General features: G+C 41.7%; 53 protein-coding genes and 3 tRNA genes (1 of these 56 cut by a window edge). 37 read left to right on the forward strand and 19 right to left on the reverse strand.

The annotated features are described in order from the left end of the window. Positions 1-298: 298 nt before the first annotated feature. Both BLQ81_RS01225 and BLQ81_RS01230 read right to left on the reverse strand, forming a co-directional pair. A complete protein-coding gene (locus BLQ81_RS01225) occupies positions 299-658 on the reverse strand; it encodes a hypothetical protein (protein ID WP_092728126.1) in 360 nt (119 codons plus the stop codon). 7 nt (positions 659-665) lie between these two features. After that, a complete protein-coding gene (locus BLQ81_RS01230) occupies positions 666-1,007 on the reverse strand; it encodes a carboxymuconolactone decarboxylase family protein (protein ID WP_092728127.1) in 342 nt (113 codons plus the stop codon). 282 nt (positions 1,008-1,289) lie between these two features. On the opposite strand from BLQ81_RS01230, the gene BLQ81_RS01235 reads away from it, so the two are divergent. From BLQ81_RS01235 to BLQ81_RS01260, 6 genes are all read left to right on the forward strand, one after another. Then, positions 1,290-1,784, forward strand: coding sequence for a ComF family protein (locus BLQ81_RS01235; protein WP_317042009.1), 495 nt, complete (start codon positions 1,290-1,292; stop codon positions 1,782-1,784). A 7-nt stretch (positions 1,785-1,791) separates the two neighbouring features. Further along, positions 1,792-2,328, forward strand: coding sequence for a YfiT family bacillithiol transferase (locus BLQ81_RS01240; RefSeq protein WP_092728129.1), 537 nt, complete (start codon positions 1,792-1,794; stop codon positions 2,326-2,328). Positions 2,329-2,337: 9 nt separating this feature from the next. Further along, positions 2,338-3,096 (forward strand): SDR family NAD(P)-dependent oxidoreductase, encoded by a 759-nt coding sequence (locus tag BLQ81_RS01245; protein WP_092728130.1) that lies wholly within the window; start codon positions 2,338-2,340, stop codon positions 3,094-3,096. A 73-nt stretch (positions 3,097-3,169) separates the two neighbouring features. Beyond that, positions 3,170-3,745 carry a hypothetical protein gene (locus BLQ81_RS01250; protein ID WP_092728131.1) on the forward strand — a complete coding sequence of 192 codons (576 nt, stop codon included), beginning with the start codon at positions 3,170-3,172 and terminating at the stop codon, positions 3,743-3,745. A gap of 11 nt (positions 3,746-3,756) precedes the next feature. Continuing rightward, positions 3,757-4,215, forward strand: a complete 459-nt coding sequence (locus BLQ81_RS01255) for a PaaI family thioesterase (protein WP_092728132.1) — start codon at positions 3,757-3,759, stop codon at positions 4,213-4,215. A gap of 27 nt (positions 4,216-4,242) precedes the next feature. Beyond that, positions 4,243-4,650 (forward strand): hypothetical protein, encoded by a 408-nt coding sequence (locus BLQ81_RS01260; protein ID WP_092728133.1) that lies wholly within the window; start codon positions 4,243-4,245, stop codon positions 4,648-4,650. A 187-nt stretch (positions 4,651-4,837) separates the two neighbouring features. Here BLQ81_RS01260 and BLQ81_RS01265 read toward each other — a convergent pair whose 3' ends face one another. Beyond that, a complete protein-coding gene (locus tag BLQ81_RS01265; RefSeq protein WP_092728134.1) occupies positions 4,838-5,371 on the reverse strand; it encodes an RNA methyltransferase in 534 nt (177 codons plus the stop codon). Between the two features lie 81 nt (positions 5,372-5,452). On the opposite strand from BLQ81_RS01265, the gene mutS reads away from it, so the two are divergent. The 10 genes from mutS (at position 5,453) to BLQ81_RS01315 (ending at position 16,900) form a co-directional block, all read left to right on the forward strand. Beyond that, the gene (gene mutS / locus BLQ81_RS01270) at positions 5,453-8,056 is read left to right on the forward strand and encodes a DNA mismatch repair protein MutS (protein WP_092728135.1); all 2,604 of its coding nucleotides are present in this window, start codon (positions 5,453-5,455) and stop codon (positions 8,054-8,056) included. Between the two features lie 57 nt (positions 8,057-8,113). After that, entirely contained in the window at positions 8,114-8,911 is a 798-nt protein-coding gene (locus tag BLQ81_RS01275) for a LuxR C-terminal-related transcriptional regulator (RefSeq protein WP_092728136.1), read from the forward strand. A gap of 137 nt (positions 8,912-9,048) precedes the next feature. After that, a tRNA-Gly gene (locus BLQ81_RS01280) sits at positions 9,049-9,121 on the forward strand. 88 nt (positions 9,122-9,209) lie between these two features. Beyond that, positions 9,210-9,293, forward strand: a tRNA-Leu gene (locus BLQ81_RS01285). 215 nt (positions 9,294-9,508) lie between these two features. After that, positions 9,509-9,778, forward strand: coding sequence for a helix-turn-helix domain-containing protein (locus BLQ81_RS01290; RefSeq protein WP_092728137.1), 270 nt, complete (start codon positions 9,509-9,511; stop codon positions 9,776-9,778). Positions 9,779-9,802: 24 nt separating this feature from the next. Next, on the forward strand, positions 9,803-10,183 hold the full coding sequence (locus tag BLQ81_RS01295; RefSeq protein WP_092728138.1) for a hypothetical protein: 381 nt from the start codon (positions 9,803-9,805) through the stop codon (positions 10,181-10,183). Positions 10,184-10,612: 429 nt separating this feature from the next. Continuing rightward, positions 10,613-12,256, forward strand: coding sequence for a type IV secretory system conjugative DNA transfer family protein (locus BLQ81_RS01300; protein WP_092728139.1), 1,644 nt, complete (start codon positions 10,613-10,615; stop codon positions 12,254-12,256). A 244-nt stretch (positions 12,257-12,500) separates the two neighbouring features. Beyond that, positions 12,501-13,352 (forward strand): hypothetical protein, encoded by an 852-nt coding sequence (locus tag BLQ81_RS01305; protein ID WP_092728140.1) that lies wholly within the window; start codon positions 12,501-12,503, stop codon positions 13,350-13,352. Positions 13,353-13,770: 418 nt separating this feature from the next. Beyond that, on the forward strand, positions 13,771-16,530 hold the full coding sequence (gene mobF, locus BLQ81_RS01310) for a MobF family relaxase (protein ID WP_092728141.1): 2,760 nt from the start codon (positions 13,771-13,773) through the stop codon (positions 16,528-16,530). Then, positions 16,514-16,900, forward strand: a complete 387-nt coding sequence (locus BLQ81_RS01315; RefSeq protein ID WP_139183540.1) for a hypothetical protein — start codon at positions 16,514-16,516, stop codon at positions 16,898-16,900. The genes mobF and BLQ81_RS01315 overlap by 17 nt, the downstream gene beginning before the upstream one ends. A gap of 10 nt (positions 16,901-16,910) precedes the next feature. On the opposite strand, the gene BLQ81_RS01320 is transcribed toward BLQ81_RS01315, so the two are convergent. The 4 genes from BLQ81_RS01320 to BLQ81_RS01335 all read right to left on the reverse strand — a co-directional run bounded on the left by BLQ81_RS01320 (position 16,911) and on the right by BLQ81_RS01335 (position 22,298). Next, positions 16,911-19,718, reverse strand: coding sequence for a TrlF family AAA-like ATPase (locus BLQ81_RS01320; protein WP_092728143.1), 2,808 nt, complete (start codon positions 19,716-19,718; stop codon positions 16,911-16,913). A 114-nt stretch (positions 19,719-19,832) separates the two neighbouring features. Further along, a complete protein-coding gene (locus tag BLQ81_RS01325; protein ID WP_092728144.1) occupies positions 19,833-20,759 on the reverse strand; it encodes an ArdC family protein in 927 nt (308 codons plus the stop codon). Between the two features lie 354 nt (positions 20,760-21,113). Further along, positions 21,114-22,019 (reverse strand): toprim domain-containing protein, encoded by a 906-nt coding sequence (locus BLQ81_RS01330; RefSeq protein WP_092728145.1) that lies wholly within the window; start codon positions 22,017-22,019, stop codon positions 21,114-21,116. Between the two features lie 75 nt (positions 22,020-22,094). Further along, positions 22,095-22,298 (reverse strand): helix-turn-helix domain-containing protein, encoded by a 204-nt coding sequence (locus tag BLQ81_RS01335; RefSeq protein WP_092728146.1) that lies wholly within the window; start codon positions 22,296-22,298, stop codon positions 22,095-22,097. Positions 22,299-22,601: 303 nt separating this feature from the next. Here BLQ81_RS01335 and BLQ81_RS01340 point away from each other — a divergent pair, with 303 nt between their 5' ends. The 6 genes from BLQ81_RS01340 (at position 22,602) to BLQ81_RS01365 (ending at position 30,942) form a co-directional block, all read left to right on the forward strand. Beyond that, a complete protein-coding gene (locus BLQ81_RS01340; protein ID WP_175454140.1) occupies positions 22,602-23,186 on the forward strand; it encodes a hypothetical protein in 585 nt (194 codons plus the stop codon). 161 nt (positions 23,187-23,347) lie between these two features. Next, a complete protein-coding gene (locus tag BLQ81_RS01345; protein WP_092728147.1) occupies positions 23,348-25,147 on the forward strand; it encodes a type I restriction-modification system subunit M in 1,800 nt (599 codons plus the stop codon). Then, positions 25,144-26,412 (forward strand): restriction endonuclease subunit S, encoded by a 1,269-nt coding sequence (locus BLQ81_RS01350; protein WP_092728148.1) that lies wholly within the window; start codon positions 25,144-25,146, stop codon positions 26,410-26,412. The genes BLQ81_RS01345 and BLQ81_RS01350 overlap by 4 nt, the downstream gene beginning before the upstream one ends. A gap of 1 nt (position 26,413) precedes the next feature. After that, complete coding sequence (locus BLQ81_RS01355; protein ID WP_092728149.1) at positions 26,414-29,422, forward strand: type I restriction endonuclease subunit R; 3,009 nt, start codon at positions 26,414-26,416, stop codon at positions 29,420-29,422. 3 nt (positions 29,423-29,425) lie between these two features. Next, positions 29,426-30,505: a hypothetical protein gene (locus BLQ81_RS01360; protein WP_092728150.1), complete on the forward strand. Its 1,080-nt coding sequence runs from the start codon at positions 29,426-29,428 to the stop codon at positions 30,503-30,505. Then, on the forward strand, positions 30,502-30,942 hold the full coding sequence (locus BLQ81_RS01365) for a type II toxin-antitoxin system death-on-curing family toxin (RefSeq protein ID WP_175454141.1): 441 nt from the start codon (positions 30,502-30,504) through the stop codon (positions 30,940-30,942). Before BLQ81_RS01360 ends, BLQ81_RS01365 begins: the two co-directional genes overlap by 4 nt. 193 nt (positions 30,943-31,135) lie before the next feature. Here BLQ81_RS01365 and BLQ81_RS01370 read toward each other — a convergent pair whose 3' ends face one another. Further along, positions 31,136-32,419, reverse strand: a complete 1,284-nt coding sequence (locus BLQ81_RS01370) for a tyrosine-type recombinase/integrase (RefSeq protein WP_175454142.1) — start codon at positions 32,417-32,419, stop codon at positions 31,136-31,138. A gap of 436 nt (positions 32,420-32,855) precedes the next feature. Between BLQ81_RS01370 and BLQ81_RS01375 the strand changes: the two genes are divergently transcribed. The 5 genes from BLQ81_RS01375 to BLQ81_RS01395 all read left to right on the forward strand — a co-directional run bounded on the left by BLQ81_RS01375 (position 32,856) and on the right by BLQ81_RS01395 (position 35,899). Next, positions 32,856-33,320 (forward strand): JAB domain-containing protein, encoded by a 465-nt coding sequence (locus tag BLQ81_RS01375; protein ID WP_092728152.1) that lies wholly within the window; start codon positions 32,856-32,858, stop codon positions 33,318-33,320. A 229-nt stretch (positions 33,321-33,549) separates the two neighbouring features. Beyond that, positions 33,550-34,035 (forward strand): GNAT family N-acetyltransferase, encoded by a 486-nt coding sequence (locus tag BLQ81_RS01380; protein WP_092728153.1) that lies wholly within the window; start codon positions 33,550-33,552, stop codon positions 34,033-34,035. Next, positions 34,032-34,640 (forward strand): hypothetical protein, encoded by a 609-nt coding sequence (locus BLQ81_RS01385; RefSeq protein ID WP_092728154.1) that lies wholly within the window; start codon positions 34,032-34,034, stop codon positions 34,638-34,640. The genes BLQ81_RS01380 and BLQ81_RS01385 overlap by 4 nt, the downstream gene beginning before the upstream one ends. A 41-nt stretch (positions 34,641-34,681) precedes the next feature. Next, positions 34,682-35,569, forward strand: coding sequence for an IS1595-like element ISAal1 family transposase (locus BLQ81_RS01390; RefSeq protein ID WP_086558003.1), 888 nt, complete (start codon positions 34,682-34,684; stop codon positions 35,567-35,569). 60 nt (positions 35,570-35,629) lie between these two features. After that, positions 35,630-35,899 (forward strand): hypothetical protein, encoded by a 270-nt coding sequence (locus tag BLQ81_RS01395; RefSeq protein ID WP_092728155.1) that lies wholly within the window; start codon positions 35,630-35,632, stop codon positions 35,897-35,899. Here BLQ81_RS01395 and BLQ81_RS01400 read toward each other — a convergent pair. Then, entirely contained in the window at positions 35,880-36,410 is a 531-nt protein-coding gene (locus BLQ81_RS01400) for a thermonuclease family protein (protein ID WP_092728156.1), read from the reverse strand. The two genes, BLQ81_RS01395 and BLQ81_RS01400, sit on opposite strands and share 20 nt — an antisense overlap. Before the next feature lie 220 nt (positions 36,411-36,630). After that, positions 36,631-37,833 (reverse strand): site-specific integrase, encoded by a 1,203-nt coding sequence (locus BLQ81_RS01405; protein ID WP_092728157.1) that lies wholly within the window; start codon positions 37,831-37,833, stop codon positions 36,631-36,633. A gap of 142 nt (positions 37,834-37,975) precedes the next feature. Between BLQ81_RS01405 and BLQ81_RS22160 the strand changes: the two genes are divergently transcribed. Further along, positions 37,976-38,053 (forward strand) — tRNA-Leu (locus tag BLQ81_RS22160). A gap of 88 nt (positions 38,054-38,141) precedes the next feature. Here the strand turns inward: BLQ81_RS22160 and BLQ81_RS01410 are convergent. The 3 genes from BLQ81_RS01410 to BLQ81_RS01420 all read right to left on the reverse strand — a co-directional run bounded on the left by BLQ81_RS01410 (position 38,142) and on the right by BLQ81_RS01420 (position 40,415). Next, positions 38,142-38,609 carry a pyrophosphohydrolase domain-containing protein gene (locus BLQ81_RS01410; RefSeq protein ID WP_092728196.1) on the reverse strand — a complete coding sequence of 156 codons (468 nt, stop codon included), beginning with the start codon at positions 38,607-38,609 and terminating at the stop codon, positions 38,142-38,144. A gap of 83 nt (positions 38,610-38,692) precedes the next feature. Then, complete coding sequence (locus BLQ81_RS01415; RefSeq protein ID WP_245693119.1) at positions 38,693-39,463, reverse strand: hypothetical protein; 771 nt, start codon at positions 39,461-39,463, stop codon at positions 38,693-38,695. Between the two features lie 181 nt (positions 39,464-39,644). Continuing rightward, on the reverse strand, positions 39,645-40,415 hold the full coding sequence (locus tag BLQ81_RS01420; RefSeq protein WP_092728158.1) for a superoxide dismutase: 771 nt from the start codon (positions 40,413-40,415) through the stop codon (positions 39,645-39,647). 183 nt (positions 40,416-40,598) lie between these two features. Here BLQ81_RS01420 and dapF point away from each other — a divergent pair, with 183 nt between their 5' ends. From dapF to BLQ81_RS01460, 8 genes are all read left to right on the forward strand, one after another. Next, the gene (dapF, locus tag BLQ81_RS01425; protein ID WP_092728159.1) at positions 40,599-41,372 is read left to right on the forward strand and encodes a diaminopimelate epimerase; all 774 of its coding nucleotides are present in this window, start codon (positions 40,599-40,601) and stop codon (positions 41,370-41,372) included. Positions 41,373-41,470: 98 nt separating this feature from the next. Beyond that, positions 41,471-44,851: a preprotein translocase subunit SecA gene (gene secA, locus BLQ81_RS01430; protein ID WP_092728160.1), complete on the forward strand. Its 3,381-nt coding sequence runs from the start codon at positions 41,471-41,473 to the stop codon at positions 44,849-44,851. Between the two features lie 100 nt (positions 44,852-44,951). Next, positions 44,952-45,494 (forward strand): hypothetical protein, encoded by a 543-nt coding sequence (locus BLQ81_RS01435; protein ID WP_092728161.1) that lies wholly within the window; start codon positions 44,952-44,954, stop codon positions 45,492-45,494. Further along, the gene (locus tag BLQ81_RS01440; protein WP_092728162.1) at positions 45,475-46,686 is read left to right on the forward strand and encodes a M20 metallopeptidase family protein; all 1,212 of its coding nucleotides are present in this window, start codon (positions 45,475-45,477) and stop codon (positions 46,684-46,686) included. Before BLQ81_RS01435 ends, BLQ81_RS01440 begins: the two co-directional genes overlap by 20 nt. A gap of 39 nt (positions 46,687-46,725) precedes the next feature. Continuing rightward, positions 46,726-47,496, forward strand: coding sequence for a S1/P1 nuclease (locus BLQ81_RS01445; protein WP_092728163.1), 771 nt, complete (start codon positions 46,726-46,728; stop codon positions 47,494-47,496). Between the two features lie 96 nt (positions 47,497-47,592). After that, the gene (locus BLQ81_RS01450; RefSeq protein WP_092728164.1) at positions 47,593-48,243 is read left to right on the forward strand and encodes a response regulator; all 651 of its coding nucleotides are present in this window, start codon (positions 47,593-47,595) and stop codon (positions 48,241-48,243) included. A gap of 772 nt (positions 48,244-49,015) precedes the next feature. Next, positions 49,016-50,305: a M20/M25/M40 family metallo-hydrolase gene (locus BLQ81_RS01455; protein WP_092728165.1), complete on the forward strand. Its 1,290-nt coding sequence runs from the start codon at positions 49,016-49,018 to the stop codon at positions 50,303-50,305. A 4-nt stretch (positions 50,306-50,309) separates the two neighbouring features. After that, complete coding sequence (locus BLQ81_RS01460) at positions 50,310-52,175, forward strand: alpha-amylase family protein (RefSeq protein ID WP_092728166.1); 1,866 nt, start codon at positions 50,310-50,312, stop codon at positions 52,173-52,175. A gap of 186 nt (positions 52,176-52,361) precedes the next feature. Here the strand turns inward: BLQ81_RS01460 and BLQ81_RS01465 are convergent, their stop codons facing one another. Beyond that, complete coding sequence (locus BLQ81_RS01465) at positions 52,362-53,489, reverse strand: Fic family protein (RefSeq protein WP_092728167.1); 1,128 nt, start codon at positions 53,487-53,489, stop codon at positions 52,362-52,364. Positions 53,490-53,716: 227 nt separating this feature from the next. Here BLQ81_RS01465 and BLQ81_RS01470 point away from each other — a divergent pair, with 227 nt between their 5' ends. Beyond that, positions 53,717-54,523 carry a glycoside hydrolase family 25 protein gene (locus BLQ81_RS01470; protein ID WP_092728168.1) on the forward strand — a complete coding sequence of 269 codons (807 nt, stop codon included), beginning with the start codon at positions 53,717-53,719 and terminating at the stop codon, positions 54,521-54,523. Between the two features lie 28 nt (positions 54,524-54,551). Here BLQ81_RS01470 and BLQ81_RS01475 read toward each other — a convergent pair whose 3' ends face one another. The 5 genes in view from BLQ81_RS01475 to BLQ81_RS01490 are tightly spaced (at most 50 nt apart) and all read right to left on the reverse strand, a layout consistent with a single transcriptional unit that may run on beyond the window. Continuing rightward, entirely contained in the window at positions 54,552-55,031 is a 480-nt protein-coding gene (locus BLQ81_RS01475; RefSeq protein WP_092728169.1) for a hypothetical protein, read from the reverse strand. An 8-nt stretch (positions 55,032-55,039) separates the two neighbouring features. Continuing rightward, a complete protein-coding gene (locus tag BLQ81_RS01480) occupies positions 55,040-55,312 on the reverse strand; it encodes a metallophosphoesterase family protein (protein WP_092728170.1) in 273 nt (90 codons plus the stop codon). A 50-nt stretch (positions 55,313-55,362) separates the two neighbouring features. Further along, positions 55,363-55,503: a hypothetical protein gene (locus tag BLQ81_RS22165; protein ID WP_175454143.1), complete on the reverse strand. Its 141-nt coding sequence runs from the start codon at positions 55,501-55,503 to the stop codon at positions 55,363-55,365. 29 nt (positions 55,504-55,532) lie between these two features. Further along, on the reverse strand, positions 55,533-56,717 hold the full coding sequence (locus tag BLQ81_RS01485) for an alpha/beta hydrolase family protein (protein ID WP_245693120.1): 1,185 nt from the start codon (positions 56,715-56,717) through the stop codon (positions 55,533-55,535). Further along, on the reverse strand, positions 56,714-57,671 hold the 3' portion of the coding sequence (locus BLQ81_RS01490; protein WP_245693121.1) for a sulfatase-like hydrolase/transferase. Its footprint extends 35 nt past the window's final position; only the last 958 of its 993 coding nucleotides appear in the window; its start codon lies beyond the right edge, outside the window; it ends in the stop codon at positions 56,714-56,716. Before BLQ81_RS01490 ends, BLQ81_RS01485 begins: the two co-directional genes overlap by 4 nt.

A 57,671-nucleotide genomic window follows, 5' to 3' on the forward strand; every position in this document is an offset into this window, starting at 1 on the left:
TTCCCCTGTGTGATCCCGTACCTACGGGATCATGGGCATTTCATCTGTTTATAATTGTTTTTTAGCGGTTATCCTGATAGCTATCGGGAGGAATCTCGCATGTATTCCCAGATAGCTATCGGGGTATCTCTTTGTGTGTCGCTTGCAACATGCTCGATTCATCTGTCTATAATTTGATTTAAGAGATCAGACCTGACTGTTGTCAGGCAGGCTGCTTTTCCCGATTTTTCTTCGGGAGAATCACCTAAGGTTCATAAATATCCGAGGTAGGTAACACTTTCGATAGCTTCAAATTCATTCAAATTTCAATTTGATACTCTTTTTCAAAATATTCCATTACTTGAATTTTTAGCAGCTTTTCCTGCTCCAATAAATCAAAATGAGGTAATTCTTTGATTAACTTCCAATGTGGCCAACCGTCTTGATCTACGAAATCCAGTTCGTAAAATCCGGCGTAACTCAGAACCTTGCAAACAGCAATGTGGATCAAATCCTGCTTTTGCTCTTTTGAGAATGTTTTGGTTCCCTTTCCTAATTCCTGAACACCTATCAGAAACAGTACGCCATTCAAGTCGTTTGGTTTTTTCCCGATCGTATCTTTTAGTCCGTCCAACAGCTTGGACCATCTTTTTTCTAGATCAAGATCACGTTTAAACATAGCTAAATTATTGATTTATAAGCTCTTCCCAGTATTCAACCGCTCTTCTGAGGTGTGGGACTACAATAGATCCTCCAATGACCAAGGCAATAGAAAAGACTTCAAAGATTTCTTCTTTTTTCAATCCTGCTTCATAGCTTTTGCCCAAGTGATACTTAATGCAATCGTCACATCTTAAAACCATGGAGCATGCCAAGCCAATCATTTCTTTGGTTCTTACATCCAGTTCACCGGCAGCGTAGGTGTTGGTATCAAGGTTAAAAAAACGCTTGATGACCTTGTTGTCCTCGGCCATGATTTTTTCATTCATCGCGGCTCGATAAGCATTGAATTCTTCTATCAGATTCATTAACTTAAGGATTAATATAAGTCTAAAGGGTAAATATACTGCATATTCCAGCCTAAGATGTAACAACAGAACTTTTTAGCCATGCGTTTGATTTTTTGGAAAGATTTTTTGGACCTCATTTTCCCACGAAACTGTCCCCAATGCGGACGGGCCCTTTTTGATTTTGAGCAGTGTCTATGCACGATCTGTCAGGGAAGTTTACCAGTAGCAAATTTTCACCTGAGGCCTTATGACAATGAATTGACGTCAAAAATCCGTGGCCTTACTAAAGTAAATCGAGTTATGGCCTACTTGAGATTTTCCAAAAAAGGGAAAAGCCAAAAACTTCTCCATCAACTTAAATACAAGAATAAACCGGAAATAGGTGAGGAAATGGGGCGATTGTATGGCTTACTTTTATCACAAAATGGCTATTTGAAGGAATGGGACGTGATTGTTCCAGTGCCTTTGCATCCGATGAAGCAAAAAAGGCGTGGATTTAATCAAAGTGAAAAATTCGCATTAGGTCTTGCCAAGCCTTTGGATCTTGCTGTAGAAAATCTGCTGGAGCGAAGAAAATTTACCGAAACACAAACCAAAAAATCCAGGCTGGAAAGGCTTGAGAACGTGGATGAAGTATTTGGCTTGAGACAGGGTGAAAATATTTCAGGAATGCGAATTTTGCTGGTAGACGATGTGATCACGACTGGAGCTACATTGTGTGCCTGTTCCAATGTCCTTTTGGCCAACGGTGCAAAACATGTAGATTTGGTTACCATCGCAGCCGGTGGTCAATAATATTCCTATGAGTACAGATATTGAGTTTCTTAAATACCCGATTGGTAGGTTTAAAATCCCTGAATCAATAACTTCAGAAACCATTCGGGAGGCCATTTTCCAAATCAAATTGTTCCCTGCAAATTTATTCACGGCAGTCAGTCCGCTTTCAACTCCTCAGTTGGATACCGCCTATCGTCCCGGAGGCTGGACTGTTCGTCAGCTGGTCCATCATTGCGCCGATAGCCATATGAATGCCTTCATCCGATACAAATTGGCTTTGACTGAAGAGAACCCCACAGTGAAGCCCTATGATGAGGCCCTTTGGGCTAATCTGACGGATGCTGCATTGCCAATTGAATCCTCCTTGTCCATCATTAAAGCAATCCATCTCAAATGGGGAATTTTGTTGGATTCGATGAAACACGAAGAATTCAAGAGGACCTATTTTCATCCTGAAAAGAAAAGAAATCAAGATTTGGAGGAAATAACGCTCCTTTATTCTTGGCATTCTCAGCATCATCTCGCGCATATTCAGCATCTGGTGATGAGAGAAAAATGGTAACCTTTACTTATGAATATATCACTTAAAAATCAACGAATCCTAGTCACAGGAGCGTCTAGAGGTATAGGACGTGCCATCGCCCGCCAACTTTCAGAGTCAGGGGCCGAGGTCATCATTCATTACAATTCAAATAAATCCGAGGCGGAAAGTCTCCAAAATCAGTTAAAAAACCCGGCACATATAGAAGCTTGTGACCTTTCCAGGTCAGCAGAAGTTGTAGGGTTTATTCCAAGAATGGTAGAAAAATATGGCCCCTTGACTGCCTTGGTTAATAATGCAGGAATTTCACCCGCAGCAGCGGACACCTTACCCACAGGGGAATGGCTTCAGATTTGGGAAAGAGTAATGGCCGTCAACGCCACAGCAGTAGGCATTCTGACGAAAGAATTTGTCGATCAAGCCAAAGTTCAGGAAAATGGTCGTGTCGTCATGATCTCCTCACGTGCGGCTTTTCGGGGAGATACACCGGATTATTTGGCCTATGCGGCTTCAAAAGGAGCATTGGTAAGCCTCACTCGATCCATTGCAAGACACTACGGAAAATTAGGAATCAAGGCGTTTCTCATTGCTCCCGGATTTACCCGAACTGATATGGCAAATGGAATTTTGGCGGAATATGGGGAAGACTTTGCACTCAAGGATATTGCATTGAAGGAATTAACTCTTCCTGAGGATATCGCTCCGATGGTGACTTTGCTTTGTTCCGGATTGGCAGATCATGCAACAGGCACTTCAATTGATATGAACGCAGGTTCCTATGTGAGATAAAACCTGAAAAGATTTCCAACAAAACCTTCATGCTCTTTTAGGGGTTTTTAGATTGATCTCTCCAAAACAACTCATGGCCCAAAGCGATCAAGTACTTACGCCTGAAGTAGTCAAACTTCTGAAAATCTTCATTTTTTTGTCCTTGGGTCTTGTTTTGATTCTTTCATTTTTTAATAGCTATCGAGCAAACAATACCGGAGAGGATAAATCCTATCGAGTAAATGATTCCAACCGCCTGTATTTTATGAATGTAAGAGCCATTCATTATGATCGGCAAGTTCGCCGTGATGCAGGTATGACGTTATTTCGTCATGGGAAAAGGCTACAGTCCGATGCGCAACCCTCCTTGGATTTGGTGATACTTTTAAATCCGGTGAAAGATGATGCCTACATCTACTTTGAATTGAAAAATGCAGATTGGCCTATTCGGCTCAGTGCAAAAACAGACAAGGATGTCCTGGTTTTTGATTTCTCAAATGGAAACAATGATGAACATTTTGGCCTGATCCAAAAGTTAAAGCCTCTAATTCAGGCGAATGCAGAGTTTGAGCTAATCCTGGACGGCAAAACATTTCCAATTTGGTCCAATGAAATGGAAAAAGAGGCGGTAAAGTCAGTTGTAGAAGACTATTTTAGGCTTCTGAATTAAACCAACTAAAAATGGATCAACCCACAAATCCCGGACTGGAATTTTTTAAAACACAGATTGGAAAAAAGCTGGACAAAACACCTTCTGCGGCAGGGAACTGGCTAAGCGGAACCTTATTGGAAATAGACTTACACCATATCAAAGTGTCCTACATTGTTCGTCCAGAGATGTGTAATCCCGGCAAAATTCTTCATGGTGGAATAGCTTCGCTGATGCTGGATGATGTGATCGGTATGGGAAATTTCGTGGCAGGATCTGAGTACCTGATGACCAGTATTAATTTGAATGTAGATTTTTTATCTGCTGCACAAATTGGTGAAAAACTGGAAGTTACAGCGAAATTGATTCGTTCCGGTTCAAATCTGAATCATTGGGAAGCCGTAATTCGAAAAGAATCCGGAAAGTTTGTGGCCAAAGCAAGCTCCAATCTGATCAAGACTCATGTGAAGCTCAAGGAACTTGGTTTTTAATTATTTTAAACAAATAAATTTTATACGATGAAAAAAGTAATTCTTTTAGCCTCTTTTGGCTTGATTTCAACTGCTGCCTTTGCACAGTGGACTGTTTCCTATCACCAAAGTAATCTGCCTTTTTTGGGAGTAAATAAGCAATTGGGAGAAAAATGGCTCCCGGAATTCCGAGTGGGAACGGACAATTTTGTGGATAATGTTTCTTTGGAATTAGTGATCAATCACATTTTTTACAAAAATGATCGAATCGACTTCTATGGAGGAATTGGAGGGCGCATTCAAAGTTTTGAGGGATTAGTAATTCCCGTCGGACTTAATATTTATCCATTCGAGCGAAAGGATTTTGGTTTTCATATCGAAGCGGCACAGTTTATTGGAGATGGAGATGTTTTTCGAGGTTCATTTGGGATCAGGTATCGATTCTTGAAGGAGTGAAAAACGCCTGGATCCAAAAGAATAATGCATTAAACACAAGGGTTTTTTTAACCTGATTTTCGTTGAATTGCTAGATTTGGTTTTTTCAAATTTGGCTTTTTAGCTTCGCTAAATTGCCCCAGACGCACAGATTTTTCGACTTTGAAATTTATTGATTCATCATCTGTGCATCTGTGGCAATCCCAATTCAGAACTGCTCCAGCTTCACCATCATATCCCAAACAGCTATTCCTAAGGACACCGAAATATTCAGGGAGTGCTTAGTTCCCAGTTGAGGGATTTCCAGCACTTGATCGCAGGCTTTTAATACATCTTCCTCTACCCCAAAAACTTCATTTCCGAATATTAAGGCATATTTTTTCCCTTTTTCAGGGGAAAAATCATTGAGCTTGATGGAGTTTTCTACCTGCTCCAAAGCACAAAGTTGGTAATCTGATTTTTGTAGCTTTTCCACAGCTTCCATAGTATTCAGGCAATATTCCCAATCCACAGATTCAGTCGCGCCTAAAGCTGTTTTTTGGATGTCTCGATGGGGTGGAGTGCCGGTGATACCGCAAAGGAAAATTTTGGCTATCCGAAACGCATCTGCTGTACGAAAGGCGGATCCTACGTTATTCAAACTCCGGACGTTGTCCAGTACCAAAACGATTGGTGACTTTTCGGTCTGCTTATATTCTTGAATCGAAAGCCGATCCAGTTCCTCCATGCTTAATTTCTTCATCTTTTTTGTTCTGCTATCCGAAACGGCTATTTTCAGGCCTTATTACAAGTTCAAAAGTACTACAATTCCCATTTTATCCCCATGAGCAAATCCAAAGACGGACAAGAAACTCCCCTGATGAAGCAATACAATGCCATCAAGGCCAAACACCCGGGTGCCTTGTTGCTCTTTCGAGTGGGGGATTTCTATGAAACCTTTGGTGAAGATGCCGTGGTTGCCAGTAAGATTTTGGACATTGTGCTGACCAAGCGTGCAAATGGCGCAGCATCCCATATCGAGTTGGCGGGTTTTCCACATCATTCTTTGGACAACTATCTCCCAAAGCTTGTTCGTGCAGGAAATCGAGTCGCTATCTGCGATCAACTTGAAGATCCCAAGTCGGTCAAGGGAATAGTCAAGCGCGGTGTGACCGAGTTGGTTACGCCCGGACTTTCCTACAATGACCAAGTTCTCGATACACGAAAAAACAACTACCTCGCCTCTATCCATTTTGGCAAGGAAAAGCACGGAATAGCCTTTTTGGACGTTTCTACAGGGGAATTTATGTGCGCTCAGGGCAACTCTTCTTATTTGGAAAAGTTGATCCAGAGTTTTGCACCATCAGAGATCATTTATTCAAAAGCAGCAAAGAAGACTGCCGCAGAGATCATCAAGAACGAATTCATCACTTTTCATTGTGAGGATTGGGTTTTCCAGTACGATTTCACCTATGAAAAGCTGAAAAACCATTTTGGAACGGCCAATTTGAAAGGATTTGGGATCGAAGAATTGGAGTCTGGAATCATAGCTGCCGGTGCCATTTTGTATTATTTGGAAGAAACGGAGCACCGGGAAGTCCAACATATCTCCGCGATTTCCAGAATAGCGGAAGAGAAATATGTTTGGCTGGACAAATTCACGATCCGCAACCTGGAGTTGGTTTTTCCACAGCATGAGGGAGGCGTTCCCTTGATCAATATTTTGGATCAGACTGTCACCCCGATGGGTTCCAGAATGATGAAAAAGTGGATGGTACTTCCTCTGAAAGAAAAACAAGCCATCGAAGAGCGCTTGAATGTGGTGGATTTTTTCTACCAAAACTCGGCCTTGATTGATGAAATTCTTGCTCCGCTTAGGCTAATCGGCGATTTGGAACGGCTGATTTCCAAAGTGGTGGTGGGTAGGGCAAATCCCCGCGAAATGAATCAAATCAAACGCGCACTTAAATCCACACTTCCGATCAAGGAAATGCTGAAAACGCAGAAAAACCCTACGCTAAAACGGCTTTCCGATCAGATTCACCCATGCGAGTTTTTGCTGGACAAAATCGATCGGGAACTCAAAGAGGATGCGCCGATGCTTGTCCACCAAGGTGGGGTGATCAAAGACGGCGTAGATTCTGAATTGGACGAATATAGAGGGCTGGCCAATACCGGAAAGGATTTTCTTGTAAAAATCCAGCAGCGTGAGGTCCAAAATACCGGGATTTCCTCCTTGAAAATTTCCTATAACAAAGTCTTCGGCTATTATCTCGAAGTGACGCATGCACATCGAGATAAGGTACCCCAGGAGTGGATCCGCAAGCAGACCTTGGTCAATGCGGAGCGCTACATCACGCCCGAACTTAAAGAATACGAGGAAAAAATTCTTCATGCAGAAGATCGGATGCAGGGTATTGAGCAACGCTATTTTACCGCCCTTGTCCAGGAGGCGGCACAGTTTGTCACTCAGATTCAACAGAACGCAAGGATTCTTGGGACCTTAGATGCTTTGATTTCTTTTGCCCAAGTGGCACTTTCCAACGGCTACTCCAGACCTAAGATTTCAGATACTGAGACGCTTGAAATCAAGGACGGCCGACACCCTGTTATTGAAAAGCAACTTCCTCCGGGGGAAAATTACATTCCCAATGATATTTACCTTGATCATGACAGTCAGCAGATCATGATCATCACCGGGCCGAATATGGCGGGTAAATCTGCCTTGCTTCGCCAAACGGCCCTCATTGTACTAATGGCACAAATGGGAAGTTTTGTGCCGTCTTCATTTGCCCGCATAGGAATTATAGATAAGGTCTTTACTCGTGTTGGCGCATCAGACAACCTATCCAAAGGAGAATCTACCTTCATGGTAGAAATGACCGAGACCGCCAGCATTCTCAACAATCTTTCCGATAGGAGCTTGGTGCTGATGGATGAGATTGGTCGGGGTACTTCAACCTACGACGGGATTTCAATCGCATGGTCGATTGTGGAATTTTTGCACAATCACCCAACGTTCAAGGCAAAAACCTTGTTTGCAACCCATTATCACGAACTGAATCAACTTTCGGGAGATTTTCCCCGAATTAAAAACTTCAACGTTTCGGTCAAAGAGGTAGGTAATAAGGTTATTTTTATGAGAAAGTTGAAAGAAGGAGGAAGCGAACATAGTTTTGGAATTCATGTCGCACAAATGGCGGGAATGCCTAATCCTATTGTCCTACGGGCGGCTGAGATCATGGGACATTTGGAAAAAGATAAGGAGCTAAAAGAGAAAAAAGAACATTTTAAATCCATGCCCAAGAATAATTTTCAGCTAAGTTTGTTTGAAATGGATCCAAAGTTTACAGAGGCAAAACAGCTTTTAGATCAGATTGATATCAACGCAATCTCACCGATTGAAGCACTTTTGAAATTGCACGAAATAAAAAAGAAATTGGAATAATTTGTTCGGAATCGTATATTCTCATCAGATTTAAACTAACACACACTCTTATTTAAGATGGATAAGGTATTACTCAAAAACCTGAAAAAGCAGGATAAGTATACCAAATTCTTTAAGGAATGGAAGAATCAGGAATTTAAGGGTGAAATAGATGAGCCAAAACTCAAGGACGAACTGGCTACCCTTAGTAAGACTATTGGGATGCAGGAAAGTCTGGTTATTGCATGTTTCGATTACCGAAATCTGAATCTTGCTTTTTTTACGGGAAATGTGGAAAAGCTTACTGGATATCCTGAGTCAATGTTTCGAAACAAAGGCATGGAGACTTCCTTTACGATGATTCATCCGGATGATCGCCCAGAACTTTTCCGATTCCAAAAAATTGTTTTTGATGCATTTCATGGACTTTCTATTCCCGAGCGACATACCTTTGAGTTTTCTTACACCACCCGCTGGGTCCATAGAACTACCCAAGATGTAATATGGATGACATCGAAGGTTAGACCCTATGTGATCGATGAATGCGGCAATTTCATTATGGATTTGCATATCATTGTTCAGCTTTTTACTCCTCCAAAATCCAAAAATTACGATTGGAGTTATACGTATTCCAAGGCCGATGGAACTAGGATATTTGTCAGTAAAAACTCACCTGTGATTAAAGCGGTCAAATTGACTTCAAAAGAGCGGGAAATAGTGGATTTGATTTTGGAAGGAAAAGAATCAAAGGAAATAAGTAAGATTTTGAATATTTCCATAAATACAGTTGCAACCCACCGAAAGAATATACTTCGAAAGCTTGGAGCAAAGAATGTCGGAGAGATGATAAAGATTTTGGCCTCCTACAATTTTTGAAGAGACTGTAAATCAAGGTTCAACGCGGATTTTAAAGCCATTAAAAAAAAAATCCGCCATACTGACTTGTAAAATTATTTTGTGGGCTTACCTTTGCATCCACAATCGCTCAAAAAAAGATTTGAGTAATGACAAAAGCGAGAGTAGCTCAGCTGGTAGAGCACGACCTTGCCAAGGTCGGGGTCGCGAGTTCGAATCTCGTCTCCCGCTCAAAAAAGCCCTTGAAAAAGGGCTTTGTCATTTCAGGACATTTGGAATTTCAAATGGGACTGAGTGCTCTACTCAACAAGTAGAGTAAGCCGGGATGGTGGAATAGGTAGACACGCAAGACTTAAAATCTTGTGGGAGCAATCCCGTGCGGGTTCGATTCCCGCTCCTGGTACAGCTGATAATCAGCGATTTAGAGCTTCCTCAAAAGGGAAGCTCTTTCTTTTTAAAATCATGGGTACAACATAGGTACAACAAAGAGATTTTTCCTGGTGCCATTTAAATGAAAAAAGGCGAAGCTCGTACACATTCTGGATCTTATTTGGTTCTTCTTCGTGTAAATTTCAGTAAAGGTTTTCCCCAGAGTTTTCTTAATTAATCATCTATTCCATGAATGTCATATGTCTGCATGAAGAGGCTTTCTATGCCCTGATTGATACGGTGGTCAAGCGGATCAAAGAGACGCATGGCATTAAGGAAGATAAATGGATTACAACCGATCAAGCTATGCGCAAGCTCGGTATTACGAGTAAAACCACTTTGCAGAAATGGCGGGATGAAGGACGCATTCGTTTTACTCAACCAGAGAAAAGGATCATCCTTTACGATAATGACTCAATCAAAGAGTTTTTAGAAAAAAACGCCAAGGATACATTCTAATCGTAATCATTAAATCACAAGGTTATGGGTTTTTCAGCACTGAGTAAGGAAGAAGAAGAAAAATACGCCAGAGGCTATAATGCTTTTAGTTTTATAAAACAGTATGAACCTGATTTGGTCAAAGAGCTTGATTCAATCAAGGCAGATGGGGCTTATTTTGATGGGTTACGTCATGGCCGTTTAGATGATCGAATGAATGAGTTCTATGAGAACAAACTGCCCGAATGGATGGAAGGCGTTGATCCCTTAAAAGATCAATTTGATGACAATGAAAAAGACATTACAAAAGATCCATCAAAAGAAGATGTTGATCCTACAAAAGATCAATTCAATGATAATGGAAAAGATATTATTGGCGGTCCATCAAAAGAAAGAGATTATGATGGCCCTGAATTAGATCGATAAAACCTCTTTTGAAAATACATCCCGCAACGGACTTTCTTGAAAAAAGTTGGAAAGATTGATACGAAAAAAAATAAATTAAATTTATTCAGATGTGGCTTTGAAGTTTATTGAATAAGTTTTATAATTATAAAATCAGTGTTCGAATGCACAATAATGTCTCTTGCATTCGCTATGCCTTCACCTTGGGGAATTACGCCGACATCCCTTACACATCATTCAGGCAGCGTTGACCAAACCGCTTTTAGTCTTGGTATCCTTTAATCAGAGTACCCTTCTTGGAAAAGTCCCTAAACGACGAACACCATTGTGGCTTATTGAGTAAGCCATTTATCGCCTCCGGTTAGAGAGAAAAGTGAACATCTGAGCTCATTTTTCGCCTCTATAAAAAGTACGCACGCTCAACTTGTTCACTATCAATGCTCTCAAACCATGAACACCCAAGCTCACGGCAAATCCTTCTTGGATATTCCCGTATTCCACTTCCCCACACCAGAAGGCCAAAGTGCCTTTACTATTCGCCACGCTGTTGAAGGCATTCAAATTGTCGGTGGCATCGGCTCTGGAAAAACATCTGGTTCAGGCCGCTTTCTAGCCCTCAACTATCTCAAACTTGGCTTTGGCGGTCTTGTCATGACTGCAAAGCCTGACGAGAAAGACCTGTGGATAGACTATTGCACAAAAGCAGGTCGGCTTGATGACCTCATTATCATTGAACCAGGCGGTAAATACTGGTTTGACTTCCTGGCCTACGAATCCTCCCAAAACGGCACAGGCAATGCTTTTACCGAAAACGTCGCTGAAGTTTTAAAGGTCGTTATTGAGTCCTCCAAGATCAAAGACCGAGGTGTTTCAAAAGACGATCCTTTCTGGCAACAGGCTTTGGATATGCTGATATTCAACGTCATTGATCTGTGCTTGATGGCCTATGACAAAGTAACTGTCCAGCTTCTTCACGACATTGTTCAATCCCTCCCCAACGCAAAGAAACCTGCCATGGCCTCTCAAAAAGAATGGGATGCCTTTTATCTGGAGGATCGTAAAAAGTGGATGGAGCAAGAGGAAAAAAGACGTGCTCAAACGCCCCATACCCAAGAGTTCAAGGAACGGAAATATACCCCTTCCAAACAACCTACGCCTTTTGAAAAAGCCATGGTGGAAGCCCATCGACGATTTAAAGAAAAGGTGGATGCGTATATGGAGGGCAACCGTGATAATCTGGATACGCTCAGGGGTAATCAGGATTTATCGGATTTCTTAAAAAGTGAGTTTCCTCATATCCGCACATTTCACCATCTCTGGCAGTTTTTCATGGAGTCATTCCGCACACTCAATGAAAAAACCCGCAGCATCATTGAATTCTCATTCACAGGGTTCCTGTTCCGTTTACTACGTGAGCCGATTTTCTCTCTGTTCTGCAAAGGGAACTACAATGTGACCCCAGAGGATAGCTTGAAGGGTAAAATCATCCTGTTGAACCTGCCTGTCAAATCCCTCCATAAAGTGGGACGTGATTGCCAAATCCTCTTCAAATATATCTGGCAAAGAGCTATGGAGAAGCGGAATATCAAGGAAAACCCCCGTCCCGTTTTCTTATGGGCGGATGAAGCCCAAAACTTCATTCATGAGCATGACCCTGTGTATCAGGCAACCGCTCGATCCTCTTGTATTTCGACTGTGTACATTACGCAAAACCTGCCGAACTACTATGCAATGATGGAAAGCGATAATGGTTCTGCACGGGTTAAAAGCTTCTTAGGCACCATGGGTACCAAGATCTTCCATGCCAATGCAGACATCGAAACCAATCAATATGCTTCAAACCTCGTGGGTGAAGCCTATATTGAGAAATTCACGGAGACCACTGGTCTTTCCAAAGAATCCCCCAATTTCTCTCAGAACAAATCCATAGAGCTTGAGAAAGTCTTCCGGCCAGAAGATTTTATCCCACTCAAGACGGGATCGCCAAACAATGCCTACATGGTGGAAGGGATAATCCACCGCCAGGGCGATCCTTTGTTTGATGGAAATAACTACATGAAGCTGACTTTTGATCAGAAGTTCACGCCTTCATAGAGACTATCCCCAATAATCAACAGTACAAGCGTTGAACTTCCTGACCTGCCTAATTGCGCACGAGAAGGCCACAGGATCGTTACGCCCTGTCTTGAACTAAACACTATTCAGACAAGCCATTTTGCCTGACCGTGGAAAAGTATGTCCATGTCACACCTCTCTCATGGAGGTGATTAGGATTGGTCTGTCTAACCTTCAGTTCACTTTATCTCAAATCTTTATTCACTTTAAAATCATAGAAACCATGAATATCACTTATTATTCTTCTGTAAAAATGCAGCGTCAATTGCCAATTGAAGTCGCTGTTTTAAAGCTGATTTACAATATCCTCTCAATCCCGAAAATGGCCCTGGAGGTCTTTTCGAGAAAGAGCTTCGGAGAACGGTATTTCAGCCCGTTTATAAGCGTCTTTGGGATCATCATTCTGGCGATTGTGCCGATGATCTTCCCAACGACAGACAGATACCCATTTAGCATGTGGCAAATGATCGGCGCAAATATGAGCTGGTACCTATACTTGGCAGGATTCACCACCATGTGTGTGTTGCGGTATTTAGAAATCAGGCATGAGCCGTCCGTCTTTGACTTTGCCAAGCATAGTCTCTTTGATGGGGAACATCAGGAATGGTTCCACAAACTTGTCTTAAGCCGATTTGGCAAGCTCACCCCTCGATTGATAGATATCTGGGTAGAGCCAGGATTCTATTTCCTTATCGGCATTCTTCTCGTCACCTTCCAATTCATCTTCATCGGTATTTGGATTATCCTGTGTGCTTTGTGCTATATGCTGGCTAATCAGATTTCTTACAATCAAGGCGATCATATGATCATGGATTGGATTGACCGTTTGATTGAAGCCGAGCAGTTTGAGCGGTACTTTGTCGATAATCGACCTACCTCCGAAACCAAAGGGTTTAAGATTAACGGTAGGCGACCTGTTGGCAAAAAGATGCAACAAGCAGTAGCGAAGCTGGCAACATCCTCAACGGGTGATTTGAAGGATAAATCAGGTCAGCCTGTAGACTGGGATTGGCTGAAAAAGAATGCCTTTGATGACGAGGGCAACCCCAGCTTGAACTACTTCAATAAGATGTAAATCAAAAAAGCCTCCTGCCTCAAGAGCACTGCAGAAAAATTAGGGAACGACCCCCGGGGGCACTGCGAGTGAATTAGGATTTTGGGGTGGGGGGCATGTATTAGGGGAGATGTCTGATGGTTAAGTTTGGCTTGGGAGGGTGTGTTTTCGAGTGACGATTTGGGAACGCACTTTCCACAGGCCAAATATCGGTGAATGATCATAAATGCGTTTTGATAAAAATTTTGCAGTGCTTGGATGATTGATCAGGATTTACCTCGCTAAATACAGAATAAAACGCATGTAATGCCTTTGAAAAGAAGAAGCGATAAAGCTCAAAAAATGGATGATAATTGATACTGATTAGAGTTTCTTATTCAGCAAATACCATCTCCAATTTTGACGCACTTACAAGCAAAAATTAACTACACTCAGCGTCATGATCCGCATGATTTTATCTTCATCTTCCGAAGCTGCCAAATCCTACTTTTCGGAGAGTTTGGCAAAGGCGGATTATTACATCAACGATCAGGAACTCAAAGGCAGTTTTCATGGCAAACTTGCCAACCGTTTAGGCCTTTCACAAGAAGCATCGAAAGATCAGTTTTTTGCACTATGCGAAAATAAAAACCCGATCACCCAAGATCCACTGACCATGCGGACCTATGAGAACAGGCGCATTGGCTATGACATTAATTTTCATTGTCCGAAGTCGGTTTCGATTATCCATGCTTTTTCCAAAGACAGTCATGTCATGGATATTTTTCAGTCGAGTGTAAGAGAGACCATGACTGAAATAGAAAAGTCTTCCAGTACTCGTGTCCGTAAGTTTGGAAAGATGGATGATCGACAAACAGGCGAACTCGTCTGGACGGAGTTTATTCACCAAACAGCACGTCCAACAGAAAATCATGCGCCTGACCCTCACCTTCATGCCCATTGCTTTGTGTTCAATGCTACTTGGGATCATGTTGAAAAGGAATATAAAGCAGGGCAGTTTGGCGATATAAAGCGGGATATGCCGTTTTATCAAGCACGGTTTCATAAAGTGCTGTCCGATAAATTGATTGATGCAGGGTATGAGATCAGACGTACCAAATCATCTTTTGAGATTGTGGGTGTACCACAACACGCCATTGATCAGTTTTCCAAGCGCACAAATGAGATCGGACAGATTGCGCAGGAAAAAGGCATTACCGATGCGAAGGAGCTAGATAAGCTTGGAGCCATGACCCGAGGCAAAAAAGCTTCAGGTATGTCCATGGCAGAACTAAGGGACAACTGGCGCACCCAAATCAAGGAAAGTGAAATGGCATCAGAGCCAGGCATGGAGATCAACCCACAAATCCGTCATACGGATCCTGATAAGTTGAAGGAGAAAGAACATCGATTAACAGCTGAAATCAGCGTTAATCATGCCATTAACCATGGCTTTGAACGGGCATCCGTGATGCCAACCTCCCGTATTTTGGCGGAAAGTTACCGTCATGCGATTGGGGACAATCGCACCACCATCGAGGACATCAATACAACTCTTCAGGAGAAGAAAAGTCTGATTCATCTCAAAGAGGCTGGCCGAGACATGATCACAACCCATTTCGTGATCGAAGAAGAACGAGAAATGGTTTATTTGGCCAAGGAAGGGCTTGGGAATTCTTCGCCGCTATACACCTCCCCACCAGAGATCAAGGGCCTCAAGGGCAAGCAAAAGGCTGCTGTGGAGGATATTTTGACCAATACGAACCGAGTATCCATTATTCGGGGTGTGGCGGGATCAGGAAAGACCTTTTTGCTCAAAGAAGCGGTGAACAAGATTGAGGCAAAAGGTAAACAGGTAACTCTCATTGCTCCGACCGCTCAAGCGTCTCGTGGAGTGTTACGGGAAGATGGGTTCCAAAAAGCGGAAACCGTTGCCAAGTTCTTGAATGACCCCAAAATGAAACAGGAAATCAAAAACCAAGTCCTTTGGGTGGATGAAGCCGGACTTTTGGGGACAAAGGATATGGTCAGCCTATTAAGGGTCACACGTGAACAAAATGCCCGTCTGGTGTTGATGGGAGACACACGTCAGCATGCAAGTGTATTGAGGGGCGATGCGTTACGGATATTAAATACTGTTGGGGGGATTGAAACCTCAGAGGTAAGCCAAATAAAGCGGCAAGAGAATGTTTACTATCGAGAAGCAGTACAAGATTTAGCAAATGGTGCCATCCGATCCGGCTTCAACCGCTTGGATCAATTAGGCTTCATTAAAGAAATTGATCCTCTAAAACCAAACAAGGCTTTGGTGAATGACTATGTTCAGGCTATCAAAAACAAAAGATCAGCATTGGTCATTTCACCGACCCATGCTCAAGGCGAAAAGGTAACAACTGATATTCGAAAAGAGCTCCAACGTAAAAAATTAATTGCCAAGCGGGAAAAGAAATTGACCAGGCTTGAAAACACCAATTTAACAGAGAGCCAGAAAAAAGATCATCGAAATTTTCGGAAAGGTCAATTTGTACAGTTTAGCCAGAATATCGACCAGTTCCGCAAAGGAACTCTTTGGTCAGTAGAAGAAACAAAGGATGGAATACCCTTTCTGAAAAATCACAGCGGTGAAAAAGCAGCTGTACCCTATCAGAAAGCTGATTATTTTGATCTCTTCGATAGCAAGCCCATTTTTCTTTCAAAAGGGGATCAAGTGGTCATTACCAAAAATGCCCAGGATCAATTCAAACACCGAATGAATAATGGTGATTTCCTGAAAGTGGATCAAATTACCAGAGATAACAAACTCGTTCTAATCAACCCGAAGAGCCAACAAAAATATACAGTAAACAAAGATTTTGGGCATATCAAACATGGGTATGTAGTCACCTCTCATGCCTCACAGGGCAAAACAGTGGATGAGGTGTTCATCTCCCAACCAGCTTCTACCTTTCCTGCCACCGATGCCAAACAGTTTTATGTTTCCGCATCTCGTGGTAGAAAAGCGGCCCATATCTATACGGATGACAAAGAAGAGCTGCTTGAGCATGCAAGTACCATGGGTGATCGGAAATCGGCTCTAGAGCTTGCAAAGGAAAATGGGATTTCCGAGGATCATGCAATTGAGCGATCAGCCGAAAAGATTAAGGATAAGTCACAAACTCCGGAGCGAAACAGCCAAAAAGAAAAACAACTAGACGACCTATTTTATGAGCCAGAGCGATGATTTCTTTGACAGCATGTTTGGCAGATCAGAAGGCCAATCCACTGATCCCAAAGAAGAGGAAAAAGCCAAATTTGAGGCGATCCGCTATTACCAGAAAGGGGAATTTTCGCTATATATCAGTTTTGTGGATCTGAAACAAAGACGGAGCTTTTTTAACTACAGTCGAATGCTTTCAGCGGAATATGACCCGACCATACAACGGATCAAGCTGACTTTCTCAGAAAATATGATTGAACTGGAAGGAATGCACTTAGAAAAATTATACTACCAACTCATGGAAAATCAGGTCAAAGAGATCATTCAGCAGGATAAACGATACATTGAAATCAGAAATAGCATTCCTACTGTTTTTGAATTGAAAATAATCTAATTAAAATTTTTCAATTAGACTTATATCTTTTTGATCTCATTTCAAAGGCAGTTTCACCACCTTCCATAACATCACATATTTCTTTCTTAATTGCCGCTTGTTCAACGGTTCCTGAATGCAAGACTTTTAACGTATTGCTTTCTGTATCCATAGAAACAATAAATTCAGCATCACCATTTACAGGAACATTCGCATTGTGAGTTACCACAATTAATTGTCTTCTTTCTTTTGCTTGCTTAAGTCTATCTACGATCAACTCATAAACCAATCTGTTATCCAAGTCATCTTCAGGTTGATCAAGAATTAGAGGTAACCTTCCGTATGACAAAATGAAGGTTAAGATTGCGGTTGTTTTTTGTCCCGCAGATGCAGTTGATAATGACCTAAAGGTAGAAGTGGCGGTTGGTTTATATTGAATCTCGATCTCATCTTCGGGCAACATCAATTCTATTTCGTCAATTTGAGCATCATTCAACGTTCTAACTAGATTTACAAAAAATCCTGAAACGATAGAACCGACATCTTTATTCTCTTTTATCTTTAAAAAAATACTTCTTAAATCCTTTATTTTATTTTCTACATTCCCATTGAAACAAAGCTCCACTAGAGCATCTACATCAGATTGAAATGAGGTGTTTTCTCTTTGCAAAATTGTTCTTAATCGAGCCTCAAAGTCCACTTTATTTCTGAATGGCTTGATATTAACTTTTACTTTGTCACCAACCAAAACCCCTTTAACAAATTTTTGTCTTAGATCTGTAATTTCCTTACTTAAGCGGAGATATTCATCTCGCAGTCTTTCTCTTTCTTTTTTATCTAATTTTCGTGTCTCATTTTTAGCAATTATATTTTCAAGTTCTATTTCTAGCTCTGATTTTTCCATTGAAAATCTTTCAAAACTTGAAATTGAATCGATACCATCTTTTTCAAGTTCTTCTCGTTTTTGGAAAAATTCTTCTGAGGTCCTTGTCAAATCTTTTTTCCATTGAGATGTATTAATTGATTTCTCAAAACCAGATTTAATTTGAACTACTTCTTCTTTTAACTTTTCTAACGATTTTTTTATATTTTCAAATTCTACTATTACAATTTTAGAGGCGGACTTCAATTCTACCTCATGCGTTTGACTAAAAATTGTAGTATCGAAATCTTCAATTTTAATATTTTGTGCTAATTGATCTATTTGATTTTTCCTATCCTCGATTTCAGAGCGAAATGCGTTTATCAAGTGGTCTTGATTTGTATATGTTTCTTTTGCTTTTAATAAACTGGCAATTCCACTTTGCTGAAGTTTTTTTATGTTTGCTTCTAGATCCTTAATCCGTGTTTCAATTTTACCTTTTCCTGCTATTACTACATCTGCCGTTCTAATTGCTGCAGATTTTTCTAAAAATAATTTTTTTATATGTTCTCTATCTATTTTTATTTTCTCAAGCCCTTCAATAGCTCTATCAATTCGTTCTCTTAATGCATTAGGCTCTTGTGCAATTTCATAAATCTGCTTCTGAGAATAGTGTTCAAATTCAAAAAAATCTATATATCCCTCATCTTTTATATCTTCCCAAATCCCTTCCTCATTTCTTTTCTGAATATTGATTGTTTGAGCTTTTGAATCAGTAATATTGGAAGCAATTATCTTATGAGGAATTTCATTTCTTATGAACTCAATTTCAATTATAGATTCATCTGTTAAGACACCTTTTTTTTGCCTACCAGATACTTTCTTGTAAAATTCATTATGATCTTCAAGAATTTCTTTTAATTCATTTAAATCGCTCGTCTTATTAAATACTCCACGAATAAATCTTAAAATACTCGATTTTCCACTACCTCTGCCTCCTATTAAAGTATTTAGCTGTGGATTAAAATCAATTATTAGAGGTATTTTTTCCTCTGTAATAGTAGTATTTAATATAGAAATTGATTTAATCCAAAGATTTGGCTTTGTATATGGAGTATCATTTGAGTCAAAATCATTCTTGATACGATAATCAGGTAAAAGAAATGCTTGCCTTAACCCTTCCAAAGAAGGGCATTCATCCATTTTTATCCAAGTAAAACGTCTTCCAATACCCCAAAGACCGTGTTTTGGGTTTTTTGGCTCATGTGGATTATCAGAGAATGTTAGAATTGCTAATTGATTTTCTAAAGCATATTTCACTGGAGTAAACCACGCCTTTAAGAATGAATCATCAATTTGAGGATTAGGATTATTATAATAGTTGTTTAAAAAGGACTTTAGATCTGTATTTCCCGAAGTTTGGAGCGAAGTGTCCAAAAATTCTTTATGAACAACTTGTACGGCGTTTATATCGTCTCGCGAATAGAATTTTTCTAAATTTTGGGCGCTTAATGTATTTAGTCCTGCATATTCGTCAATGTGAGCAGGTATAATCAAAGCACCGCTTCTAGCAGTAGCTATATCAGCAATTTCAAAAACGGATTTAGTTGTTGTTGCATCTTGTTGACCGTATTGGGTATATTCAATATCACATTTACTCAAAAAGCTTTTCACATCTTCTTCACCTTTTGATGGGTCAAATAGAATTAGGAGGTGTATTTTTGATGTATCACAAGTTATTTCAACTCCTGGAAAAACCACCAATTTCGTTCCACGGGCAGCATCTTGAATTGATGAAATTCCTAATGATGAGTTGTGGTCTGTAACTGCTACACAATCTAAGCCTTGTTCGATGGCTCTATCTACCCACTGTTTAGCAGTTACGGTTTTATCCAGAAAACATAAGCTTGAAGTAGTATGTAAATGCAAATCACATTTATACCATCGGGCTCCTTTGAATAATATATCGTTTTGCATTTACAAATTATTCTTTCTTTTAATTTTGTAATTATTGCCAATTTTCTTGATTTTGTCACTATCTAATTGAAAGTAAACGCTCCAGCCCATTAAAGGTGGGCTGGAGCCTAGCCGTTATTCTGGCCGTAATTCCTTCAAGAAGCGGACAGCTTTTGTTGCCTGATTTGCGGCAGGAATAATCAAGCCTTTGTCGCTTTTCAAAGCTTCTAGCCAGGAACCAATATAAGCAGCATGGTTTGTTTTTTCTAGGGTATTAATCCCAAACTCTGCACAAAGGAACGCCGCTCCTAATTCTGCGACTAATTCTTCTTTGGCGTAAAGTTCCTGTTTATTGGCATTGAATTCGGATTTGGCTTTAAATCTATCCAATCGGCAATCGGCTCCTGACCAGTGGATCAGCTCATGCATGAGAACGGAATAATATCCTTCCGTGGCCGAACATGCTGGCGTATCCATAAAACTCAATAGATACGGCATTTGGATAAAATCCTCTTTCAGGCTGAAAAAAGCCTGCTCCCCTCCATGTCTGATGATGGCTTTTGTATTTTCTACAAAAGCATCAACTGCATGGATGCGTGATACCAGCGGTTCTTTTTTCTCATCTTGATCAGAATGAATGACATCTTCCCCGTTATAACTCTCTAATTGGCAGCGGTTGAAAACGTGGTATGTTTTGAGGAATGGGATTTTTTGCAATTCGTCTTGTCCCTCAACTTCTTTTTCCAAAAAGTCATAGTAGACAACCATTGTTCCTTTTTCGCCTTTACGAATGAGTTCTTTGTTTTCCGACCATTGTTTGAAAGTGGCCCATTCTGGTGATGCAAATTGCTTTTCATGGGCGGTGCACCACAAGAGCAAATTGTTGATCCCGTTATAGTGGTTTTTGGAAACGGTATTGTACGGAAGTTCCAATGTTGCCCCCTGACCTTTCCAAGGCTTGTACCAAGGAATATTTCCTTTTTCCAATTGGCTGATAATGCGATCTGTGACGACTTGGTGAATATCTTGGCGGGATTTTGTTTGAGTGATTGTTTGAGACATGGTGTTGTTCCTTTTCTCGATTGGTTGACGGTTACAGGTGATGAAAGACCGCAAGAAAAGTGACCTAACCGGCTGTTATTTTGGTGCGCGAGGAAGCCCGAAGGGCGGGGAAAATAATAGTTGGAGACGGGAATGCTTGCGGTACATCTCCTGTCCCAAAACCGTCTGCCTCGTTGAGAAAAGAACATGGAAAACCATTGTCCATCACGCCTTAAATCAATCGCCTGATATCTTCTAAAATCAGAGAGCTTTGAGCCTTTGGATTTAGGTATTCAGGGCAATAAAATATGGGGGCTGTTGGTTTCCTGTCCGTTTCCTGGCACCTATAGCCGGATTAGATCTGTTTTGTGGATGTCAGAGACCAAGCTTTTGCATGTGCCAGGCATTGACATCTTTGAAGGGTCGATACACCTCATTCATGGGCGTATGCACCATGAGGCTGTGTTCTTGCTTGAAAATATGTGTGAGGGCATTTTGAGCTTTGCGTCCCGCCTCATCATTATCCATCCACGTGTAGCCAACCGAATAGCCGTATTGGTAGAGGTAAGGTAGGATTTGGGTCATATTACTGACCGAGTTGAGGATAATGGTATCGTCTTGAAACGGTCGCCCTTCCAGTTGTGTAATGGCTGATAGATAATCCATCATCCCTTCAAAAATATGGATGCCAGGCGGCTTTGATTTCTGGCCTCGGATGAATGATATTGTCTTTGCCCCGACTGAGGCTTTGAAACCAGGCTTTGTCAATTCCAAGCCGCCATTTTCTGTATCCCAAGCTAGAGCCGTAATGAGCCGTCCCGTATTGGTGTTGAGGACACAAGCCTGTTTCAAGTAATGCTGGCCAAGAGATAACGGAATGCCTCGTCTGTGGAGGTAGTGAATTAATTGCGGCCTTGTGATGGGAGAAACATAATCCAAGGAATAAACAGGCTGTTTTTTGATTTCAGGCTGCTTTTCAAACTTCACAAAGACGACATTGCTGCCAATCAGACGATCCAGCCATTTCAAGGCATCGGATACAGAATTGGCTTGACATTGCGATTGCAAGATGGCCTGAGCCAATCGGACGGTATCGCCTCCGATGGCTTCGCCAAAATCAAACCATAAGTTTTTTTCATTGTGAACATGGAAGCTGGCGGTTTTCTCAGCTCGAAGCGGAGAGAGAAACCAGCTTTCTTGATTGTTGCAGCGTGTGGGTTTTAGACCGACACGGTTCAGGATTTCAGATATAGGAATAGCCTTAGCCTGTTCGATGTTCATCGAAGACTCCTTGTAATATCAAATGTTGAGTTAAGAGGTCGCTAGGGCTGAAGCCCTCACGGGGTCAGCCCAAGGCTAACTTTGTAAATTCCGCTGCATGAAGGCGTCCAAGTCAGATTTGCGGTAACGCACCGCACGACCGACTTTGAGCGGTTTGAGGTCATAGCGTTTGGTGCAATCCCAAACAGCCATGGTGTTCGGAGAAATGCCAAGATATTTGGCGGCAGTCTTTCGATCCATCAGTTGGTTTTGTGGATCATCTTGAAAATTGCGTGTCATATAAAAATCCTTTCCGTGCCCATATGAAACCCGTTTCCATTCCGAAACTAGGAATACAGTCCTTATATCACAGTAAATCGAAAACTGAAGAGGAATTTCATCCTATATTAAATAAATAGGTTTAGATAAGAAGGGTTAAAGACTGAAGAAATCCTGATACAAGAAATTAAACATCTGAATTACAATTAAATATAAAACTGACAAAAAGCTCAAGGCTGTGTACCAAACGAAGTGAACAGATTTTTGCATGAATTTTAAATGAAAATTCTATCACCTTGAAAGCTTCTGGGATATATTGGCTTTATGAAGACCTTGGAAAAGTTGAAAGGCCATTTGCAACGTGGAAACCTATATCGCCGCTCTGATTTAGAGCAGTGGTCAACAAGTGTGGACAGGCATTTGAGGCAATTGGTAGCTGAAGGAACTCTCCAAAAAATGTCTCAGGGTCTTTACTATTTCCCAAAGGAGACTGATTTCGGCCCAGCTCCCCCTGATGAAAGTTCTCTCGTTCAGGCTTTTCTTAAGGATGATAATTTCTTGATCTTCTCCCCAAATGACTACAACTCTCTAAGAGTTGGAACCACACAGCTATATAACAAAAGGATTGTATATAACCACAAGCGCCATGGTGAATTTGAGCTAGGTGGTCGGAAATTCTTTTTCCACATGAAGCCCAAATTTCCAAAGAAACTTACACCAGAGTTTCTGCTGGTCGATTTGGTCAATAACTTGGACACATTGGCCGAGGATCAAAATCTTATCCTATGCAATATTTTGATAAAGACGAAAATTCAAAACATCTCCAAAATGAAACAGAATGTGACAGCCTATGGGGGATTAAGAGCGAAGAAAATACTTTTGCCTATATTGGAAGAAACATTAGGCTAATAGGCTTTTTAATAAGTAAACTCATGGAGCCACCTATCCGATTTCATTCAAACTGGAAAGAAAAGACCTAAATCAAGCCTAATTAACCATTAATCATTTGGAATTTTTCCGCTACTTGGTAGAAAGGAAGAAGCTCACATTTTCAAGATTGAAGCATACGCATGAAAAATTTTAAGGAAAAAGCCGACCTGATCTGGAAAGTCGCCGACTTGCTAAGAGGTGACTACAAACAGTCAGACTATGGGAAGGTGATCCTACCTATGACAGTCCTCAGACGATTGGACTGTATTCTGAAGCCAACAAAAGATAAGGTTTTGAACTACCTGCCGAAGGTAGAAACCCTGAAAGAGGGCGCAAAAGACATCGCTCTCAATAAGATCGCAGGACATAGCTTTCATAATAGAAGCTCGTTTGACTTCGATAAGATTGTGGCAGATCCAAATAATGTTGCGGCCAACCTTCGGAATTACATCAATGGCTTTTCGACCAGCGCACGGGAGATCATAGAGTATTTCAACTTTGATGATCATATCGACCGTTTGGATGATCCAAAGGCAGATATCCTTTTTCGGGTGGTAAAATCCTTTCAGGAGATTGATCTTTCGGATATGGAGTCCATTGAGATGGGCTATACTTTTGAGGAACTGATCCGAAAATTTGCAGAACAGTCTAATGAAACCGCCGGAGAACACTTTACCCCAAGAGAAATTATCCGCTTGATGGTGAATCTCTTGTTCATCGAGGATATTGAAATCCTGACCATCGAAGGAATTGTGAAAACCCTATACGATCCAACAGCTGGGACTGGAGGGATGCTTTCAGGTGGGGAACAATACGTGAAAGAGCTTAACCCTAAAGCTGAACTCAAGGTCTTTGGGCAGGAAATCAATCCAGAGTCCTATGCAATCTGTAAAGCAGATATGTTGATCAAAGGGCAAAATCCAAGCAACATAAAGTTTGGAAATACCCTATCCAACGATCAGCTAGCAGAAGAGCAGTTTGATTACCAAATTTCCAATCCGCCTTTTGGTGTCGATTGGAAAAAGGCCGAAAAAACCATCAAAGCCGAATCAGACAAGAAAGGCATGGATGGCCGTTTCGGAGCAGGACTGCCCCGTATCAATGACGGTTCCCTACTGTTCTTACAACATATGATTTCTAAGATGAAGGATAGCGGATCAAGGATTGCTATTGTCTTCAGCGGCTCACCACTATTCACGGGTGCGGCTGAAAGTGGGGAAAGCAATATCCGAAAATGGATCATCGAGAATGACTGGCTGGAAGCTGTTATTGCCTTACCCGATCAGCTTTTCTACAACACTGGGATCAACACCTATATCTGGATTGTGACCAATCAAAAGTCAGATAAACGCAAAGGAAAAGTACAGCTCATCAATGCGACTGGTGCCAAAGACGAAGAGTTGGTCAAAGAAGGTGAATTGGAATTCAACCGTTTCTGGCAAAAGATGGACAGAAGCTTGGGTAACAAGCGTAAAAAAATCATCGAAAACGGTTCTGAACGAGGCATCGGGTTCATCACCAACCTTTACGGAAACTTTGAGGAAAATGAGTTCGTCAAAATCCTTCCAAATGAGTTTTTTGGCTATTGGCGAATTACCGTAGAGCAGCCACTAAAGGAAAATGGGAAAGTGGTAAAAAGTAAAGGACAACCCAAGCCCGACACTTCCTTACGAGATTATGAAAACATACCATTCTTAAAAAAGGATGCAGATGGCAATCTTGTACAACAAACTATTGAAACATACTTTGAAGAAGAAGTAATACCGCATTTGCCTGAAGCTTGGATTGACCACAGCAAAACCAAAGTTGGGTATGAAATAAATTTTACCAAGTATTTCTATGAGTTCAAGCCATTGAGACCATTGGCAAATATCAAAGCCGATATTTTGGCTTTGGAAGAAAAGACTTTGGAAACTGAAAAAACGGTATTGAACTCATGAGAAAATACGATAGATACAAAGATTCTGGAATTGAATGGATTGGTGAGATTCCGAATCATTGGGATAGCTCACGATACAGGTATTTCTATTTTTCCAATATGGGTGTTACTCTCTTAAAGGAGGATGTCAAGGAAGATGGAATTTTTCCCGTTTATAGTGCTACTGAAACAGACGTTTTATTCGGATATGTTGACGAAGCATCAGTAATATTAAATGAAGGTGACATTGTAATTCCTGCTCGTGGCAATTCAATTGGTCACATTAAAGTCGTGGCTTCACCATCAACTTCAACTCAGACGACTATCTATTCCAAAAAGATTAGTCAAAATATTGAAACAAAATTTGTGAAATATTTCCTTCAAGGGTTAAGAGAGCATTTGTTTCAGTTTGATAGGACTGCAATTCCGCAAATAACAGTAAATCAAGTGAAGAATAACCCTTTGGTTATTCCAACCCCCGAAGAACAAATCGCTATTGCCGACTACCTCGACAGAAAAACATCCGAAATGGACGAACTGATTGCAGACAAAAAACGCCTACTCGAACTCTACGAAGAAGAAAAAACTGCCATCATCAACCAAGCTGTTACCAAAGGCATTAACCCTGATTTACCTATGAAAGATTCAGGCATTGAATGGTTGGGGGAAATTCCAGAGCATTGGGAGGTGAAGAAAATTGGACATTGTGGTAAAATCGTAAGAGGAGGGAGTCCAAGGCCAACAGGAGATCCAAGATATTTTTTTGGTGACTATATCCATTGGATAACAGTTAAAGAAGTTACCAATGCAGTAGGGAAATATGTTGTAGGAACAGAAGAATATTTAACAGAAGAAGGAAGTAAGAATAGTAGAATAATTGAACCTGAGACACTTTTACTTTCTAATAGTGGTGCAACTTTAGGTGTTCCTAAAATCTCAAAGATTAGAGGTTGCATAAATGATGGCTCGGTAGCATTTCCAGAGCTAAAATCTTTTTTAGACAGAGATTACTTGTATTATTTTTTTGTTAGTCATACAGACATATATAGAGAACAAATGGCTGGTAATGGTCAGCCTAATCTGAATACAGAAATAATCAAATCTACATTTATTCCCGTACCATCAACCGTTCAAGAACAGACAGCCATTGTTGATTTTATTGAATCCGAAACTCAGAAAGTAATTGCTAAAAAATCAAAAACCGAAAAACTGATTGAATTATTAACTGAATATCGAACTGCTTTGATTAGTGATGTGGTAACTGGTAAAGTAAAGGTGATAGACTAATATGAGACTAACAACCGAACATACTTTTGAATCTGCCCTTGTACAATCCCTTACGGAGCAAGGAGGCTATTCCCTTGGAAATTCCGAAGATTATAGCCGAGAGCTTGGGCTGTTTAAGTACGATGTGATCCAGTTCCTTCAGCAGTCCCAGCCTAAGCGGTGGGAAAAGATCACTGCTATTCATGGTGCCGATGCTGATAATCGGGTTATTCAACGTCTTTATAAAGAATTGGATCTTCGTGGAAGTTTGGACGTTCTCCGTAATGGATTTGTGGATTATGGCGTTCGGTTTCAAATGGCATTCTTTCAGCCTGCCTCTGGTCTGAATCCCGATGCGATTGAACTGTATCAAAAGAATAGCCTGAAGGTATATCGGCAGATCTACTACAGTAGCAAAAATAAAAACTCGGTTGATGTGCTATTGTCGCTCAATGGAATTCCGGTAGCTACCCTCGAACTCAAAAATCAATTTACAGGGCAGAATGTCGGAAATGCACTCAAGCAATATGCTACGACCCGTGACAATCGAGAAGTTCTCTTTGCATTTAAGAAACGATCCTTGGTTCATTTTGCAGTGGATCAGGATGAAGTCTTTATGGCGACCAAGCTGGATGGAAGCAAAACATACTGGCTTCCTTTCAATAAGGGATACAATAATGGCAAAGGCAATCCCCAAAACGCGGGCGGGTATCGTACTGCTTACCTTTGGGAAAATATCCTCCAAAAGGATAGTTGGATGGAAATCATCCAGCGATTTGTTCACCTTCAAACCGAAGAGTTTGAATCAGAAGGCAAGATTTATAAAAAGGAAAAACTTATTTTCCCTCGCTATCATCAGCTCGATGCTGTCCGCAAAGTCAGTAGCGATGTTTTGGCTACTGGTGCTGGGAAAAACTACTTAATACAACACTCGGCAGGATCAGGTAAAAGTAATTCAATTGCTTGGCTCGCTTATCGACTGTCCAGCCTACATGATAGCCAAGATCAACGGATGTTTGACTCCGTGATTGTTGTGACTGATCGTAAAGTCCTAGATCAGCAATTGCAGAATACCATTTATCAGTTTGAGCATAAATCAGGGGTTGTTCAGAAAATTGATAAAGACAGTACCCAATTAGCCAATGCTCTGGGTTATGGCACCAATATCATAATCACGACTTTGCAAAAATTCCCTTTTGTAGTCGAAAAAGTCGGGGAACTTCCTGAGCGTAAATACGCAGTAATTATTGATGAGGCGCACAGTTCTCAGGGAGGTGAAGCCAGTAAAAAGCTGAAAGAGGTTTTGGCCGCTAAATCACTGGAAGATGCGGCCGATGCCGAGTTAGATGATGATTACTCAGGCGATGATTTTGTAAGAGAACAAATCGAGAAATCGGCCAAAGCTCGTGGGAGCCAAGCGAATATTTCCTTTTTTGCATTTACCGCTACGCCCAAATACAAGACACTTCAAGTTTTTGGTGAAAAAGACCAAAATGGGAAACCGAAGCCTTTCCACCTTTATGCCATGCGGCAGGCCATTGAGGAGGGCTTTATTCATGATGTGCTGCAGAACTACACGACCTATGAGCTATACTTTAAGCTGACTAAGGCGATACTAGACGATCCCAAATTCAATAAGAAGAAAGCTGCCAAAGCTATTGGCAAGTATGTTTCTCTTCACCCGCATAATCTGGCTCAAAAAACGGAAATCATCATTGAGCATTTTCGGGATATTGTATCCCAAAAGATTGGAGGAAAAGGCAAGGCGATGGTCGTGTGTGGCTCTCGATTACACTCCAAGCGGTATTTTGAAGAATTCAAGAAATACATCAAAGCAAAGAAGTACGACAAAGAGATCAAGGTGCTAGTGGCCTTCTCAGGCAAAGTTATAGATGATAATTTTCCTGATGGGGTTTCCGAGCCAGAATTGACAGGATACAAAGAGAAAGAACTGCCGGAAGTATTTGATAAAGACGATTACAAAATCCTGATTGTAGCGGACAAGTATCAAACGGGATTTGATCAGCCCCTACTCCACACCATGTATGTGGATAAAAAGCTCTCTGGAGTCAAAGCGGTTCAGACCCTTTCCCGATTAAATAGAACATGCCCTGGCAAAGAAGATACGTTTGTACTGGACTTTGCCAATGATCGGCAAACGATCCTGGATTCCTTCCAGCCTTACTATGAGGTGACTTCTGTCAAAGAAGAAACCGAAATCAATCACCTATATGATCTCAAGGGCAATTTAGATAAGTTTCAGGTGTATTGGGATCAGGATATTGAGGCCTTTGCCAATGTCTATTTTGATCCCGCAACCAAACTTAATAATGCCAAACAGCAGAAGTACCTGTATAGCTTTACCGATCCTGCTGTAGATCGTTTCAAAGAGATCCCTGAAGAAGAGAAACAAGACGAATTCAAAAAAGGCCTTCGGACGTGGACAAACCTTTATGCGTTTCTGTCTCAAATCATGCCTTTCATAGACCCTGAATTTGAGAAGTTTTACGCCTATGCCAAATTGCTTCAGACCCGATTGCCTAAGAAAGAATTGTCCGATGCCCTACACTTGGATGATGAAATAGCTTTAGAGTACTATCGCTTGCAGAAAATCAAAGAAGGATCCATTGATCTTGAGAAAAGCAAAGATGGCGAACTCAGCGGAACGACTGAGGCAGGATTAAAACGGCCTAAAGACGAAGAAGCCCTCCTTTCTGAAATTGTTACTGTCCTGAATGACCGTTTCGGGACTGAATTTGAAGAAGCGGACAAGCTATTCTTTGATCAGATTGAAGCGGAGTTGATGGATGATGAAACCCTGCAAACCCAAGCCAAGGTCAATCAACTGGATACTTTCAAGTTTGCCTTTGAGGACAAATTCATCGATAAAATGATTGGTCGAATGGATCAAAACCAAGAGATCTTTGAGAAAATATTAGAAGACAAGCTCTTCGGTGATTTGGTCAAAGAGATAATGATGAAGAAGATTTATAAGCAGTTGAATGATTCAACCGCACAAAAAGGACTTTAAAAAATGACTAGAGACCTGACCCAGTCGGCAATCGACAGACAAAATATTCTGAATAATTCTCAGGCCATTGACTCAATCCAAACCAAACTTGGATTGTCTGGTCTGAATTATAATGACGAATATAAATTTACCACAAAGATGGTAATGGACTTTTATGAGGTTAGTCGAGCAACGATTAGCCGCTATATTGTTAATCATCAGGAAGAATTATCTCACAATGGGTATCAAGTCCTAAAAGGACAAAGGTTAAAAGAATTCAAATCCTTATTTGGCCATTTGATTGCCCCCCATGACGACAGTTCACAGAGTATCACTGATGATACTCTGTCAGATCAAGTTATTGATAATCAATACCTTTCTAGGATTAAAGCTCTTGCGGTATTCAATTTTAGAGCTGTACTAAACCTTGGAATGCTTCTCACAGAAAGTGAAAAGGCAAAACAAGTTCGAAGCCTATTACTCGATGTTGTCATTGACACGATCAATAAGCGCATTGGAGGGTCAACAAAGTATATCAATCAAAGAGAAGAAGATTTTTTGATTGCTATTGCACGAGAACCGATTTACCGCAAAGAGTTTACTAGCGCATTGAGTCAGCATTTGGAAATGGGGCCTGTAAAATACAGTATTTATACGGATGCTATTTATAATGCGATCTTCAAAGAGAATGCGAAAGAATACAAGGCAATTCTCCGGCTGGAAGAAAAAGATAATCCAAGAGATACAATGTACGCCGATGTACTAAAGCTTATAGCCTCTTTTGAAATAGGCTTGGCTGATGAAATGAAGGAGGAAGCCACTCGGATAGGAAGAAAGCTTTCACCTTCAGAATTAAACTTGTTGATAGATCGCTTTTCTAAAAAACGTCAATGGATTCCGTTGATAGAGGATGCCAGAGCAAAAATGGCCTCTCGCGACTATGGTTTAAGAAATATTATTCATCAACGCCTCCAAAATTATATTGGCGCATTAAGCCATGATGACTACACCAGGTTTTTGGGTGACCGAAGTAAAGATCTCATAGACAGAGTTTTGGAAAACCCACAACTGATTGATGTTTTCAAAAGATTGAAAGACAGATGAGTATTGATTTTCAATATTTCACGGTGGAGTATGCCATTGAAGTTCACGACAATATTGTCAGGGAATCAGGGGGATTTTTTGGTGTAAGAGATAGAGGACTCATTGAAAGTACCCTTGAGCACATGAAAAATGACTTCTATTATCCTGAGATAGAGGATAAGCTCACTCATTTATTCTATTCGATTAACAAAAACCACTGTTTTAATGATGGTAACAAACGAGCTTCTTTAGCACTTTCTGTTTATTTTTTATATCTAAACGGCTTAGAAATTCTCGCTGAAAAATTTATCTTGACGATGGAGAATATAGTTGTTGATGTAGCAAACAATAAAATTGATCGTGAACTCCTTTATGAAATTGTGCAGTCTCTTTTGTATGAAGAAGATTTTTCAGAAGAATTAAAGCTTAAGATAATCGACGCAAAAACTATAAGTTAACAAGATTTTTAATATCAGTAATAAGGTTACTTTCTCGCTAAACACATTACTGAGAATAAAGCACGTTAGAAAGTTTGTCACAAATTTTGACAAGATTTGTGACAAAACTAAAAAAATACACAGTTAGCTTATTAGCCGCAAAAAATGCGGTGAATAAACCCAACATTCACCGCAAAGGGTATTTTTAGGCCACTTAGCCGAACATCACAGCTGTAGCCTTTTCGATTGAATCCCGTACTGGATCGAGGTTTAACCGTGCATAGACTTGTGTTGAAAGCGGGGATTTGTGCCCCAAACTCTTCCCAATGATCTGAAGGCTTGCTCCGGTTATCGCCTGGTAACTTCCAAAAGTTCGGCGGATATCGTGCAAGTGCAGGTCATTCAGCCCTATAGGTAGAGTAATGTTTTTCTTCTTCGCTGCTCGCTGGATTTTTTTGAATTCGTCCTCTGTATGTTTGTAGTTTAGGGATTTAATATTCCCATCCGTTACCATTTCAGAATACATCGGATCATCTTTCCACATGTACATCGTAGCTAGTTGTAAGAGCTTTTTCCAAGGCCGCTTGAAATTAGTCAGTGGCTGATCTGGGAAGTCATCACTTGGGAACACCCAAGGGCTATGGGTTTTTGATTTCCGTGTTTGGAGAATTTCCATCGCCTTACCAATTAGTGGCACTTTTTGGGAGTCGCCGTTTTTGGTCATTGGAATTGTCCAGACTTTCATTTCCCAATTTATCTCCTCCCAGCGCATGTGGAGGGTATTTGTCCTTCTTGCGCCCGTAAGTAGAAGCATCCAGAAATAGTCTTTGACCGTTTGGTTATGCTCCGCTTCCAGAGCCTTCAGAAGGTAAGGCATCTCATTTGGTAGAACAAAGCGTTCCCGTGATTTTTCCTTGTACTTTTTAATTCCTATGGCCGGGTTGGTTCCTTCCCATCCCCACTCGATAGTTTTGTTATAGATATGGCGGATGCGTTCTAAAAGTCTGTTTGCTTGGTATAGCCCATTTTCATCATGGACTTTTTCTATCAGTCGCTGAATTTCTGCTTTAGAAATACTTCCAATCCGTCTCTTGAACCAATGCGGAAGAAATTTATTGACTTCACGTTCATCATATTTCCAGGAACGCTTTTGTTTCTTGCTATACCGTTCCATGTACTCATTGAAGGCCTGACCAAATGTTTTATTCATTTCACGGGCTTTTCTTTTTTCCTCGTGCGGATCTTGACCCATGGCAACAAGGCCTCTGGCTTCATGGAATTTCTTTCTAGCCTGCTCAATGGTCAGATCAGGGAAGTTGCCTAGCACAATTCGGATATCTCTGCTGTTGATCCGTTTTCTTGCAAAGAAGGTTATTTTACCCTTTGAGGTAATATAAAGGGACAGCCCTCTTTCCTTTTCATCGTGGTAATAAACCTTGCCTGATTTTGGAACTTCGAGAGATTGAATGGATGCTTTTGAAAACTTGATTATGGTCAACTTTTCCTCCGTTCTGGTGCCGCGCTGGTGCCGCACTGGTGCCGCAAAATGTGGTTAAAATAGTGAATTTCAGTAAAGCACAAATTGCCCAAAATTGAAACTAAATATCTGTTATATATACAAAGAATAAGATCCATAAACCTTAATAAAAGTGCCTTTTTTTTGGCTCATAACCTGAAGGCCGCAGGTTCAAATCCTGCCCCCGCAACCAATAAAATCAAGCACTTATATCACCTTCATACAACCCACTCAAAACCCTGGTGCCGCACTGGTGCCGCATTTTTGAGAAATTTTCTTTCATGAAATAGCAATATACTTTCAGTAAATACCCGAGCTTATTTCTTATAAACAGGCTTTTGTGCCGTCAAAATTCCTAAGAATGACCTGTCTCGACTCAGCTATTAAGAAACCCCTGTGTTCACAAGTGAGGGTTTGAATGGCTGAATTGGATCTTTTTCGAGTTGCGGAAGTAGAGCTGGTCTATCGCTCCAAAGTTCCAGCTTCTGAACGCCCTAAAGTGAAATGCTCCAGGGATGTCTATAGGCTATTCATCGAGAACTGGAATCAAGACAAGATTGAATATCTTGAGGAAGCCAAGCTACTTTTGCTAAGCAGAGGATCTGGAGTTCTGGGTATTTATAATTTGTCATCTGGTGGGACTGCCGGAACAATCATTGACCCAAAACTTGTCTTTGCTGCTGCTTTAAAGGCGAATGCCCACTCTATTATAATTTCCCACAATCACCCTTCTGGCAACCTTCAGCCAAGTGAACAGGATATCCGATTAACACGCAGAATATATCAAGCTGGCAAAACTCTGGATTTAGAGTTACTAGATCATTTAATCGTTTCAAACCAAGGATACTACTCTTTTGCTGATGAAGGCGTATTGGGATTATAACATGTCTTTTACAATGCTATTTTTAGCATGAGAATTCATTGGGCTCATGCTATTAATAGCAATGGGTTTTTCTAAGCCAGTTTCAATGCATAAGCTTTCGCCCATTCCAATAAGGCAATTCCTATTTTTCTAGCAAATCTGAACTGAACTATGGTTTTTCTTGAAATTCTATCGAAAAAATTTAATTTGCTTTGAAAAGCAATCAAAACTGATCCCAGAGTATTAAATTATGCTAGGTACTGAAATTGACTTTGCCAAATCCACAGATTTAGAGCAGATTGAATCACTTTTTTTGGAGATTATTGAATCAATTCCTTATTACAATGATCTAGCGAAAGAAAATGAAATCAAACGATACAAAAAAGTTGAGTTGGAATTCAAATTAGCAGAAGATCCATTTTCTATCATTTCAGCCAAGCAGGATGGGAAAGTTATTGGCTTTTGCTTTTCACGATTTGATGATTTTACCATATGGCTTGAGTGGTTCGGTATTAGCCCAAATCATCAAAGACAAGGCATAGCAAAACTTCTTCTTGAAAAACTTGATTTTTCGGCGGAAGCAAGAAAATGCCATAAAATATGGTGTGATACTAGGACAGAAAATAAAAGGTCTTCAGACGTACTCGAAAAGAATGGATTTAGTAAAATCGTAGAAATCAAAAACCATTGGTACGGACAAGACTTCTTCCTATGGCAAAAATTTATAAGTAAGTGAGATCATTTATTCAATACCTTTATAAGGTATTTCCCACATGGATTCAAATTTTTGCGACAATAGTCGGTTTTACCGCCTCGTTTATCTTTTTTCTGCCTAGCATTAAAATCGAAGGAGACCTTTCTAAACTGTCTATTTTAATCTTATGCTTAGTTCTAAGTACTATTATTGTTCTGGTTATTAAGCCAATCAATCAAACAATAGAGAACTTACCTTTGGATCAAATACTTTTTAACGATAGTTACTCAGCGAAAATATTATTTCCTTATCAAGAGAAATATTTAAAGCCTCTAAATAAAATTGCTAATTCCTATTACGGGAAATCTAGCGCAAGTAGTAAGTACATCAAAAGTTGGTACGAAAAAAACCCCTACTCTTTAGTTACGCTTGCAGACAAAAATAAAAACATAATTGGTTACTATGATATGCTTCCTCTTTCAGATGAATTTGCACATGAATTTATCAGTGGAAAAAAGGGCGAAAAGGATATTAGGGACACCCATATTTTGCCCGTAGAAGAAATGAGAAATGCTAATTTCATTTATTTTGCAGGCGTCGCAATTAAAGATCATCACACACAACAAAGTAAAATTTTTCTGAGGTAACCATTTAATTTCATATCTTTATCTATCATCAGACACAGAAAATGGACATTTATAAAGGACAGAGCCTCATAGAGTTTACTCAACGCTTCAAAACCGAAGAAGATTGTAAAAAATACCTGAGTGAACTGAAGTGGGATAAGGGATTTACATGCAGGAAGTGCGGCCACAAGGGCAGTCAAATCCGCAAAGACTTTTCCAGAACCTGCAACAAGTGCAGTGATACCGAAAGCCCCAGTGCAGACACCTTGTTCCACAAAGTCAAATTTGGTCTTTTGAAGGCGTTTTACATCTGTTTTGAAATGGCAACTACTACCAAAAGTCTTTCTGCTCTGCAGGTAGCTAAACGGTATACTGTTCGCCCTCAAACAGCCAGAATGTTTATGCACAAAGTGCGTGAGGCAATGAAATCCAGTGAATCCCAACCCCTTACTGGGACAGTGCATGTCGATGAATTTGTAGTTGGCGGCAAAGAAACAGGACATGTAGGTAGAGGGTACGGAGGAAAGAAGAAAAAGGTGGTCTGTGCAGTTGAATTGACTGATTCGGGGAAAGTGAAGCGGTTTTATGCCTTACAAATCAAGGATTTTTCAGCCAAATCATTGCGCCCGATCTTCGAAAGGCATATCTCAAAAGAGGCTCAGGTTACCACCGACGAATGGAAAGGATATCGTCCCATAGCAGAAGAGTATTCAATCAGTCAAATCCCAAGTAAGTTTGGTCTCAATTTCATCGCATTACACAACCTGATCCATCAAGTCAAATCATGGATCAGAACGACCTACTCCTGGGTAAGCAAAAAGCACATTGAAAGATACATGAATGAATATTCTTACCGAATTAATAGGTCTCAGTCTAAGGAAACCATATTCCACAACTTGATAAAAAGGATGGTTTCAGCAGATAAACTAGTTATCCCCTCGATTGTATGACACTAAATAGTCACCTCAGAAATTTTTTCTGGATACTTATTATATACTGCGTTTCTCTATTTGAAAAAATTTTATGATTTAAATCAAGACAAAACGATACTGGCTGTTTCTGCTACCGAAAGTGGAAAAAAGCTTTTAATGCACTTAGATTTTGATCTTGAGGATAATGCTATGAACAGAAAAGATAAGTTGGATTTATACTCCAAGAAGTTTAATCTTCAAAATCTTGAATCCAACCTAGAAAAAATCATCTTTTTTGGTGCAAAAATCGACTTGTCTGATTTTTCAAACTGTGAAGAAATATCTTTTATTACTCCAAGGTCGGCTTAGTTGGTTTTTTCTTTTTACGCCATTTCCAAGGTGGAATTTGATCCTTTTCAGGTAAAGCCCATAATCCTCTTTTTTCCAGCTTTGCCTCATCTTGGAGTAAATACAGATTGTGGTCATACACATATTCCGTATAAACCCAAGCAGCACCCTTTTGAACCATTTGGGCATTAATATCATGGTCATTCAAGTAAAGTGTCGCGACAACTCGACCATAGCGGTCAACATCATCCTCAATGACGGACACTTCTTTTAAGTAGACCAAATCAGATAAGATCTGTTTTGATTTTTGTCCGAAGGGTTGATTCTTTTCCGGTGCATCAATTTGGGAAAGACGGACTTTAATGTTTTTATTTTCATCCGTAAGAATTGTTACCGTATCCCCATCTTGTACGGCGACCACCTTCCCTGATACTTCATTGATCTGCTCAGGGTAAAGGTTAGAGAATGCAAAAAACAACCCTATACCAATAAGGGTCAGTAAGACATTTTTAGATTTTACAGAAATTTTCATGTGAGCATTACTCAGCTATCAGAATTGTATTGAAAGGTTTAAGGCTTGAAATCATCAGGATTATTGTTTTCTCCCTGAATGCGCCAGTTCCTTGCAACAGCGCACACAAAATAGCCCACCATTAAACCAAGATAAAAAACGGCGATATAGCCCCACATGATCCAATCCTTAAAAAGTTTCCAACATCATACGCACTTGATCCGAGTGGGGCAATAAAATTTCATTGCAAAACCTTATTCAAAGCATCATCCATGTCCTTATTGGAGAAATTGGACTGGTAGCCAATGGTCGTGGTGATATTGGAGTGCCTATACAGCTTTTGCAGGATTTGCACTGGAATTTTATCAGCCGATACTTGGGCAAAGCTGTGCCGTGAGACGTGCATGGTCAGTTTCTTATTTATCTTAAGATCGGTGGCGATGGTCTTCAGATAGGTATTGATACTGCGAACCTTGACCTTGATGTATTTCTGAACTTCAAATTCATCCTTAAGATCAGGCAGGGTTTTGAGAAACGGGAACACAAGATCATGTTGTGAAGTGTCATTTTTGTATTGGTCGATTAATGCCAGCGCCTTTTCAGGAACCTTGAGGCTATCCGTCTTACTGTTCTTACCCATGGTGTAATACAGTCTTCCATTTTGGAAATCTGACCATTTCATACGCAGTACGTCAGACACACGCATTCCAGCAAAGTAATAGGAAATCAGGTAAATATTACGGGCGTGGTGCTGTCCTATATTTGGGAGATCGGCGGTTTCAAGCATGGCAATCTCCTCTTTAGTCATTCCGACCTTCTTACTGTCAGGAAACTTGATACTGATTTTGCCTTTGCCAAACGGATAGTTTTTCAAATCAGCCGCTCCCGCTTGGATAGCTTGATTATAGATAGATCGGACAATAACCAAATGATTGACCACGGTGCGTTCGGTGATTTGCCGTGTGCCTTTCATCCAGGCTTGGAAGTTCCTTAAGAATGGAACCGTAATATCGCTAAAAGCAATATCCCCTCCTGCAAACTCTTTGACCCGTTCGATCTTAGGACTGTCATTATTATGGCGGTTGTATTTTCCAGATTTCTTGAGATTGTCCAGATAGATTTGAGCTTGCTTGAGGAATGTCCCTTCTTTTTCACCCGCAACAGATTTCTTTATGGATTTGGCGCTTGATCCTTTTTTCTGGGTTTCCAGTTCTATTACCTTGTCATTCGCCTCAGCCAGTTTGCTTAAGATGAGATTATTCAGCCTGGCTGAGTTTGGATGTGACTTTTTGACACAGGCTTTACCTTTGTCCCAGTCTTTATCGGCCAAATACTGCCCTGTGAAAATATAGGTTGATTGGCGGTCTTTTGTGATACGGATCGCAATCGGGTATTGCCCTTGGGCGTTTGGCTTTGGTCTGAGTACTGCTTTGATGGTTGCCATAAGGAAAAGAGTTTGGGCCTCTTTCCCAAAGTTACAACATTTAGGTACAACATAGGTACAACAAATGGCGGTTTTTCTTGATTTTATCTGTCTTGAGCTGGAATAAAAAGTGCCTATATTCCCTCAAAAGGCCACATTTAGAGCCATATGAAACCATAACAGACAAGACTTAAAATCTTGTGGGAGCAATCCCGTGCGGGTTCGATTCCCGCTCCTGGTACAATTGAAAAAAGCCTCGCAGGAATGCGGGGCTTTTTGAATTTTAGGGATAGTCAATTTAAATCGCGAATTACATTTGCTTGTCTTTTTTAATTCTCCAAAATTCCCTTCAAATCTGCAGGTGAATAACCAACAGACTTAAGCGTCTTGTGATCTCCTTCGCGAAAAACAAGGTATAAATCTCCTTCTTTTTCATAGAAACAAGGAGTGCCTTTGTCCTCATAATGTTTGACTGTGGCCATGGCTTCTTCTTCTGTACTGCAAGCCTTACTCATGTTGGAGCGCTGCACTTCGTCAAAAAGGGCTTTGAATTTTTCGCCCAAACCAAACTCCAGAATTGCTCCAGACAGAACGTATTGAAGGTCACATAGTGCATCGGCTATCTCCACAAGATCCTTATTATCAATCGCTTCTTCCAATTCCTTCAGCTCTTCTGCCAAAAGAGAAATGCGAAGATTACATCTGGTTTCTGAAGGAATTGTTGGCTTAGGAAGGACAGGGTGTTTAAAAGTTTCGTGAAAAAGCGCTACCGAGGTAAGTGACTTAGGATCTTGCATGGAATGAGCTGGTGTGATTTTAGCCTGAAATAAATGAAAAAGACCGGATTTTCCGGCCTTTTTCATTCTATAATAAAAGCTTTTTACCTTCTTCTCAGACTTACTGCAGTTTCCAAATTGCTTTCTATCTTAGAAAAAATGGCCGCATTTCCATCTGGGCTGATTGGGCTGATTTCAATCCTTCCATCTCCATTTGAATCTTTTGCAGTTGCGAAGTCAATGCCTGCAAAGAGTTTGTCCATTTCAAAAACCAACACAACTTCTGAATTTTGATTCACTTCCACCCCTACTGAGGTTTTAGAGGCTGCTTTGATGACTTTTTCGGATTCTGTCCAAAACTGACTCAGTTTTCCGTTGATCTGGCCAGTGATCAAAATGGATTTTTGAAACATGGGATCGTTGGCTGTAGCTTCGGTATTTTTATAAAGTTTGAATGTGGCCTCGGTATAGTTTCCTTCTGGTGTATTTCCCTCACCTATTAGACTAAATTGGGATTTGCCAGCGGATATGATAACATTGGACTTTTTAGCAGAAGCAGTTTTTTGAAGACCAGCATTTAGGATAGTTTTTGATTTTAGATTTCCAAGACTAATGCCTGCGCTCAAATCTGCCTTTGCAAAATACTTCATCTCAACATTTTGTGTTCCAACTGTGAAGTTGCTTACAGTGAAAGCCCCTATAGTCACCCTTGCATTGCTTAAGGTTGAGGTTGAAGTGGAAGCTGTAGCTGTCATTTTAGCTTGCGTTTGAGGATCAGTGATTACATCATCATCTTTTTCTCCACATGAACTTAGATAGAATCCACTGGTTAACATTAAACTCAACAGTGCGAACTTTTTCAATACTTTTTTCATAGAACTGTAATTTGATTTCGAAGGCGCTAATACAATTGGAATGCCAACTGCCAAAAAGAAGCTGACTTTGGATAAATATGGGCTTTTTGCTAAAAAAAAAGGATGCAATCCTTTAGACTTTTAATAGTATGGGCTAGAAATAATAAAAGGAAGCCTTGTGACTTCCTTGATATTCAAAAATTTATAAATCGACTGTTTTCACTGATTTTTCGAATCGCCCAGCTACTGCACCCCAGTTGACCAATTTCCAAAAAGCAGATACATAATCCGGTCTTCTGTTTTGATAATTCAAATAATAAGCATGTTCCCAAACATCAAGTCCTAAAATAGGAATACCCTTTATTTCGGCCAGATCCATTAGTGGATTATCCTGATTTGGAGTGGAACTCACCACCAATTTGCTACCTGACTGTACAACAAGCCACGCCCATCCTGATCCGAATCGGGTTTTGGCGGCAGTTTCAAATTGGGTCACAAAATTATCATAGCTTCCAAAAGATGAAGTAATGGCATTCATAAGCTTTCCTTGAGGTTTTCCTCCGGCATTAGGAGCCATGATGCTCCAGAATAGCTCATGATTGTAATGTCCCCCGCCGTTGTTTCGCATCTTTACCGAATATTTGGAGATGTTAGCGAGAACATTTTCCAGAGGCTTGGATGTATCTACACCTTCTTCTTTTGCAGCATCAACTAGGTTTGAGGCATAAGCTGCTGCATGTTTGGTGTAGTGGATTTCCATAGTCTTGGCATCTATATGCGGCTGCAGTGCCGTATAATCATAGGCTAAGGGAGTTTGGGCAAATCCGGTTAAAAAAATTCCGGCAGAAGTTCCTTTTGCTGAGGTGCAGGAGCTTGCTAATATCCCTGTTCCTACCATCCCCACTACAAGCCCTGCTTTGGTGGTACTAGCTAAAAATTCTCTTCGCGAATTGATCTTATCTGGTGCTTTCATAGCTGTTAAACCTGATAATGGTCTGTTGAGTTCTAATTTGGAGTAAGGAAACTAGGCATAATATGACTTTTTTGAAATTGAGGATCAGACATTAAGTCAGATTTTGTGTCAAGATGGTTAAGTTTACAGTCCATTAGCTCCTTGGTTGAGTTTTTGACAAATAGCCGATGAATTTAACATTTCATGGATATCACCTTTTATAAATATCAGGGCACAGGAAATGATTTTGTTATGATCGATGATCGTGACGAATCTTTTGATCTTCAAAATCTTGATCAGGTCAGTAGGCTTTGTGACCGTAGGTTTGGGATCGGGGCAGATGGATTGATTGCCATTCGGAATCATCCGGACTTTGATTTTGAAATGATCTACTTCAATGCTGATGGAAGTCAAAGCATGTGCGGAAACGGTGCCCGCTGTGCAGCAGCTTTCTCGGCATTTTTGGGAATTGTGGGCCAAAAAACCAAATTTCTGGCCATAGATGGCCCACACGAGGCTGTTTTGGTCAATGATCAAGTAGAATTGCTAATGGGTGACGTGAAAGGAATTGATGCCAAATTGGGCGATTTCTTTGTAAATACCGGTTCCCCCCATCATATCCGATTTGTGGAAAAAGTAGTCGAATATCCGGTTTTTGAAGAAGGAAGAACTGTAAGGTTCGATGCCGCATATTCTCCAGGAGGCACGAATGTGAATTTTGTCCAGCCTTTAGCAAATGACGAAGTATTCGTTCGTACCTATGAAAGAGGAGTTGAGGACGAAACTCTTTCCTGTGGGACAGGAGTTACCGCGGCAGCTTTAGTTTATGGCTCTCAAAATGGGCAAAATCATGTTAAAATCAGTACTCCCGGGGGAAAACTTTCTGTCAAATTTCAGTCTAATCCTGATGGAAGTTTCAGCAAAATCTGGCTTATCGGACCGGCAGTGCAAGTTTTCTCGGGAAAAATTACAATCTAAATCTTTTTTTCAGGCAAGAGGTCTGATTGAAGACGTATTATCAATTCTAACAAAAACGGCTTATTTTTAAGCCCCCAATCGGGAATTTATAGAAAGACATGCTAGATTTTATTGCAAAGGGACTGGCCAAAGTTTTTGGCACCAAATCCGACAGAGATATTAAAGAACTCCTTCCAAAAGTCACCACGATCAACCTGGCATTTGAGGCGTTGAAAGGACTGAGTGACGATCAATTGAGAAGTAAAACTCAGGAAATCAAAGGAATTATCAATGACAGGCTGAAGCCAATTGATGATAAAATTGCGGAGATCAGAGTTCAAATTGATGCTTTACCCACGCAATCTATTCATGAAAAGGATCAACTTTTCAATGAAATAGATAAACTGGAAAAGGAACGCGATGAGGAACTTGAAAAAGTTCTTGAAGAGGTGTTACCACAGGCCTTTGCTGTAGTAAAGGAAACAGCCAGAAGATTTAAGGAAAACGGAAAACTCGTAGTGACGGCCTCCATGCGGGACCGTGAACTGGCAGTGATCAAGAAAAATGTAGAAATCCAAGGCGATGAGGCAACTTGGCACAACAGGTGGTTGGCTGCCGGTACCGAAGTCATTTGGGACATGGTGCACTATGATGTGCAGCTTATAGGTGGGATGGTGCTTCACAAAGGGAAAATTGCCGAAATGGCGACCGGTGAAGGAAAGACCTTGGTTTCAACACTCCCCGCTTTCTTAAATGCCCTTGCAGGACGTGGAGTTCATATCGTAACGGTCAACGATTACCTCGCCAAGCGTGACTCCGAATGGAATGCCCCACTTTTTGAATTCCACGGATTGACCGTGGATTGCATTGATAAATACCAGCCAAATTCACCGGGCAGAAAGAAGGCGTATGCTTCAGATATTGTCTATGGAACCAACAACGAGTTTGGCTTTGATTACCTGAGAGATAACATGGCCCGCGAGGCTGGAGATTTGGTTCAGGGCAAGCACCATTTTGCCATGGTCGACGAAGTTGACTCCGTATTGATTGATGATGCAAGGACACCATTGATTATTTCAGGCCCGGTACCGCGTGGAGATGTGCATGAATTTGATGACATGAAACCCCGTGTGGCTGCTTTGGTGGATGAGCAGCGGAAGTTGGTCCAGGGATTTTTGTCCAATGCCAAAAAATTAATTTCTGAAGGAAATGAAAAGGAAGGCGGTCTGTCACTTTTTAGGGCTTTTCGAGGAATGCCCAAGTATAAGCCTTTGATCAAATATCTTTCAGAACCGGGGATCCGGGTAATTCTTCAGAAAACTGAAAACTTTTACCTCCAGGACAACAAGCGAAATATGCCGGAAGCGGATGACCCGCTTTTGTTTACCATTGAGGAGAAAACGAATGTGGTTGATCTCACCGATCGTGGGATCGAGACCATGACTACCAAAAATGAGAATCCAAGCTTCTTTATCCTTCCGGATATTGGAGTAGAGATTGCTGAATTGGAAAAATCAACCGAAATCGATGATAAAGAAAAGCTGATTCGAAAGGAAGAAGTGATCAAAGATTACGGGGTAAAAGCGCAGCGTATACACACTGTAAACCAGCTTCTGAAAGCATATTGCATGTTTGAGCGGGACACAGAATACATCATTGTCGAGGGGAAAATCAAAATCGTAGACGAGCAAACAGGCCGTGTGATGGAAGGGCGCCGTTATTCTGACGGTTTGCATCAGGCGATCGAAGCCAAAGAGAATGTAAAAGTAGAGGATGCGACGCAGACCTATGCTACGATTACACTCCAGAACTACTTCAGAATGTACCATAAGCTAGCCGGTATGACCGGTACGGCGGAGACTGAGGCAGGGGAATTTTGGGAAATTTACAAGCTTGACGTGGTCGTAATTCCGACCAACAGGGCCATTGTAAGAAAGGACAGTGAGGACATGGTTTACAAAACCGTTCGGGAAAAGTTCAATGCTGTCACGGATGAAATAAATAAACTAGTTGCTGCCGGAAGACCTGTTTTGGTGGGTACTACTTCGGTGGAAATCTCCGAAGTACTCAGCCGAATGCTGACTTTGAAAAAAATTCCACATCAGGTACTGAATGCAAAACAGCACGCCAGAGAGGCGGATATTGTAGCTGAAGCCGGAAAATCAGGAACTGTGACCATAGCTACCAACATGGCAGGGCGAGGTACAGACATTAAATTGTCTCCGGAGTCCCGGGCAGCAGGGGGATTGGCAATCATCGGTACCGAGCGACATGAGTCGCGTCGTGTCGACCGTCAGCTTCGTGGTCGTTCCGGTCGTCAGGGAGATGTAGGGTCGTCTCAGTTTTTTGTTTCGTTGGAGGATAGTCTGATGCGACTTTTCGGATCCGAGCGTATCGCCAAATTGATGGACCGCATGGGACTCGAAGAGGGCGAAGTGATTCAGCACAGCATGATCACCAAGTCCATTGAGCGCGCTCAGCGTAAAGTGGAGGAAAACAACTTTGGGACCCGTAAGCGACTATTGGAATATGACGATGTGATGAACTCGCAGCGTGAAGTGGTCTACAAGCGGAGAAGAAACGCCCTGAAGGGGGACAGACTGGAGCTCGATATTCTAAACATTCTCTTCGATGTGTGCGAAAGCCTAATTGAAATGGGTAAATCGACAGAGGATCCGGAAAACCTCAGAATGAACATTTTCACCACACTTGGAGTGGATTACCAGATTTCTGAGAATGACCTTAAGTCTAAAGATACCGGTAAATTGACGCAGGAGCTGTACACAGTAGCTTTTGAAAATTACCTAAAGAAAAACAGGATAATCAGCGAGACTGCTCTTCCGATTTTCAAAAGAGTACAGGAGGAGCGAGGTGCCACAGTTAAGGATATAATGGTGCCAATCTCCGATGGACTCAAGCAGATTGGGGTGGTTTGTAATCTGGATACAACCATTCAAACTGAAGGTAGGGAGCTGATCAGATCGATCGAAAAGAACGTCTCATTGGCCATAATTGACCAAAATTGGAAAGAGCATCTCCGAGACATGGATGATCTGAAACAGTCTGTTCAAAATGCTGTTTATGAGCAAAAAGATCCCCTTTTGATCTACAAGTTTGAAGCTTTCGAAATGTTCAAGCGTTTTATAGGCAAGCTGAATGAGGACATGGTTTCCTTCCTTTCCCGTGCGGATCTGCCAAAACAAGACCCTGCACAAGTTCAGCAGGCACAAACTTACCGTGCACCTGAGCCAAAGCTTCAAACCTCAAAAGCAGATGTGGCAAGCTCTTTGAACCCGGGTGCTAATCGGGCTGCAGCTATTGCCGCTCAATCCGGCAGACCAGCCCCACAGGTAGTTGCCCCAAGAAAGGTTGAAAAGACTTTTGGCAGGAATGATAAAGTTGCCGTTCAATACACGGACGGCACTAAGAAGACGGATGTAAAATTTAAAAGTGTCGAGCAAGACCTAGCAGATGGTAAATGTGTCCTTATTGATAACTAAGATGAAATCAAGCATGACCCTGCAGTGTCACACAGAGGAATGATTATCTCTCATGCGAGATTCCATGTGGCCTTTAAAAAACAAAAAATAAACACATGAAATGAGAAAAATCTGGATAGTTGGGCTTTTCGCTTTAATTTGTGGTTGTAAAATTATCAGACCTTCCTCTGATGGCGGAGCAGTTGCTTATTCCAGCTATCAAGAAGACCTAAGTGGATCTTTACCGCAATTTCCTGACTATCGTACTGCAACTGTCGATGTTTCCAGTTCCAGTTCACCCACATCGGTTCGGGCTGTCGATACAGATCTGGATGAAGTTCAACGAAGATTTGCTCAAAAGAATCGGTCTGAAGCGCATTTTAACGGATACACTGTGCTGGTTTTTTCTGGAATTGACCGAAATCAAGCCTTCAAAACCCAGGATGATCTGAGGATTTACTTTTCAGATCTTACGTCCGAAATGCAGTATGAACAACCCAGGTATTTTGTCAAAGTAGGTCAGTTTACCTTTAAAATTGAAGCCCAAAAAGTCTTCTCGCGATTAAAAGGACAATTTCCATCCGCGCGCATTATCCAGGACAGATTTCAGCGGAAGGAATACATGACTCCATCATCCAATCAAAATGCTCCTATCCCAGATTAAATCGTTGGCAAAGGCCTACAAAGAAGAAGTAATTTCCAACCGTCGTCACCTACATGCGAATCCTGAACTTTCTTTCAAGGAATTCAAGACTGCGGAATTTGTGGAGACAAAACTGAAGGAAATCGGGATTACTGAAATTGACAAAAAAGCGACAACAGGCTGGAGTGCTTTAATAAAAGGCAAAAATCCAGATAAAAAAGTCATTGCCCTTCGCGCAGATATGGACGCTTTGCCGATTATCGAAGCAAATGATGTTCCCTATAAATCCAAAAATCTTGGGGTGATGCATGCCTGTGGACATGATGCCCATACGGCCTCACTATTGGGTGCGGCGAAAATTCTTCATGAAATAAAGGATCAGTTTGAAGGAACGATCAAGCTTATTTTTCAACCTGGAGAGGAATTGGTGCCTGGTGGAGCCTCTTTGATGATTAAGGACGGAGTGCTTCAAAATCCCCGACCAGACGGAATCTTAGGTCAACACGTCATGCCATTTATTCCTGCCGGGAAAGTTGGATTTCGGCCCGGATTGTATATGGCAAGTACCGATGAACTCTATATCACAGTGAATGGAAAGGGTGGACATGGTGCCATGCCGGAAACTTTTATTGATCCAGTATTGATTGCATCTCACATGATCGTCGCGCTACAGCAGATCGTCAGCCGAGTAGCCAATCCTAAAATTCCTTCTGTTCTTTCCTTTGGCCGTGTGGAAGCGCTAGGCGCAACCAATGTGATACCTAACGAAGTCAAAATTCAGGGAACTTTCAGGACCTTGGATGAGGCATGGAGGTCAAAAGCCCACGAAAAAATGCTTCAAATTGCGCGTGGTATTGTGGAAGGGATGGGAGGTCAACTTGATTTCGAAATTCGGAAAGGTTACCCTTTTCTTAAAAATGAACCGGAATTGACCGCCCGATCGATGGATGCAGCCAGAGAATATCTGGGAGAAGAAAATGTGTTGGACTTGGATATTTGGATGGCAGCAGAAGATTTCGCTTTCTATTCTCAGGAGATTGACGGATGCTTCTACCGACTAGGTACCCGAAACGAAGCCCGGGGAATCATCTCCGGAGTTCATACTCCTACCTTTGATATCGAGGAAGATGCGCTGGAAATCGGTGCCGGGTTGATGGCTTGGTTAGCTGTCTCCGAGCTGTCCAAAGGAAAATCTTTACCTAACTTACGTTGACTGGCGAAGGCTTACCTTCGTTTTTTTAATTACCAAAAAATGAAATACTTCAAATCGATTACGCTCACCCTCCTGTTTAGTTTGATGATTTCTCAGGCATTTGCTTGGGGTCAGATTGGGCACTACTTGATCGGCTATATGGCCGAAAAGCAATTGAAAAAATCTACCCGAAAGAAAGTCGAAAGAATTCTCTATCCGATGTCTTTGGGACGAAGTGGGACTTGGATGGACGAAATCAGGTCTGACCGATCTTATGATTTTGCGACTACCTGGCATTACTTAAACTCCAAAAACGGAGAATATGACCCATCAACACAAGAAAAAGGGGGAGATGCTTTTGAGGCGATCCAGCGAATCAAGAAGGAATTAAAAGCAGGTGGACTGGATCCAAAAACTGAAGCCGAAAAACTAAAAATGCTGATTCACATGGTGGAGGATATCCATCAGCCGCTTCACGTGGGCACAGGTGATGATAAGGGTGGAAATGATGTAAAGATCGAGTTTTTCAATCAGCCCACAAATCTTCATGCGCTTTGGGATAGTGGTATGATCGATCGTCAGGGCATGAGTTACACTGAAATCGGCAATGAGCTGTATCGAAGACTTTCTCCGGAGATGAAAGCAACATACCGATCTGCAACCATGGAGGATTGGCTCAAGGAAGCGGTCAGTTATCGCCCGATGGTGTATAACCTTCCGGAGAATAAGCGCATCAGTTATCAGTACATGTATGACAATTACAGTATTGCCGAAGAACGTATGATTGCGGCTAGCGTCAGGCTTGCTCAAATTTTGGAAGAAATTTATTAAAGCATAAAAACTTTTTTTAAACGGATTTTGTCTCTTGGGAAGATGAAAGCCGTTTTTTTATTTTGGGTTTGAGTATTTTCATTTTTTACCAACCTTATGTCTATAAAAATCGCCATTGCCGAGGACAACAGCTTTTTGTTGAAAGCCATTCTGGACAAGCTCGGTATTTATCCAGAAATCGAAGTGAAGAGCCATGGGTTTAACGGCCTGGAGCTTTTGGAAAAACTGGAAAAAGATTCAAATGTCCATTTGATCCTCATGGATATCGAGATGCCTAAGCTGAACGGGATTGAGACAGTGGAAAAAATCTCTCAAAAATATCCTCAGATTAAAATCATCATGTTGACCGTTTTCGACAACGACGAAAATATTTTTCGGGCAATTCAGGCCGGGGCAAACGGATATTTTCTCAAAGAAGTAGATCCGCCGACATTATATCAGGGAATACGGGACACCTTGGATGGAGGAGCGGCGATGACTCCCTCCATTGCTTTGAAAACTTTGAAACTGCTGAGAAATCCCCCGCATTTTGAGGAGAAGAGAGAAGAAATTTCCTTGACAACCCGAGAAATCGAGATTTTAGAACAAACCTCGAAAGGCCTCAATTACAATCAGATTGGAGAAAATCTATTCATTTCTCCGAAAACTGTCCGGAAGCATCTGGAAAATATCTACCAAAAACTCCAAGTGCACAGCAAGCTGGAAGCGGTACAAAAGGCTGTGAAGAATCGGATTATTGAGGGATAAGATGTGGACATGTTCTGAATTGATTTAAAGACTCGTTACCAAACAGATCGCCCCTTCAGGGCTCTGGTTAGTTCGTACAATTGGATACCCCAAATTGAATTTGGGGCTGATACTGAGCGCGCCTTCAGCGCTTGGATTTAACATTCAAAAGGAGCATAAATGCCAACGGCACACTCTATAATAGACCAAAATTCAATTCTAGGTAAATACTATAGGAGTAGATATTAGAGTGCTTAAGGTAAGACCTGAAATGAAAAATTTAATATAAATCGCCCCTTCAGGGCTCTGGTTAGGCCGGATATTTGGGGCTTGTACAGGACTCGCTTTCAGCGATTTGAACCGATGATTGGGAAAAATATTATGAAGGAGGCCAAGTGCTAACGGCACGCTCTGTAAAAGCCCTGAATTCAATTCTGGGTAAACAAGATGGAATCAGGTTTCAGAGTGCTGAAGGCACGATCTTTAATAAAAATTACAATTTAGGTCGCCCCTTCAGGGCTCTGTTAATCCAAATATTTAGATACCCCAAATTTAATTTGGGGCAGGTAAAGGAAGCACCTTCAGCGCTTGGATTAACTATTCAGATGGAGCCTAAGTGCCAACGGCTCGTCCTATAAAAGCCCAGAATTCAATTCTGGGTAAATAAGATGGTATCAGGTTTCAGAATGCTGAAAGCACGGCCTATATTAAAAATCGGCTAAACAAATTTTTCATTTCATTCCAAATCGGGTTTCCTGTTGTCCCCTCCCACATTTTCACCTAATTTCCGCTTATGAAAAAATCCGCCCTACTTCTAATTTTGGTCTTTGTGTCAATCTTCTCTTTTGCACAGCAAAAACTTACTAAAGACGAGCAAAAACTCATCGAGCTGATCGATAAAAACTACAAAGAAACCCTAGCTCTGCTGGAGGAAGTTATCAACATCAATTCCGGTTCCCTCAACAAAGAAGGAGTACGGGAGGTTGGTCGGGTTTTCGAACGGGAATTTCAAAAAATCGGCTTCCAGACCGAATGGATCGAACTCCCAGCGGAGGTAAATCGAGCCGGGCATTTTGTAGCTAGCCGAAAAGGAACAAAAGGTAAAAAGCTTTTTTTGATTGGGCATTTGGACACAGTTTTTGAGAAAGACATGCCTTTCTCTCCTTTCACTTACCTAAACGACAGCACTGCCACCGGACAAGGGGCAAATGATATGAAGGGAGGGAACGTTTTGGTTTTGGCCAGCCTGAAGGCCATGCATCAACTGGGTCTTTTGGACGATCGGACCATTACAGTCTATTTCAATGGGGATGAAGAAAGTACCGGGAATGCCGAACTTTCGCGCAAGGACTTTATCGAGCGTGCCAAGCTTCATGATATTGCCTTGGGCTATGAGACTGCGCAAGGATTCTCCACAGCCACTGTAGCGCGCAGAGGAGCGAGTGGTTGGATTTTGAAGACCACAGGAAGACAAGCTCATTCAAGTGGAGTATTCAGGGAAGGCGTGGGCTATGGAGCGATCTATGAGGCAGCTCGAATTCTTACTGAATTTCAGGAGACCCTGTCAGGAGAACAATACCTGACTTTCAACCCTGGGCAATTCATCGGAGGATCGGATGTAAGCTTAAATGAAGTCAGCGGAGCCGGAACCGCTCTTGGAAAGACCAATATCGTAGCCCGCGAGGCTATAGTAACGGGAGACCTACGCTTTTTAGGGGAAGCTCAAAAAGAGGCTGCGCGGGCAAAGATGCGCGAAATTGTAGCCAAAAACCTGAATCAAACCCAAGCCGAAATCCTATTTACAGACGGAATCCCTTCCATGGCTCCGACTGAAGGGAATTATGCATTGGCAGAAGCCCTAAACAAGGTCAGTATGGATATGGGCTTGGGACCCGTGAAGCCAGGAGATCCCGGAAGTAGAGGTGCAGGTGACATTTCCTATGTTGCAGACTTCATGGATTGCCTTGACGGCTTAGGTGCCTCCGGTACCGGAGCCCATGCACCTGGAGAGACAATTAACATGAAGCAGTTCCCGGATTTGATCAAAAGAAATACGATTTTACTGTATCGATTGACACGATAAGCTGATGAAGAAATTATTAACAGCAGCAGTATTGCTTGCGACGGTTTTTTCCTGTCAAAAGCAATCGCCCGAACCTAGCGAAAACTCAGCCATGAAACATCAAAAAATCGTTGTATATCAGGTTTTTACCCGACTTTTTGGCAATACGAATACTACCAACAAGCCCTGGGGAACCAAGGAAGAAAATGGCGTCGGAAAGTTTAACGACTTCTCGGATACTGCTTTGGAAGAAATCAAAAAGCTAGGCGTTTCTCACATCTGGTACACTGGGGTGCCGCATCATGGCGTGATTGGATCATTTCCGGAGATTGGCGTTAGTTCGGACGACCCAGATGTGATCAAAGGCCGTGCGGGTTCCCCCTATGCCGTCCGGGATTATTATCAGGTCAATCCCGATTTGGCAGTGGATGTGACCAGGCGGATGGAGGAATTTGAAGCCTTGGTCGCACGCACCCACACCCATGGGATGAAGGTGATCATTGATATCGTGCCCAATCATGTTTCCCGACTTTATGAAGGGAAAAACAACCCGGAAGGAGTTAGCGACTTTGGAGCAAATGATGACAAAACCGTCGAATACGACAAAAACAACAACTTCTACTACATCCCCGGAGAGGCATTTCAAGTACCTAAAGCAAAAAACAAATACAAGCCTTTGGGTGGGGAAAAGCATCCACTAGCAGATGGGAAATTCGAAGAAAACCCAGCCAAATGGACAGGAAACGGATCTAGAAAAGCCCAGCCGGACTTCTATGATTGGTATGAAACGGTCAAGATCAATTATGGTGTAAGCCCCGACGGTCAAAAAGATTTTGACGAATTGCCTGCCGGGGCAGATTCTTTGGACTGGAAAGCGCATTATAATTTCTGGAAAGGGAGAGACGTGCCGGATTCCTGGATAAAGTTTAAGGACATCACGCAGTTTTGGCTTGGAAAAGGAGTAGACGGATTTCGCTTTGATATGGCCGAGATGGTGCCGGTCGAATTTTGGTCTTACCTCAATTCCCACATCAAAAACACCAATCCCGAGGCTTTCCTTTTGGCTGAGGTCTATAATCCAAGCCAGTACCGAGACTATATCCTCAAAGGCAAAATGGATTACCTCTACGATAAGGTGGAGCTCTACGATACGCTGAAGCATATCATCCAAGGTCACGGATCCGCGGATAATTTGGTTCCAATCCTAGCAGGCCTGAAAGACATCGAGCACCATATGCTGCACTTCTTGGAAAATCACGACGAGCAGCGCATCGCAAGTCCTGAGTTTGCCGGAAATCCCTGGAAAGCCATGCCCGCTATGGTGGTGTCAGCGACTGTTTCTACTTCTCCGACGATGATCTATTTTGGTCAGGAAGTGGGGGAACCCGGGGCAGAACTAGCGGGTTTTGGGCAACCTAGTCGGACTTCGATTTTCGATTACATCGGAGTACCGCAGCATCAGAAGTGGATGAATGGAGGCAAATTTGACGGAGGACAGCTTTCAGATAATGAAAAAGCACTTCGGAATTATTATTCTGAAGTCCTGAATTTCACTCGAAACAGTCCCGCATTAATGGGTGAATATCTGGAGCTCCACACCTTCAATCGTCATGAAAACCCAATCTATGGCAACAAAGCTTTTGCATTTGCCCGCTGGGACCAAAGCCAAAAACTGATCGTGGTGACTAACTTTGATGAGCTTCAAGGAATCAAAACTACGCTGAAACTTTCTCCCGAACTCCTCAAAGCATGGAATCTGGAAAAAGGTGAGCGGGAGATTCAGGAAGTGATGTTTGGAAAAAAGAAGACGAAGCTGCGTGTAACAGATGCAGGTGCTGAAATCGATTTGGACTTTGGGCCTTGGGAGTCGGCGGTGTTTGAGATTAAATGATAATTTCCCGCAGATTTTCACAGAAAAAGACACAGGATTTCGCGGATCTGCTTTTATAGGTTTCTCAACGCCGAGAACCTATCCATTGGATTTGCAATTCAAAAACACTCTTTTTTTAAGTTAAAAAAATCATGAGATAAGACCTCGGAATTGAAAATTTCTCTGCGGCTTTGCGGTAAATTTTATCTAACTCCCCAATATCCGATACAGCTCCAAATTCAAATAGTAATCTCCTCCACTGATTTTTCGCTTTTCGCAAATTCCCAAGTCAACCAACTGATTCAGATATTGCCTGGCCGTATTTTCTGCATACAGCTTTTTATCCACCAAGTGCTTGACTTTGGTAAAGGGTTGGGTGAAAATCGCCTCCAACAAGGACTCTGGCCTCGCGATGCTGGTCTCTTTTTCCAAGACTTGAAGAATAGCTTCCTTGGCATTGAGAATATCGGTGATCTTTTGGAAGGTGTCCAATGAGGTTTCCTCGATTCCCCTGAAAATAAAAAGAAACCAATCTTTCCAAGCTGCGCGCTGGGTCACTCCGGCCAAATTAGTATAGTACTGCTCCTTTTCTCTCAGAATGTACTTGCTCAGATACAAGATCGGTAAGTCCAATAGTCCGCTATGGACTAGGTAGTGAATATTGAAAATCCTGCCTGTTCGCCCATTTCCATCCCGAAAGGGGTGAATGGCCTCAAACTGAAGGTGCGCAATGGCCACTTTGATCAGCGGATCGATTTCAGGCTTTTGAAAATCATTGACAAACGTGATCAGGTTGTCCATCAATTCCTCCAAGACTCCTTCACCACGAGGCGGAGTGTAGATAGGTTTTCCTGCATTGGGACCTGAACCGCCTTGTCGAATGTAAGTCTGGGCAAAGGGCTTTCGCAAGCCGTCATTGAATTGCGTGGTAGTGCGATAAACCAGTTCAAAATAGCTCAAATCGAAATTCCCTTTCTCTGTCAAGTATTGATGCCCGGTCCAAATTGACTCCCGATACCTCAACACCTCTTTAGCAGGGCCTTTGATCTGGTTTGCCTCATCGCTGAATGCCTTATACAGTTCATCGTCTGTGGTGAAGATGTGCTCGATCTCACTGGAGGCCTTAGCTTCCTGCAAACTGATCGTGTTCACCAAAATCCCCTGATTGGGTATGGCGATGCTTCGACCCTGAAGCTTTCCCAATGCAGCCTTTGCTTTTCCCAATCCTTCAAATACATCCAAGTCCCTATAAAACGATGCATCAATTGGCAACTTGGGAAGATTATTCCATGGGATTGTTCGGTCTGGGTTGATTCGGTAGCGTTGATCTGACATTAAAATATTTAATTTTTAATGTAAGGTAAGAAAATTGGCATTAAACGCAAGGCCTAAATCAGTATTTGACATTAAAATATTTGAAATTTAATGTCAATAGGGGTTTTTGATCTTTCTGTTAAGGTCAAAAACTGAGCCCACCTCAATTTTTCAATTTTTTAAGGTCAAAATAGAATTTCAGGATTTGCCCTGATTTCTCCATTTTGCATTTCGATTTGAACTGAATTATGCCGCGAAAGAAAAAGTACAGCCCTTGGATTTGGATTGCTTTTTTGATTTTAATGACTGCTGTCGGCTCTGGATATTTAGTCTTGAGGTACAAAACACAGATTGAACGTCGGCTTGGAGAATATACCCGAAAAGCCCCTCCTGTTACCGAGTCACTCAAATTTGAACAAGTTTTCGACCGGTTTTCAGATGGAATTTTGGGCATCGATGTCTCCCATTACCAGGGTAAAATCAACTTCCCCGGTCTTCAGCTTCAGATCAAAAACAGAAGAATTGAATTTATCATGATTCGGGCGACAATGGGCTCAAATGGAATTGACAGGCAGTTTAGAAGCAACTGGGAAGGTGCCCGAACTTTGCCCGTGCTCAGGGGTGCATACCACTATTACCGACCGAATGAAAACAGCACCAAACAGGCCCAAAACTTTATCAAAACTGCAAAACTGAAGTCAGGAGACCTTATCCCGATATTGGATATCGAAAAGCACAGCACCATCCAATCCAAGGATAAACTCCGAGAAGGACTGAAAAACTGGCTCCGCATTGTGGAAAAACACTATGCAGTCAAACCTATGATTTACACCGGAGATAGCTTCTTTTGGGAAGTGCTGCACAACCACGGTTTTGATGAGTATCCCGTCTGGGTGGCGAATTACAACCCGGTGATGAAACCTGAAACCCGAAACTGGGTGATCTGGCAATTTTCAGACAAAGGAAGTCTGCCTGGAATCGGGGAGCGAGTGGATTTGAATGTGCTGCGAGGCGGAAGGTTTCAGCTGCAAAAATTGAAAATGCCAACCGAATAATCCTTTGGTGTCAATTCAAATCTTTAAGTCAAAATCTCAATTTCCGCTTTGTAATCCAAGGGTGAACGTAGGGTTTCAGATTTTCCGGAAAACCCAACTCGAAAGGAGAAGGACCCACCCATTCGGTTTTCTTTCCGGCGATTTTGATGGTTCCATTGGAGGAGATTTCCACGGTTGTAAACAGGGGTTCCTTGAAGGGAGCCGTGTATTTGATCCATCGGAAATTTTTGTCCACTTCGGGACTGTAGCGAATGTACTCGTAATCCTCACCCAGCCAATGATAGGCCATGGAGGTAATGGAGATATACCAGATACCTCCGATATTTTCGGCATGGGTGTGCCCGTTGAACGAAGCAATCACTTTTCTCTCAGGATGAAGTCGGTTATGCTCCTGTAGCAGGTTTTGGATTTCCTGGTAATTGTCCAGTCCGTAGGTCTCCTGATGAGTCTGGTAAATGGAAAGTCCCTGATGGGAAAATAGGATAACCGGATATTGGGTCTTTTCCAATTCTTTCTTTAACCAGGCAAATTGCTCTGTCCGATAAATTGCTGGTAACCCTTGGCATTGGAATCTTTTTTGTCATTCCCATCCAAAACGATAAAATGGAAGCCCTTTTTATCGAAAGAATAGTAGCTTGAACTCATGTTTCGGTATTCAATCGCCCTTTCTTTGGAGGTACCACCGTCCATTTCATGGTTGCCGATGACATGGTGCTTTTCCCCGGGGAATGAATTCCAGATATCAAACGCTTTTTGATACCCTGGTTTTGGAATGCCAAAATCCCCCAATTCAATGATGAAATCGGGATTTTATTTTTTCATGGCTTCGACAAAAGTCGTCAGGCGTATTCCGAATCATGCATGGTAGGAATATGGACATCTGTGCAAAGACCGAATTTGACGACATTGCTTTTTTGTGCCAAAACAGGGACAGAAGCTATTAATCCTGCTAAAAGCAGCAAGTATCGAAATACTTTCATTGGAAATCAGTTAGGGGTAAAAGGGGATTTTATTTCAGATTGAGAAAATTGAGCACAGCTTCATCGCCTTGTAGCGCATGTACCGGAATCGGATTTTTCTGGTTAAAGACTCGAAGTTCATCTGCCGAAAGCAGCGTGACAAAGCTCTCATCAAAGCCGTCTTGATAGGGAATTCGGCCTGCATTCAGCCCCAAATAGTGACCAAAGAAATTGTAAACCGCCGCTCGTTTGTTTTTACCGTAATCATGTCGCTCACCAGCTAAATGGACATTATCGACCCGGCTTTCTGATTGGTAGGCAGCATATACTTTTTGGACATAGGGAAATTCAATTCTCGGTGTGTTTTTCGTCCAATCTCCGCCATCCGAAACCAAAAGCATGGGCCGAGGTGCTGCCAAAGCGGCAATCTCCACATTGTTGGTTTGATGGTTGGAGCTTTTGTGGATTGGCATGCCGCTTTCGCAGGTGCAGCCTCCGAAGAAATAGGCCGAGACCATCACCACGGGAGCAGAAACCTTGATTCTAGGATCCAAAGCCGTAATCAAAATCGTCTGGGTACCTCCTCCGGATTCACCAGTCACACCAACGCGCTCAGGATCCACATCGGGGCGGGAAATCAGGTAATCTAGTACCCGCTGGGAATTATAAGTTTGGATCGTCAGGGCAATGGGAATTTTGTGATCAACCTGCTTGGAGTCACCATAACCAATCATATCATAAGCAAATACCACAGCACCCATTCGGGCAAAGGCGGCACTTCGCTTTTGCATACTTTCTCCAAATCGCAAATCCGGTCCATGTCCATGAACGCTGAGAATGCCTGGACTTTTCTGAAAAGGAACTGGGTTCAAAGGACGATAAAGATTCCCTGTGATGAAGAATCCAGGAAAACTCTCAATGGCAATGTTCTCGACAATGTATCCATCCTTTTCGCGTGTGCTGTGGATGATGGGATTAAATGGAGTCGTTCGTTCTGGCATTTGCTTCAGCTTCATTCCGTCAATAATTCCTTTGCGGATCATTTCGGCCCTTCTTTCCCAATCCGCTTGACTGGACCATTCCGATGCAGTTTTTTTCATAAAAACGGCAGCCTCATCCTCTGTCCAATAGGCGCCACCGCAAAGCAAGTTTTCCTGAGCAAAAATGGCGTTGCTCAACCAGAAGAGTAAATACAAACTCATTACCTTTTTCATAAATACGGTCGTCAAAATCATTTCAGGATTTGTGCATTTTCACTTGGTTCAAAGCCGATCCGATGAGCATTCACATAGAGCGAATCTCCGGGATTACCTTCAAAAGGTTCCAGGTAAACTTTCCAACCTACATTTTTTGATTTTCTGTAAGCAATAGAAGCACTTGATGTGGCTGAGTTCAGCTTGACTTTTCCATTCTCCAACTTTACCTCTGGGGAAAGGGTAATTGGGGGTTCATCCTTCCCACCCCACCAGTTTCTGACCATTTCCATTTCGTTCAGGGCACCCAAATCTCCAAATTCCGCAATCCAATCTTCATGTGCTTTTCGAAGCTCGGCCAACACACTTCGGGTCACAGAATCATCCGGATAAACAGGAGGAACCTTAACAATTTTGGGATCCACAAGCAGTTCCTCTTTTTCTCGCATCCAAACTTGGGATTCGTGACTGATTGTGAAATTGAAAATGGCGAAAAATGGCTGATTTGGATCGGGTCGGTTACGATAATGAGCTTTGGGACTGCTTTCGTCCCACATCGTTACCGGACTTTTAAAATGATAATCTTCTTTGGAATTGTTGCTTGTAAAATACCCGTCCATCCGAAGCAGCTCGGGATAGGTTTTCATACCCTCAGGAAGAACAGTAGAATATCCTTTGAATCCGGTTGGATAAGCATCACCTGCGGCTGCTGATGGGGCAAGTGTTCGCATGTGCATGGCGCCGATGGAAGTTTGATACGCTCCTGTGATCAGTGTCGCGCGGCTTGGTGCACATACTCCCGCTGTTGCAAAAACCTGATTGTACTGCACTGATTCAGCCGCTAGGGCATTCAAAAATGGAGTTTTCCCACCAGTGCCTCCATAGGTTTTCAGATGCTCAGGAGAGAGATCTTCACATACGATCCATACTATATTGGGCTTTTCCGGATATTGGGATTGATTGATTTTCGGAGTTTCATTTTTGCAGGCAAAAAGC

The sequence above is a fragment of the Algoriphagus alkaliphilus genome, from assembly GCF_900103735.1.
Lineage (GTDB): Bacteria > Bacteroidota > Bacteroidia > Cytophagales > Cyclobacteriaceae > Algoriphagus > Algoriphagus alkaliphilus.

Coding starts and splice junctions, on each gene's coding strand:
- BLQ81_RS01300 (WP_092728139.1), top strand. CDS start 10,613: ATGAACACCCAAGCTCACGGCAAATCCTTCTTGGATATTCCCGTATTC.
- BLQ81_RS01445 (WP_092728163.1), top strand. CDS start 46,726: ATGAAATACTTCAAATCGATTACGCTCACCCTCCTGTTTAGTTTGATG.
- BLQ81_RS01265 (WP_092728134.1), bottom strand. CDS start 5,371: ATGAAGAAATTAAGCATGGAGGAACTGGATCGGCTTTCGATTCAAGAA.
- BLQ81_RS01435 (WP_092728161.1), top strand. CDS start 44,952: ATGAGAAAAATCTGGATAGTTGGGCTTTTCGCTTTAATTTGTGGTTGT.
- BLQ81_RS01390 (WP_086558003.1), top strand. CDS start 34,682: ATGGACATTTATAAAGGACAGAGCCTCATAGAGTTTACTCAACGCTTC.
- BLQ81_RS01415 (WP_245693119.1), bottom strand. CDS start 39,463: ATGAAAAAAGTATTGAAAAAGTTCGCACTGTTGAGTTTAATGTTAACC.
- BLQ81_RS01330 (WP_092728145.1), bottom strand. CDS start 22,019: ATGAACATCGAACAGGCTAAGGCTATTCCTATATCTGAAATCCTGAAC.
- BLQ81_RS01375 (WP_092728152.1), top strand. CDS start 32,856: ATGGCTGAATTGGATCTTTTTCGAGTTGCGGAAGTAGAGCTGGTCTAT.
- BLQ81_RS01340 (WP_175454140.1), top strand. CDS start 22,602: ATGAAGACCTTGGAAAAGTTGAAAGGCCATTTGCAACGTGGAAACCTA.
- BLQ81_RS01250 (WP_092728131.1), top strand. CDS start 3,170: ATGGCCCAAAGCGATCAAGTACTTACGCCTGAAGTAGTCAAACTTCTG.
- BLQ81_RS01240 (WP_092728129.1), top strand. CDS start 1,792: ATGAGTACAGATATTGAGTTTCTTAAATACCCGATTGGTAGGTTTAAA.
- BLQ81_RS01365 (WP_175454141.1), top strand. CDS start 30,502: ATGAGTATTGATTTTCAATATTTCACGGTGGAGTATGCCATTGAAGTT.
- BLQ81_RS01320 (WP_092728143.1), bottom strand. CDS start 19,718: ATGCAAAACGATATATTATTCAAAGGAGCCCGATGGTATAAATGTGAT.
- BLQ81_RS01350 (WP_092728148.1), top strand. CDS start 25,144: ATGAGAAAATACGATAGATACAAAGATTCTGGAATTGAATGGATTGGT.
- mutS (WP_092728135.1), top strand. CDS start 5,453: ATGAGCAAATCCAAAGACGGACAAGAAACTCCCCTGATGAAGCAATAC.
- BLQ81_RS01325 (WP_092728144.1), bottom strand. CDS start 20,759: ATGTCTCAAACAATCACTCAAACAAAATCCCGCCAAGATATTCACCAA.
- BLQ81_RS01260 (WP_092728133.1), top strand. CDS start 4,243: ATGAAAAAAGTAATTCTTTTAGCCTCTTTTGGCTTGATTTCAACTGCT.
- BLQ81_RS01230 (WP_092728127.1), bottom strand. CDS start 1,007: ATGAATCTGATAGAAGAATTCAATGCTTATCGAGCCGCGATGAATGAA.
- BLQ81_RS01380 (WP_092728153.1), top strand. CDS start 33,550: ATGCTAGGTACTGAAATTGACTTTGCCAAATCCACAGATTTAGAGCAG.
- BLQ81_RS01335 (WP_092728146.1), bottom strand. CDS start 22,298: ATGACACGCAATTTTCAAGATGATCCACAAAACCAACTGATGGATCGA.
- secA (WP_092728160.1), top strand. CDS start 41,471: ATGCTAGATTTTATTGCAAAGGGACTGGCCAAAGTTTTTGGCACCAAA.
- BLQ81_RS01405 (WP_092728157.1), bottom strand. CDS start 37,833: ATGGCAACCATCAAAGCAGTACTCAGACCAAAGCCAAACGCCCAAGGG.
- BLQ81_RS01225 (WP_092728126.1), bottom strand. CDS start 658: ATGTTTAAACGTGATCTTGATCTAGAAAAAAGATGGTCCAAGCTGTTG.
- BLQ81_RS01315 (WP_139183540.1), top strand. CDS start 16,514: ATGAGCCAGAGCGATGATTTCTTTGACAGCATGTTTGGCAGATCAGAA.
- BLQ81_RS01470 (WP_092728168.1), top strand. CDS start 53,717: ATGCCGCGAAAGAAAAAGTACAGCCCTTGGATTTGGATTGCTTTTTTG.
- BLQ81_RS01245 (WP_092728130.1), top strand. CDS start 2,338: ATGAATATATCACTTAAAAATCAACGAATCCTAGTCACAGGAGCGTCT.
- BLQ81_RS01485 (WP_245693120.1), bottom strand. CDS start 56,717: ATGATTTTGACGACCGTATTTATGAAAAAGGTAATGAGTTTGTATTTA.
- mobF (WP_092728141.1), top strand. CDS start 13,771: ATGATCCGCATGATTTTATCTTCATCTTCCGAAGCTGCCAAATCCTAC.
- BLQ81_RS01255 (WP_092728132.1), top strand. CDS start 3,757: ATGGATCAACCCACAAATCCCGGACTGGAATTTTTTAAAACACAGATT.
- BLQ81_RS01455 (WP_092728165.1), top strand. CDS start 49,016: ATGAAAAAATCCGCCCTACTTCTAATTTTGGTCTTTGTGTCAATCTTC.
- BLQ81_RS01460 (WP_092728166.1), top strand. CDS start 50,310: ATGAAGAAATTATTAACAGCAGCAGTATTGCTTGCGACGGTTTTTTCC.
- BLQ81_RS01440 (WP_092728162.1), top strand. CDS start 45,475: ATGCTCCTATCCCAGATTAAATCGTTGGCAAAGGCCTACAAAGAAGAA.
- BLQ81_RS01295 (WP_092728138.1), top strand. CDS start 9,803: ATGGGTTTTTCAGCACTGAGTAAGGAAGAAGAAGAAAAATACGCCAGA.
- BLQ81_RS01290 (WP_092728137.1), top strand. CDS start 9,509: ATGAATGTCATATGTCTGCATGAAGAGGCTTTCTATGCCCTGATTGAT.
- BLQ81_RS01360 (WP_092728150.1), top strand. CDS start 29,426: ATGACTAGAGACCTGACCCAGTCGGCAATCGACAGACAAAATATTCTG.
- BLQ81_RS01305 (WP_092728140.1), top strand. CDS start 12,501: ATGAATATCACTTATTATTCTTCTGTAAAAATGCAGCGTCAATTGCCA.
- BLQ81_RS01420 (WP_092728158.1), bottom strand. CDS start 40,415: ATGAAAGCACCAGATAAGATCAATTCGCGAAGAGAATTTTTAGCTAGT.
- BLQ81_RS01345 (WP_092728147.1), top strand. CDS start 23,348: ATGAAAAATTTTAAGGAAAAAGCCGACCTGATCTGGAAAGTCGCCGAC.
- dapF (WP_092728159.1), top strand. CDS start 40,599: ATGGATATCACCTTTTATAAATATCAGGGCACAGGAAATGATTTTGTT.
- BLQ81_RS01275 (WP_092728136.1), top strand. CDS start 8,114: ATGGATAAGGTATTACTCAAAAACCTGAAAAAGCAGGATAAGTATACC.
- BLQ81_RS01450 (WP_092728164.1), top strand. CDS start 47,593: ATGTCTATAAAAATCGCCATTGCCGAGGACAACAGCTTTTTGTTGAAA.
- BLQ81_RS01235 (WP_317042009.1), top strand. CDS start 1,290: ATGGCCTACTTGAGATTTTCCAAAAAAGGGAAAAGCCAAAAACTTCTC.
- BLQ81_RS22165 (WP_175454143.1), bottom strand. CDS start 55,503: ATGAAAGTATTTCGATACTTGCTGCTTTTAGCAGGATTAATAGCTTCT.
- BLQ81_RS01410 (WP_092728196.1), bottom strand. CDS start 38,609: ATGCAAGATCCTAAGTCACTTACCTCGGTAGCGCTTTTTCACGAAACT.
- BLQ81_RS01465 (WP_092728167.1), bottom strand. CDS start 53,489: ATGTCAGATCAACGCTACCGAATCAACCCAGACCGAACAATCCCATGG.
- BLQ81_RS01355 (WP_092728149.1), top strand. CDS start 26,414: ATGAGACTAACAACCGAACATACTTTTGAATCTGCCCTTGTACAATCC.
- BLQ81_RS01400 (WP_092728156.1), bottom strand. CDS start 36,410: ATGAAAATTTCTGTAAAATCTAAAAATGTCTTACTGACCCTTATTGGT.